This is a genomic window from Arthrobacter sp. Marseille-P9274, assembly GCF_946892675.1.
In the GTDB taxonomy this organism is placed as follows: Bacteria; Actinomycetota; Actinomycetes; order Actinomycetales; family Micrococcaceae; genus Crystallibacter.
In genome coordinates, this window is the sequence record NZ_CAMPOV010000002.1 from 169,105 (window position 1) to 224,196 (window position 55,092).

57 protein-coding genes (1 of these 57 only partly in view) are annotated in these 55,092 nt (G+C 68.2%); 22 read left to right on the forward strand and 35 right to left on the reverse strand.

Annotated elements, in window-relative coordinates:
• The 3 genes in view from OC550_RS13975 to OC550_RS13985 are tightly spaced (at most 56 nt apart) and all read right to left on the reverse strand, a layout consistent with a single transcriptional unit that may run on beyond the window.
• Nucleotides 1-317, reverse strand: the start of a protein-coding gene (locus OC550_RS13975; protein ID WP_262106504.1) for an ABC transporter substrate-binding protein. 772 nt of this gene lie to the left of the window's left edge; the window shows 317 of its 1,089 coding nt (coding positions 1-317); the start codon lies at nt 315-317; the stop codon falls past the left edge of the window.
• Between the two features lie 56 nt (nt 318-373).
• On the reverse strand, nt 374-1,222 hold the full coding sequence (locus OC550_RS13980; RefSeq protein ID WP_262106505.1) for an ABC transporter permease: 849 nt from the start codon (nt 1,220-1,222) through the stop codon (nt 374-376).
• Nucleotides 1,219-2,061, reverse strand: coding sequence for an ABC transporter ATP-binding protein (locus OC550_RS13985; RefSeq protein WP_262106506.1), 843 nt, complete (start codon nt 2,059-2,061; stop codon nt 1,219-1,221). Before OC550_RS13985 ends, OC550_RS13980 begins: the two co-directional genes overlap by 4 nt.
• Before the next feature lie 244 nt (nt 2,062-2,305).
• Between OC550_RS13985 and OC550_RS13990 the strand changes: the two genes are divergently transcribed.
• Nucleotides 2,306-3,103, forward strand: a complete 798-nt coding sequence (locus OC550_RS13990; protein WP_262106507.1) for an IclR family transcriptional regulator — start codon at nt 2,306-2,308, stop codon at nt 3,101-3,103.
• On the opposite strand, the gene OC550_RS13995 is transcribed toward OC550_RS13990, so the two are convergent.
• From OC550_RS13995 to OC550_RS14015, 5 genes are read right to left on the reverse strand one after another with little or no spacing between them, the layout of a single operon-like run.
• Complete coding sequence (locus OC550_RS13995) at nt 3,100-4,095, reverse strand: glycerate kinase (protein ID WP_262106508.1); 996 nt, start codon at nt 4,093-4,095, stop codon at nt 3,100-3,102. The genes OC550_RS13990 and OC550_RS13995 overlap by 4 nt on opposite strands.
• Nucleotides 4,092-5,081, reverse strand: coding sequence for a D-glycerate dehydrogenase (locus OC550_RS14000; RefSeq protein ID WP_262106509.1), 990 nt, complete (start codon nt 5,079-5,081; stop codon nt 4,092-4,094). Before OC550_RS14000 ends, OC550_RS13995 begins: the two co-directional genes overlap by 4 nt.
• A 2-nt stretch (nt 5,082-5,083) precedes the next feature.
• Nucleotides 5,084-6,046, reverse strand: coding sequence for a hydroxymethylglutaryl-CoA lyase (locus tag OC550_RS14005; RefSeq protein WP_262106510.1), 963 nt, complete (start codon nt 6,044-6,046; stop codon nt 5,084-5,086).
• A complete protein-coding gene (locus tag OC550_RS14010; protein ID WP_262106511.1) occupies nt 6,043-7,293 on the reverse strand; it encodes a CaiB/BaiF CoA-transferase family protein in 1,251 nt (416 codons plus the stop codon). Before OC550_RS14010 ends, OC550_RS14005 begins: the two co-directional genes overlap by 4 nt.
• Nucleotides 7,294-7,320: 27 nt before the next feature.
• A complete protein-coding gene (locus tag OC550_RS14015) occupies nt 7,321-8,778 on the reverse strand; it encodes a GntP family permease (RefSeq protein ID WP_262106512.1) in 1,458 nt (485 codons plus the stop codon).
• A gap of 176 nt (nt 8,779-8,954) precedes the next feature.
• On the opposite strand from OC550_RS14015, the gene OC550_RS14020 reads away from it, so the two are divergent.
• Complete coding sequence (locus OC550_RS14020) at nt 8,955-9,533, forward strand: hemerythrin domain-containing protein (protein WP_262106513.1); 579 nt, start codon at nt 8,955-8,957, stop codon at nt 9,531-9,533.
• Between the two features lie 9 nt (nt 9,534-9,542).
• Here OC550_RS14020 and OC550_RS14025 read toward each other — a convergent pair whose 3' ends face one another.
• The 7 genes from OC550_RS14025 to OC550_RS14055 all read right to left on the reverse strand — a co-directional run bounded on the left by OC550_RS14025 (nt 9,543) and on the right by OC550_RS14055 (nt 16,019).
• A complete protein-coding gene (locus tag OC550_RS14025) occupies nt 9,543-10,658 on the reverse strand; it encodes a DNA alkylation repair protein (protein WP_262106514.1) in 1,116 nt (371 codons plus the stop codon).
• Between the two features lie 71 nt (nt 10,659-10,729).
• Nucleotides 10,730-11,482, reverse strand: coding sequence for a nuclear transport factor 2 family protein (locus tag OC550_RS14030; protein WP_262106515.1), 753 nt, complete (start codon nt 11,480-11,482; stop codon nt 10,730-10,732).
• A 156-nt stretch (nt 11,483-11,638) separates the two neighbouring features.
• Nucleotides 11,639-12,097 (reverse strand): TetR family transcriptional regulator, encoded by a 459-nt coding sequence (locus OC550_RS14035; protein WP_262106516.1) that lies wholly within the window; start codon nt 12,095-12,097, stop codon nt 11,639-11,641.
• Between the two features lie 260 nt (nt 12,098-12,357).
• Nucleotides 12,358-13,011, reverse strand: a complete 654-nt coding sequence (locus OC550_RS14040; protein ID WP_262106517.1) for a DUF998 domain-containing protein — start codon at nt 13,009-13,011, stop codon at nt 12,358-12,360.
• Nucleotides 13,012-13,282: 271 nt separating this feature from the next.
• Complete coding sequence (locus tag OC550_RS14045; protein ID WP_262106518.1) at nt 13,283-13,729, reverse strand: DUF5956 family protein; 447 nt, start codon at nt 13,727-13,729, stop codon at nt 13,283-13,285.
• Between the two features lie 52 nt (nt 13,730-13,781).
• The gene (locus tag OC550_RS14050) at nt 13,782-14,885 is read right to left on the reverse strand and encodes an MBL fold metallo-hydrolase (RefSeq protein WP_262106519.1); all 1,104 of its coding nucleotides are present in this window, start codon (nt 14,883-14,885) and stop codon (nt 13,782-13,784) included.
• 117 nt (nt 14,886-15,002) lie between these two features.
• The gene (locus OC550_RS14055) at nt 15,003-16,019 is read right to left on the reverse strand and encodes an alpha/beta hydrolase (RefSeq protein WP_262106520.1); all 1,017 of its coding nucleotides are present in this window, start codon (nt 16,017-16,019) and stop codon (nt 15,003-15,005) included.
• Nucleotides 16,020-16,265: 246 nt separating this feature from the next.
• Here OC550_RS14055 and OC550_RS14060 point away from each other — a divergent pair, with 246 nt between their 5' ends.
• The 3 genes from OC550_RS14060 (at nt 16,266) to OC550_RS14070 (ending at nt 19,756) form a co-directional block, all read left to right on the forward strand.
• Complete coding sequence (locus tag OC550_RS14060) at nt 16,266-17,381, forward strand: NAD(P)-dependent alcohol dehydrogenase (RefSeq protein ID WP_262106521.1); 1,116 nt, start codon at nt 16,266-16,268, stop codon at nt 17,379-17,381.
• 40 nt (nt 17,382-17,421) lie between these two features.
• Complete coding sequence (locus OC550_RS14065) at nt 17,422-18,879, forward strand: benzaldehyde dehydrogenase (protein ID WP_262106522.1); 1,458 nt, start codon at nt 17,422-17,424, stop codon at nt 18,877-18,879.
• A gap of 598 nt (nt 18,880-19,477) precedes the next feature.
• Nucleotides 19,478-19,756 (forward strand): YciI family protein, encoded by a 279-nt coding sequence (locus tag OC550_RS14070; RefSeq protein WP_262106523.1) that lies wholly within the window; start codon nt 19,478-19,480, stop codon nt 19,754-19,756.
• Nucleotides 19,757-19,780: 24 nt separating this feature from the next.
• On the opposite strand, the gene OC550_RS14075 is transcribed toward OC550_RS14070, so the two are convergent.
• The 4 genes from OC550_RS14075 to OC550_RS14090 form a co-directional block, all read right to left on the reverse strand.
• On the reverse strand, nt 19,781-20,935 hold the full coding sequence (locus OC550_RS14075; RefSeq protein WP_262106524.1) for a DUF4232 domain-containing protein: 1,155 nt from the start codon (nt 20,933-20,935) through the stop codon (nt 19,781-19,783).
• A 74-nt stretch (nt 20,936-21,009) separates the two neighbouring features.
• On the reverse strand, nt 21,010-21,978 hold the full coding sequence (locus OC550_RS14080; RefSeq protein ID WP_262106525.1) for a GNAT family N-acetyltransferase: 969 nt from the start codon (nt 21,976-21,978) through the stop codon (nt 21,010-21,012).
• 260 nt (nt 21,979-22,238) lie between these two features.
• Nucleotides 22,239-23,930 (reverse strand): metallophosphoesterase, encoded by a 1,692-nt coding sequence (locus OC550_RS14085; protein ID WP_262106526.1) that lies wholly within the window; start codon nt 23,928-23,930, stop codon nt 22,239-22,241.
• 152 nt (nt 23,931-24,082) lie between these two features.
• On the reverse strand, nt 24,083-25,810 hold the full coding sequence (locus tag OC550_RS14090) for a hypothetical protein (RefSeq protein WP_262106527.1): 1,728 nt from the start codon (nt 25,808-25,810) through the stop codon (nt 24,083-24,085).
• A 208-nt stretch (nt 25,811-26,018) separates the two neighbouring features.
• On the opposite strand from OC550_RS14090, the gene OC550_RS14095 reads away from it, so the two are divergent.
• Nucleotides 26,019-26,318 (forward strand): hypothetical protein, encoded by a 300-nt coding sequence (locus tag OC550_RS14095; RefSeq protein WP_262106528.1) that lies wholly within the window; start codon nt 26,019-26,021, stop codon nt 26,316-26,318.
• A gap of 47 nt (nt 26,319-26,365) precedes the next feature.
• Here the strand turns inward: OC550_RS14095 and OC550_RS14100 are convergent, their stop codons facing one another.
• The gene (locus OC550_RS14100) at nt 26,366-26,668 is read right to left on the reverse strand and encodes a helix-turn-helix transcriptional regulator (protein ID WP_262107173.1); all 303 of its coding nucleotides are present in this window, start codon (nt 26,666-26,668) and stop codon (nt 26,366-26,368) included.
• Between the two features lie 132 nt (nt 26,669-26,800).
• On the opposite strand from OC550_RS14100, the gene OC550_RS14105 reads away from it, so the two are divergent.
• Nucleotides 26,801-27,241, forward strand: a complete 441-nt coding sequence (locus tag OC550_RS14105) for an ArsI/CadI family heavy metal resistance metalloenzyme (protein WP_262106529.1) — start codon at nt 26,801-26,803, stop codon at nt 27,239-27,241.
• 287 nt (nt 27,242-27,528) lie between these two features.
• Here the strand turns inward: OC550_RS14105 and OC550_RS14110 are convergent, their stop codons facing one another.
• From OC550_RS14110 to OC550_RS14130, 6 genes are all read right to left on the reverse strand, one after another.
• Nucleotides 27,529-28,011 (reverse strand): TspO/MBR family protein, encoded by a 483-nt coding sequence (locus OC550_RS14110; RefSeq protein WP_262106530.1) that lies wholly within the window; start codon nt 28,009-28,011, stop codon nt 27,529-27,531.
• A gap of 46 nt (nt 28,012-28,057) precedes the next feature.
• Nucleotides 28,058-28,387, reverse strand: a complete 330-nt coding sequence (locus OC550_RS22315) for an EamA family transporter (RefSeq protein WP_306556937.1) — start codon at nt 28,385-28,387, stop codon at nt 28,058-28,060.
• Nucleotides 28,388-28,456: 69 nt separating this feature from the next.
• Nucleotides 28,457-28,999 (reverse strand): DMT family transporter, encoded by a 543-nt coding sequence (locus tag OC550_RS22320; RefSeq protein WP_306556938.1) that lies wholly within the window; start codon nt 28,997-28,999, stop codon nt 28,457-28,459.
• Complete coding sequence (locus OC550_RS14120; RefSeq protein ID WP_262106531.1) at nt 28,996-29,616, reverse strand: TetR/AcrR family transcriptional regulator; 621 nt, start codon at nt 29,614-29,616, stop codon at nt 28,996-28,998. The genes OC550_RS22320 and OC550_RS14120 overlap by 4 nt, the downstream gene beginning before the upstream one ends.
• 124 nt (nt 29,617-29,740) lie before the next feature.
• Nucleotides 29,741-30,427 (reverse strand): FadR/GntR family transcriptional regulator, encoded by a 687-nt coding sequence (locus tag OC550_RS14125; protein ID WP_262106532.1) that lies wholly within the window; start codon nt 30,425-30,427, stop codon nt 29,741-29,743.
• A complete protein-coding gene (locus OC550_RS14130) occupies nt 30,424-31,671 on the reverse strand; it encodes a CynX/NimT family MFS transporter (RefSeq protein ID WP_262106533.1) in 1,248 nt (415 codons plus the stop codon). Before OC550_RS14130 ends, OC550_RS14125 begins: the two co-directional genes overlap by 4 nt.
• A 149-nt stretch (nt 31,672-31,820) precedes the next feature.
• Here OC550_RS14130 and OC550_RS14135 point away from each other — a divergent pair, with 149 nt between their 5' ends.
• On the forward strand, nt 31,821-32,075 hold the full coding sequence (locus tag OC550_RS14135; protein ID WP_262106534.1) for a type II toxin-antitoxin system Phd/YefM family antitoxin: 255 nt from the start codon (nt 31,821-31,823) through the stop codon (nt 32,073-32,075).
• Nucleotides 32,072-32,503: a type II toxin-antitoxin system VapC family toxin gene (locus OC550_RS14140; protein WP_262106535.1), complete on the forward strand. Its 432-nt coding sequence runs from the start codon at nt 32,072-32,074 to the stop codon at nt 32,501-32,503. The genes OC550_RS14135 and OC550_RS14140 overlap by 4 nt, the downstream gene beginning before the upstream one ends.
• A 4-nt stretch (nt 32,504-32,507) precedes the next feature.
• Here OC550_RS14140 and OC550_RS14145 read toward each other — a convergent pair whose 3' ends face one another.
• The 3 genes from OC550_RS14145 to OC550_RS14155 are packed head-to-tail and all read right to left on the reverse strand — an operon-like array spanning nt 32,508 to nt 35,414.
• Nucleotides 32,508-33,377 carry an ABC transporter permease gene (locus tag OC550_RS14145; RefSeq protein ID WP_262106536.1) on the reverse strand — a complete coding sequence of 290 codons (870 nt, stop codon included), beginning with the start codon at nt 33,375-33,377 and terminating at the stop codon, nt 32,508-32,510.
• The gene (locus OC550_RS14150; RefSeq protein WP_262106537.1) at nt 33,364-34,320 is read right to left on the reverse strand and encodes an ABC transporter ATP-binding protein; all 957 of its coding nucleotides are present in this window, start codon (nt 34,318-34,320) and stop codon (nt 33,364-33,366) included. The genes OC550_RS14145 and OC550_RS14150 overlap by 14 nt, the downstream gene beginning before the upstream one ends.
• On the reverse strand, nt 34,317-35,414 hold the full coding sequence (locus OC550_RS14155; RefSeq protein ID WP_262106538.1) for a sigma-E factor regulatory protein RseB domain-containing protein: 1,098 nt from the start codon (nt 35,412-35,414) through the stop codon (nt 34,317-34,319). The genes OC550_RS14150 and OC550_RS14155 overlap by 4 nt, the downstream gene beginning before the upstream one ends.
• Before the next feature lie 259 nt (nt 35,415-35,673).
• On the opposite strand from OC550_RS14155, the gene OC550_RS14160 reads away from it, so the two are divergent.
• Nucleotides 35,674-36,816: an acyl-CoA dehydrogenase family protein gene (locus OC550_RS14160; RefSeq protein WP_262106539.1), complete on the forward strand. Its 1,143-nt coding sequence runs from the start codon at nt 35,674-35,676 to the stop codon at nt 36,814-36,816.
• A gap of 102 nt (nt 36,817-36,918) precedes the next feature.
• Nucleotides 36,919-37,545, forward strand: coding sequence for a uracil-DNA glycosylase (locus OC550_RS14165; RefSeq protein ID WP_262106540.1), 627 nt, complete (start codon nt 36,919-36,921; stop codon nt 37,543-37,545).
• Between the two features lie 47 nt (nt 37,546-37,592).
• On the opposite strand, the gene OC550_RS14170 is transcribed toward OC550_RS14165, so the two are convergent.
• A complete protein-coding gene (locus OC550_RS14170) occupies nt 37,593-37,865 on the reverse strand; it encodes a hypothetical protein (RefSeq protein ID WP_262106541.1) in 273 nt (90 codons plus the stop codon).
• Between the two features lie 295 nt (nt 37,866-38,160).
• Between OC550_RS14170 and OC550_RS14175 the strand changes: the two genes are divergently transcribed.
• A complete protein-coding gene (locus OC550_RS14175) occupies nt 38,161-38,577 on the forward strand; it encodes a ChaB family protein (RefSeq protein WP_262106542.1) in 417 nt (138 codons plus the stop codon).
• A gap of 124 nt (nt 38,578-38,701) precedes the next feature.
• On the forward strand, nt 38,702-39,685 hold the full coding sequence (locus OC550_RS14180) for a S1C family serine protease (protein ID WP_262106543.1): 984 nt from the start codon (nt 38,702-38,704) through the stop codon (nt 39,683-39,685).
• Between the two features lie 6 nt (nt 39,686-39,691).
• Here the strand turns inward: OC550_RS14180 and OC550_RS14185 are convergent, their stop codons facing one another.
• On the reverse strand, nt 39,692-40,462 hold the full coding sequence (locus OC550_RS14185) for a DUF2637 domain-containing protein (protein ID WP_262106544.1): 771 nt from the start codon (nt 40,460-40,462) through the stop codon (nt 39,692-39,694).
• 278 nt (nt 40,463-40,740) lie between these two features.
• Between OC550_RS14185 and cofD the strand changes: the two genes are divergently transcribed.
• From cofD to OC550_RS14210, 5 genes are read left to right on the forward strand one after another with little or no spacing between them, the layout of a single operon-like run.
• A complete protein-coding gene (gene cofD / locus OC550_RS14190; RefSeq protein WP_262106545.1) occupies nt 40,741-41,808 on the forward strand; it encodes a 2-phospho-L-lactate transferase in 1,068 nt (355 codons plus the stop codon).
• 25 nt (nt 41,809-41,833) lie between these two features.
• On the forward strand, nt 41,834-44,548 hold the full coding sequence (locus OC550_RS14195; protein WP_262106546.1) for a bifunctional FO biosynthesis protein CofGH: 2,715 nt from the start codon (nt 41,834-41,836) through the stop codon (nt 44,546-44,548).
• Nucleotides 44,539-45,306: a 2-phospho-L-lactate guanylyltransferase gene (gene cofC, locus OC550_RS14200; RefSeq protein ID WP_262106547.1), complete on the forward strand. Its 768-nt coding sequence runs from the start codon at nt 44,539-44,541 to the stop codon at nt 45,304-45,306. The genes OC550_RS14195 and cofC overlap by 10 nt, the downstream gene beginning before the upstream one ends.
• A gap of 24 nt (nt 45,307-45,330) precedes the next feature.
• On the forward strand, nt 45,331-46,176 hold the full coding sequence (locus OC550_RS14205) for a coenzyme F420-0:L-glutamate ligase (protein WP_262106548.1): 846 nt from the start codon (nt 45,331-45,333) through the stop codon (nt 46,174-46,176).
• Complete coding sequence (locus tag OC550_RS14210; RefSeq protein WP_262106549.1) at nt 46,173-47,495, forward strand: MFS transporter; 1,323 nt, start codon at nt 46,173-46,175, stop codon at nt 47,493-47,495. The genes OC550_RS14205 and OC550_RS14210 overlap by 4 nt, the downstream gene beginning before the upstream one ends.
• 551 nt (nt 47,496-48,046) lie before the next feature.
• On the opposite strand, the gene OC550_RS14215 is transcribed toward OC550_RS14210, so the two are convergent.
• The 4 genes from OC550_RS14215 to OC550_RS14230 form a co-directional block, all read right to left on the reverse strand.
• Nucleotides 48,047-48,979, reverse strand: a complete 933-nt coding sequence (locus tag OC550_RS14215; RefSeq protein ID WP_262106550.1) for a cytochrome b/b6 domain-containing protein — start codon at nt 48,977-48,979, stop codon at nt 48,047-48,049.
• Between the two features lie 113 nt (nt 48,980-49,092).
• Nucleotides 49,093-50,064, reverse strand: a complete 972-nt coding sequence (locus OC550_RS14220; protein WP_262106551.1) for an electron transfer flavoprotein subunit alpha/FixB family protein — start codon at nt 50,062-50,064, stop codon at nt 49,093-49,095.
• Nucleotides 50,065-50,078: 14 nt separating this feature from the next.
• Nucleotides 50,079-50,858: an electron transfer flavoprotein subunit beta/FixA family protein gene (locus tag OC550_RS14225; protein WP_262106552.1), complete on the reverse strand. Its 780-nt coding sequence runs from the start codon at nt 50,856-50,858 to the stop codon at nt 50,079-50,081.
• 221 nt (nt 50,859-51,079) lie between these two features.
• Nucleotides 51,080-51,844: an SDR family NAD(P)-dependent oxidoreductase gene (locus OC550_RS14230; RefSeq protein ID WP_262106553.1), complete on the reverse strand. Its 765-nt coding sequence runs from the start codon at nt 51,842-51,844 to the stop codon at nt 51,080-51,082.
• 257 nt (nt 51,845-52,101) lie between these two features.
• On the opposite strand from OC550_RS14230, the gene OC550_RS14235 reads away from it, so the two are divergent.
• The 4 genes from OC550_RS14235 (at nt 52,102) to OC550_RS22385 (ending at nt 55,035) form a co-directional block, all read left to right on the forward strand.
• Nucleotides 52,102-53,319: a CaiB/BaiF CoA-transferase family protein gene (locus OC550_RS14235; protein ID WP_262106554.1), complete on the forward strand. Its 1,218-nt coding sequence runs from the start codon at nt 52,102-52,104 to the stop codon at nt 53,317-53,319.
• Nucleotides 53,320-53,321: 2 nt separating this feature from the next.
• Nucleotides 53,322-54,065 carry a FadR/GntR family transcriptional regulator gene (locus tag OC550_RS14240; RefSeq protein WP_262106555.1) on the forward strand — a complete coding sequence of 248 codons (744 nt, stop codon included), beginning with the start codon at nt 53,322-53,324 and terminating at the stop codon, nt 54,063-54,065.
• A gap of 195 nt (nt 54,066-54,260) precedes the next feature.
• Nucleotides 54,261-54,890, forward strand: a complete 630-nt coding sequence (locus OC550_RS14245; protein WP_262106556.1) for an acyl-CoA thioesterase II — start codon at nt 54,261-54,263, stop codon at nt 54,888-54,890.
• A 31-nt stretch (nt 54,891-54,921) separates the two neighbouring features.
• Entirely contained in the window at nt 54,922-55,035 is a 114-nt protein-coding gene (locus OC550_RS22385) for a hypothetical protein (protein WP_368736944.1), read from the forward strand.
• Nucleotides 55,036-55,092 lie beyond the last annotated feature (57 nt).

The following is a 55,092-nucleotide window of genomic DNA, read 5'->3' on the forward strand; positions in this document are numbered from 1 at the left end:
CCGCCGAGCATGGCGGTCAGTGCCTTGGAGCCGCCCTGTAGGTCCTGCAGCTCGACGTTGAGCCCCTCGTCCTCGTAGTAGCCGAGCTGCTGCGCGAGCGTGGTCGGCATGTAGGTGAGCAGGGTCTGCCCGCCGACGCCGATGACGATCTTGTCACCGCCGGCGGCCCCGTCCTGGGCCTCGCCGCTGCCCTGCTGCCCGGGCGGAGCCGAGGCGGGCGCGCCGCACGCGGCCAGCGCGAGGACGAGGGCCGCGGCTGCGGCCAGGGGCTTGAAACGGCGGAGCCGGCGGCTGCGGCGGTTCTCCGGGTGGTTCATGGGATGGTCCCTTCAGGAAGATGCGTGAGCGTGAGTGGTCGGGGATGCAGGAGTGGTCAGGAAGACTGGACCGGGCGCCACCGGAGCAGGTGCTTCTCCAGGCGGTTGACCAGCAGGTCGATGATCAGCACCACGATCATGAGGATGAACATGCCCGCGAAGACGCCCTGGGTGTCGAAGACGCCCTGGGCCTGGGCAATCGCATAGCCCACGCCGGCCGAGGCGCCGAGGTATTCGCCGACCACCGCGCCGGTGATGGCGAAGCCGACGCTGATGTGCAGGCTCGAGAAGATCCAGGTCAGCGCGCTGGGAATGAAGACGTGGCGCAGCAGCTGCTTCTCCGAGGCGCCGAGCATCCGGGCATTGTCCACCAGCACGCGGTCCACGTTCTTCACGCCTTCGAGGGTGTTGAAGAAGACGATGAAGAACACCAGCGTGAAGCCGAAGGCTACCTTCGACCAGATGCCGAGGCCGAACCAGAGCAGGAAGATCGGCGCCAGCACCACGCGCGGCAGCGCGTTGAACATCTGCAGGAACGGGTCGAAGAGCCGCTCCAGGAAGCGCACCCGCGCGAGCAGGAAGCCCAGGAACAGCCCCGCGGCGGCACCTACCGCGAAGGCCAGCAGCGCTTCCTGCAGGGTGATCCACAGGTGCGGGAAGACGTAGCCGGTGGAGATCCAGGACCAGACCGTGGCGAGGATGTCAGAGGGCAGCGGGAAAAAGAACTCGTCGATGATGCCGGCGCGGCCGAGGAGTTCCCACGCGCCGAGCACGACGGCGGCCAAAACCAGCTGGTACACCCGCATGAGGCCGTCGGAGGTACCGTTGCTCCGCCGCGCGCGGGCGGCGGCGGTGCCCTGGCCGGGGGCGGGCTTGAGGGCCTTTCGGCCATTCAGGACGGTCACGCCACTTCACCTTCTTCCGCACGTGCGGCCTCGTAGGTCTTGGAAACTTCGATCTTCAGCCGGCCCCAGATTTCGCGGTGCATCTCCACGAACCGGGGATCGTCCCGAATGTCGAGCAGGTCACGGGGGCGCGGGATGGTGATCTCGTAATTGCCGACGACGGTGCTCCCCGGCCCTGCGCCGAGGATCACCACCTCGTCGGAGAGCGCGATCGCCTCGTCCAGGTCGTGCGTGATGAAGACAACAGCCTTGCCCGATTCCTGCCACAGCGCCAGCAGCTCGTTCTCCATGATCTGGCGCGTCTGCACGTCCAGCGCGGAAAACGGCTCGTCCATCAGGAGGATGTCGGGGTTGACGATCCAAGCCTGGGCCACCGCGGTGCGCTTGCGCATCCCGCCGCTGAGCTGGTGCGGATACCGGTCCGCGAAATTCTTCAGGCCGACCTTCTCCAGCCAGCGCCGCGCCTCGGAGTACGCTTCGGCCTTGCCGACTCCGGCCATGGTCAGCCCGAGGCTGACGTTATCGATCACGGTCTTCCACGGCAGCAGGGCGTCCTGCTGGAACATGTAGGAGGCGCGGCGGTTGACCCCGTTGACGGGCGAGCCGAAGCTGCTGACCGATCCGGTGGACGGCGTGAGCAGGCCGGCGGCCATGTTCAGGATCGTCGACTTGCCGGACCCGGTCGGCCCGACGATCGAGACGAACCGGCCCGGCTCGACCTTCAGGTCGATGTCCCGCACCGCGAAATAGGTGCCGCCGCCCGGCGTCGTGAATTGCTTGGTGCAGCCCTGCAGCTCCACCGCATACTGCGTCGGCGCTCCTGCCGAAGATAGCGTCATGATCTCTCCCGAGCCCCCAAGGACTCACGTTTTAGTTCAGGTTGAAGCGGCCGAAAAACCGCCTTCAGAGCTGCACCGGTCGGCGCCGGTCCGCGGCTCCGCAAGCAAACCTTGTGGGTTCACATTGTGGGATTGCCGCCATAATGTGGACTCATGCTAACAGTAAGCTTCGTCACATTCCAAGCCCGCCGCCGTCGTCCGTTACATGTTGCCGCACCGGTCCCCCGGGGCTAGCCTGACTGCCATGCCAGCCCCGCAAACCCCAGCCAAGACGGGAAACAACCCGCTGCTTGTGCTCGCCAAGATCAGCGCCATTTTGGACGCCTTTTCGCTCACTCGGCCCGTGCTGACGCTGGCCGGCATCCGCGAGGTGACCGGGATGCCGACCTCCACCGTGCAGCGGCTGGTCACCAACCTGACCGCCCAGGGGTTCCTGGACCGGGAGGACGACGCCTACCGGATTGGCCTGAAGATGGCGTACTGGGCGGCCCCGGCGACGCGGGGCAAGGAGATCCTCGACGTGCTCAACCCGCTCCTGAAGGACCTGCGCGACGCCACCGGCGAGACCGCGTGCTTCTTCAAGGCCGAACAGCGCTACCGCGTCTGCGTCGGGATCGCCGAGACGCGGCACGCGCTGCGGCGGGAAATGCACCTGGGCAAGATCATGCCGCTGCACGCCGGTTCCGCCGGCCGCGTGCTGCTCGCGTGGGACGCCGAACTGCTGGACCGGGTCCTGAAACAGCCGCTGGAATCTATTACGGAATCCACCATCACCAGCTCCGAGGACCTGCAGGCCGTGGTCAAGCAGACCCGCACCGACGGCTTCGCCATCACCACCGACGAGCGCGAGACCGGCGCCTCCGGCCTGTCGGCGCCGGTCTTCGACTCCTCGGCCGGCCTGGTCGGCGCGGTCACCATCTCCGGGCCGACGCTGCGGATGCCGCGCGAGGTGTGCGAGGGCTGGGTGGAGACCCTGCTCCAGACCGCGGAGCGGATGACCCGGATCATCGGCGGCCGCTTCCCCGGCGAAGCCGCCTCCTAGCGGTTCACCGCGGGGACCTTGGCGACGGCGGCAATCGCCTCGCCCGCGCGGCGCATGGCGGGACGGTCGGTGGCGATCAGCACGTCGGCGAAGTTGCTCCGGTAGCCACCCAGGTCCTCGGCGACCGAGCCGACCACGGCGAAGACCGGGATGTTCCGGCCGGACCCGGCCACGCGGCGCAGGATAGCGGAGATAATCTTGCCCTCGCCGGTCTGCGAATCCAGCCGGCCCTCGCCCACCGCTACCGCAGCGGCCGCCGCCAGCGCCTCGTCGAAGCCCACGGCATCCAGCACGGCGTCCGCACCGGAGACCAGCTCCGCGCCGAAGTTCGCCCAGAGCCCGCCGGCGAATCCGCCCGCGGCCCCGGTACGCGCAATCCCGCACGGGTTCCGGGGATAGCCGGCGGCCAGGGTCCGCAGCCGCTCCTCCAGGCGTTCTACGGTGGCCGGGTCCGCGCCCTTCTGCGGCCCGAAGACCCGGGCCGCGTCCTCGAACGGCGTCGTGACGTCGGAGAGGACGGTCAGCGCGGCGCCCCGCAGGCCGCCCGCTTCCTGGATCGCCCGGACCGCGCCGGCTCCGCCGTCCGTCGTGGCCGAGCCGCCGGCCGCCACTAGGATGCGGGTGGCGCCGTGCCGCACCGCCGCGGCGATCATCATGCCGGTGCCGTAGGTGCTCGCGCTGACGGGATCCCGGTCGCCGGCATGCGGCAGCGCGATTCCGCTGGCCTGCGCCAACTCGACGATGGCGGTGCCGTCCGCGGTCAATCCGATCTCCGCCGCGGCGGGGGCGCCCCAGGGATTGAGCACCTCGACCGGGACCGGCCGCGCCAGCATCCCGCGGCACAAGGCCGCGTAGGTGCCCTCGCCGCCGTCCGCCACTGGCAGCTGCACGGCCGCCTCGCCTCCTGCTGCCACGCCCTCGGCCACGGCGGCGGCGACCTGCTCCGCGGTGTAGGTCCCCTTGAAGCTGTCCGGCGCTACCAGGACCGTCATGCCCGTGCCTCCGGGTTCACCGGGTGGGGCGGCAGCGAGCCTTCGGCCATGGCGACGGCGTTGAGGGCGCTGAGCCGGGCCATCTCCGCGCGGACGGGAACTGTGGCGCTGCCGATGTGCGGGAGCAGCACCGTGTTGGGCAGTTCCGCCAGCCCGGGCGCCAGCCGCGGTTCGTCTTCGAAGACGTCCAGGCCGGCTCCGGCGATCACCCCGGTGCGCAGGGCCTCGACCAGGGCGGCTTCGTCCACGATGGGCCCGCGGGCGGTGTTGACGAGGATGGCGCCGGGCTTCATCCGGGCCAGCACGTCCGCGTCGACCAGGTGCCGGGTCTGCTCGTTCAGCGGCACGTGGATGGAGAGGAAATCGCTGCACTCGACCAGCTCGTCCCAGCCGACCTGGCGGACCCCGCCGGCGAACTCGCCGAGCTCTTCGTCGCTGACCGGGCGGTCGCCCGGCGGCCGCGGCGCGAAAACCACCTCCATGCCGAAGCCCAGGGCCCGCCGCGCGGTGGCCCGGGCAATGCGGCCGAAGCCCGCCAGCCCCAGCACCCGGCCGGAGACATCCGAGCCGAGCATCAGTTCCGGCTCCCAGCCGTGGAAGCCGCCCTCGCGCACCAACCGGTCCGCCTCCACCACGCGGCGGGCGGTGCCGAGGATGAGCAGCAGGGCGATGTCCGCGGTCGCATCGGTCAGCACGCCAGGCGTGTTCCCGACCAGGATGCCGTGCGCCGTGGCGGCCTCGACGTCGATGTTGTTGTAACCCACGGCGTAGTTGGACACCCCGCGGATCTGCGCCCGCGCCAGCAGCGGCCCGTCCACCACGTCCCGCAGCTGGGTGAGTACGACGTCGAAATCGCCCGAGGCGCACAGCTCGGCGAGCGTTTGGTAGTCCGGAGGTTCGGGCAGCACCGTGACGTCGCCGGCGGCCTCGAGCAGCTGCATCCCCGGCTGGGGAATCGCCGTCGTCACCAGGAACCTGGCTCCCATGTTCAGTTGCTCCTGTCGCAGGCGGGTTCGGGGCTGCCGGCGATGACCCATTCGAACGCCTTCGCCTTAGACCGGGCGCCCTGCGCGGACTTGGACCGGTTCGGCTCGCCGAGTTCGGCCAGCAGCTTCTCCGACAGCTCAACCATGGCGCCGAAGTTTTCCGGGGTCAGCCACTCGGGCCGCGTGGCGAACAGGATGTCCTCCGACGACGTGTTGCCGCTGGCACCCGGGGCGAACGGGCAGCCGCCGAGCCCGCCGAGGGCCCCGTCCACCAGCTGCGCCCCGGCCGAAATCGCGGCCAGCGTGTTGGCCACTCCCAGTCCCCAGGTGTCGTGGCCGTGGTAGACGATCCGCCGCGCCGGGGATTCCTCCCCGACCCGCCGGATCAGCGACGACACCTGGGCCGGCACCGCCTGTCCCAAGGTGTCGCAGATGACGATGTCGCAGGTGCCCTCGGCGCGCGGATCATTGGCGATCGCCAGCACGCGGTCCTCGGGGACCTGCCCTTCGAAGGGGCAGGTGAAGGACGTGGCGATGCACAGCTGGATCCGCCCGCCGACGGCCCGCGCATACTCGACCGCCTGCGGCAGGGCCGCCAGGCTGGCCTCGGTGCTGCGGCCGATGTTGGCCTGGTTGTGCGAGTCCGACGCGGAGAAGCAGTACTGGAAGTTGCGTGCTCCGGCGGCCGCGGCCTTGGCCACGTGGCCCGGGGTCGCCACCCAAATCCAGCAGCGCTCCAGCTCCTGGGGAGTCAGCTGGTCCACCACCTCGAGGGTGTTGGCCATCGGCGGCACCAGGTGCGCCCGGGCCATCGATCCGAGCTCGATCTCCGGCACGCCGAGGCGCACCAGTTCGCGCACGATTTCCACCTTCCGTGCGGTGGAGAGCATCTTGCCGGTCAGCTGCAGGCCGTCCCGCAGGGTCACGTCGCGCAGGCCCGCGCGGGGTTCCAAGGTGAAGCTCATCCCTGCAGTGCCTCCTCGCGGCCGGCGGCCGCATCGATTTCCTTCGCATCCATGCCCAGCAGACCGCCGAGCACCTCGTCCGTATGCTCGCCCAAGTCCGGCCCCAGGTTGCGGATCGGCAGCGACTCGCCGCCGATCACCGGCACCACGCCCGGGAAGCCCACGTCGTGCAGCATTTCGTCGCCGGTGGAGACGTCGAACTTCTGGACCATCTTGCGGGCGGCGTACTGCTCGTCGTCGACGATATCGGCCGCGGTGTAGATGGGGCCGGCGGGAACCCCGGCGGCGTCCAAGGCTTCCAGCGCTTCGGCGGTGGTCCGTCCCGCGGCCCACTCCCCGATCGCCGCGTCCAGCTCCTCCCGGCGGGCCCAGCGCCCGTCGTTGGACTGCAGGCCCGGGTCGATGCCGAGGTCGGGCCGGCCGATGGTATCCATGTAGCGCTTGTAGATTCCGTCCCCGTTGCCGGCCACCACGATGCTGCCGCCGTCCGCGCAGACATAGGCGTTCGACGGCGCAATGCCCTCCATTCGTCCGCCGACCCGTTCGCGGCGGACTCCGTAGCCCTCGTAGTCCGGGACCAGCGACTCCATCATCGAGAACATGGCCTCGTGCAGCGCCACGTCGACCACCCGCTCGCGCAACGGAACCGCCGAAGTCCCCTGCCGCCGTCGTCCTTCCCGCTGGAACAGGCTCATCACGGAACCGAACGCCGCATAGAGCCCGGCGATCGAGTCCCCGATGGACACGCCCACGCGCACCGGCGCCCGGTCCGGATCGCCCACCAGGTTGCGGAAGCCGCTGTAGGCCTCCGCCACCGCGGCGAAGCCCGGCCGCTCGGACAGCGGGCCGGTCTGCCCGAAGGCCGAAATCCGCGTGATCACCAGCTCCGGATTGGCCTCGTTCAGCACCTCGGGGCCCAGCCCCCACTTCTCCAGCGTGCCCGGGCGGAAGTTCTCCAGCAGGATGTCGCACTCGGCGACCAGCGCCAGCACCGCCTTGCGGCCGGCCTCCGTGCGCAGGTCCAGCACCACCGACTTCTTGTTCCGGTTGATCGTCCGGTACAGCATGGACGTCTTGCCCTGGTAGAGCCGCCAGTTGCGCAGCTCGTCGCCGGTGCCCGGCCGCTCCACCTTGATCACCTCGGCGCCGAAGTCGGCCAGCAGCCGCCCGGCCGTCGGCGCCGCAATGTAATTGCCCAGCTCCAGCACGCGCACGCCCGCGAGCGGCGCAATCTCGTTCTCAGTCATCATCTTCCTTTGGTACTCGGGTCGGGCTCAGAAGAACAGGCTCATGGGCAGGATCAGCAGTATGGCGACGACGGACGCCACCGAGACGCCGACGGTCACCGACTTCAGCGCGCCGCGGACGCTCTGGCCCAGCAGCGACTGCAGCAGCCAGAAGGTGTTGCTGGTGACGTGCACCATGAACAGCGAACCGGCGCCCGCGGCGAGCGCGATCAGCACCGGGTCGATGCCGAGCGCGGGGGCGATCGGCGCCAGCAGGCCCGCCGCCGTGATGGCGGACAGCGTGACGCTTCCGACGGCGATGTGCAGCACGGCGGCGATGCCCCACACTACGAGCAGCGGCGCGACGGTGCTGGCGGAGAAGAAGCCGCCGAGGATGTCGCCGAGGCCGGCGGCGGCGACCGTGGCCGCGAGCGAGCCGCCCACCCCGGTCAGGATCAGGATCTGCCCGCTCTCCTTGAAGCCCGTGGTGATGGCGTTCTCCACCCGCGCCTGGCCGACCGTGAAGCGGCCCACCACGCCGGTGCCGATCAGGCCGATCAGCAGCGCGATCACCGGGTTGCCGAGCAGCTGCAGCCAGGCGATCTCCAGCTCGAGGATCTCCACGACGGCGCCCGCAGCGATCAGCAGCAGCGCAGTCAGCAGCGGGGCGAAGAGCACCAACAGGGGCGCTTCCTTCTCCTCGGGACGCTCCGCGACGGCCACCGCCGCCGGCACCGGCTCAAGTTCTTCGGCACCGGAACCGCCCGTCGGGGAGGTTGCCGTGCCGGACGCCGCACGGCCGGCCGGTGTTGCGCCGGCGGAACCGGCGTCGGAGGGGCCGCCGTCGTCCTCGACGAAGGTCGAATCCTCGTCCTTGGCTTCATTCCAGAAGCCCTTGTGGAACAGGAAGGACATGATCGCGATCGAGATGATGATCGTCGGGATGATCAGCATCAGGCCGAAGATCATCATCTTCCCCAGCGGCACGCCGAGCAGGCCGGCCAGCGCCAGGGCTGCGACCCCGGGGACCATGAAGACGATGCCGCACTCAAGCGCGATCGCCATCGCCGTGGCCATCCGGGCCGTGCCCAGCTTGCCGATCCTCGGTGCCAGCCGCCGGGCCAGCGGCGCCGAAATCACCAGCAGCACGTCCAGGAAGATGGACTGCAGCGCGGTCCCGATGGCCAGACCCATGGTGTACGGCAGGCGCTTGGGTCCGAAGACCCGCAGCAGGTGCTCCACGAGGCGGCGGATGGCGCCGGTCTCGTTGAGAATGGAGCCCATCAGCACGCCGAAGGCGATCAGCAGGCCGACCTCCACCATGATCTCGCCGAACCCGCCGGTGATCGTCTCCACCGTCTTGGTCACGCCCAGCCCTGTGGAGAGGCCGAGGTAGACGGAACCGATAACCAGCGAGATGACGGGATTGACCCTGAACCTGACAATCAACACCACGGTGGCGAGCACGGCCACCCCGGTGTTGATCAAAACAGCAATGTCGGACATAGCAGGAATTCCAATCGGACGGGCCCTCAGCGGTGAAGGCTTCGGCAAATGAAGTCGGCGATGAAAAGGTGTGACTGCGGCCACAAGACTGGAACCCATATTATGGGATTCAGCTCACATTGCAAGCCCAAGGGAAGGCCCGTCGGCTCTGGACGCGCCGCACTGGTGCTGGAAGCATGGGGACGTACGCCGCCGGAGCCATCGAAGGGAACGCGGGCATGGTCAATGAGAGCAAGGACGCAACGGGCGATCGGCACGCCCAGGCCGCCGTAGAACAGCACCACGCACAGATGCTCCAGAGGATGAAGCACCTGACGGACCTCCTCGCCGGCGCCGTGCAGGAACGCGATGCCTCGGCCGCGCATGACGCCAAGAACACGCTGGTGGAGTGGTGCGAGAACGAACTGCTGCCGCATGCCCTCGCCGAGGAGAAGTTCCTCTATGCGATGGCCCGGGAGCGTCCCGAGGCCTCGATGCTGGTCACCGGCATGCTGGTGGAGCACCGCACCATCGTGAACACCCTCGAGGAGCTGCGCAGCCTGTCCGATGTCCGCGCGGCCGCCGTCGCCACCGCCCTGGAGCGGCTCTTCGCGCTGCACCTGGAGAAGGAGAACCAACTCCTGCTGCCGTTCATCGTCGAGCAGCCGGACCTTTCCCTGGTCGCGGCGGTGCAGGGCCTGCACGAGCTGACCGGCGAGCTCCAGGCCGAGGGCAGCGGCCATTCGCATACCACCACGGAGACCAGGCTGGACTGACCGCGGACGTCAGCTAACGACGTCGAACTCCGCCTTGGCAGATAGGGTTCCGTTCGCCTGGACCTGGAGCTGGTGCCGACCGGGGTAGTGGACCCGCGTGGTCATCTGCCGGAAGGCGTGGGTCTTGCGCAGTTGCCTGGACTCCCCCGCCGCCAGCTCCGCTACCGCCAGCTTGAACACTTTCGGCGCGAGCAATCCGTTGGCCTTCAGGTAATGGACCACGTAGTCAATCGCCACGCGCGCCGGCTCGCCGGAGTCATTCGTGACAACGACGCCGAAGCCGAGTTCCCCGGGCAGGTGCACGGTGCCGCGGTCCAGTTCCGGAACCGAGACCGAGACGCCGCCGGAGGTGAAGCCGAGTACGGCCAGCGCGCCGGGGTGGGCCTTCTTCACCAGGGTCCGCAGCCCGTGCCGGACCACCCACGCGGTGTGCTGGCCGGGATCCGCGCTCCAGCGTCCGGCCGCCGCCACGACCTCGTCCGGCGCATGCCGGGCCACGTCGTTCAGGTGGTTCGCCACCGAACGCCTGACGTACTCGGATTCGTCCCGGTGCAGCGCGTCCAGGAGCGGGATCGTTGCGCCGGGTCTGGCGATGATCTCCGGGACGCGCACGGCCCAGGGCAGGTAGGGCCGGGTTCCCTCGCTTGCCAGCCGGCGCACGTGCCCGTCCGGATGAAGTGTCCAGTCCGCGATGATGGCCAGCGCGCGGTCCAGATCCTCGATGAGCAGGCGCCGGATGGCGAACTCGCCGGTGAGCCGCGGCGTCAGCTCCGCCAGCAGCGCCAGCGCGTCGTCGAAGGAGCGACGCCTCCCGTCCTGCAGCGCCAGGGTCACCGCCGCCTCGCTGACCGGCCAGATCGGCCAGCCGCTGAACTCCGGATCCCGCAGCGCGGCCCGGAAGATGGCAGCCGCCCGCTCGTAGCCCGCCCCGTGTCCGCGGCCGCCATCCAGATCGGACAGGAGCGCGCCCGCCAGCAGGTCCGCGCGCGCCCGCAGCGCGAGCGGTTCGAGCCGTTCCGCCGCCGCGGCCAGGGCCGGCCAGTCACGCTGGTCCGCTGCCCGGGCGAGGACACCGCGCAGGTCCGCGACGGCCGGCGGCCCCAGCAGGTCATTCATCACGCCCATCGAGGGCCCTCCGGATCTCCAGGCAACGCTTCGTCATCCAGAGTAGGCGGCCCCGCCGACAATCTCGCGGCTCAGAAGAACCCGTTGCCGTGCGGCATCTCGAACGGCACCGGCTGGATCACGTCCCAGTGCTCCACGATCAGGCTGTCTTCCACGCGCCACAGTTCGTACAGCGCCACCGGCACGCCGAACTCGCCCTCGGACACGGTCAGGACGAAGTTTCCCTGGCCGACGATCCGGTGGATCATCCGGTGCGTCAGCGGGCGGCCCTGGGTCGCCCAGACCGCCAGCGCGGCTTCGATGCCTTCCAGTCCGTCGCCGGCCTCGGGATTGTGCTGGGCGAGGTCGCGGGCGACGTAGTTCTCCACGACCGCGTAGTCCCGCTCCATCAGCACCTTCTGCGCGAACTCGCTCACGAGGGCCTTGTTGGCGAGCGTCTTGTCCAGGTCGGTGACCGCGGTCGGACCGTCCACCTGGGAGTGTCCGCTGACGGAGTCCTGGGCCAGCGGCGCCAGCACCTCCCAGTGCTCGGCCAGCCGGTCCCCGACCACGCGGAAGACGTTGAACGCGACCATCGGCGTCGGTCCGAGGCCGTGGTAGACGCAGTGGATGACCACCATGTCGCCGTCCTCGAGGATGCGCAGCGGTTCGAACCGGAACTCCAGCGGCAGGTGCCCGACGAAGGCCCGCAACGCCTCCGGCCCGTCCGGCGCCAGCGGCGAATGCTGGCGGTAGTCCGGCGCGTAGTAGCGGTCCACGGCGGCGGGATCGCGGTTGACGAAAAGCTCCGTTCCGGCTGAGCGGACGACGTCTGCACTGGTCATGACAGCACTCCCGAAAGAAGCGGGCCAACCGATAATTAGCTCAGACTACCGCCGGGAGGGCCGCTCAGGAAGGGCCGGAAGCACCGGATTTTCCGGCTCGCGGCCCGGTCTCATCGCCGTGCCGGCGCGGGGCGTCAGCGCCCTTCCGTGCGGGCATCAGCGCCGTGCCGCTTGGGCTTCCAGCTCCTCCAGCTGGCTGTCCGTCAGGTAGGTCATGCCGGTCAGGATGTCGGTGATCTTCCGGCGTTCCTCGGGGCTGAACCGGGTGTCGTCGAGAATGTCGCTGACCCACAGCCCGTCCATCGCCAGCCGCACAATGATGCCGATGATTCCCGCCGGGTCCTGCGGATCCAGGTCCATCCGGTCCAGCCGACGGTTCAGGTAGATGAGCGCCTCCGCGAGGTTCGGCCGCCCGATCGCCGTGGCCAGCAGGCCGGCCTGGTCGCGGTCGCTGTTGGCGCGGGCGTCGGAGAAGGCCTTGATGTACGCCCGTTCCTCGGCTCCCGCGGGCTCCGGATCCGCCTCGGCGGTCCGGCCCAGCTGGTGCACCAGCTCCGTGATCATCGATTCGACGTCCTCTTCGATTTCTTCGAGGGGCGCCCCCGGCCTGAACATTGTTCCTCCAGCTCTTCGGCATTGGTCCGTCAACGAGGCCAGTGTAGCCAACACCGACGGCGCCCAGGGAAAGCCCCCGGAAAGCCGCGACCACCCAGTCGAAGGTCACGCACGCGATCGCCCAGCTCTCCGGCGCGAACTCGTGGCCGCCGCCGGCCACGTGCTGATGCTGCCGGCCATGGCCGCCGCGATGCTGCTGCGCCGGCACGAGTACACCCACGCGCACCCGGCCACCACTGACCCGGGCTGCCCCGCGCCCGCTACAGCGCGCGAGTAACGGGCCGCCGGATAGCGGCACAGACAGCGAATGCCCAGCCGAGGATTCCAACCAGGCAGATCCGCTCCGCCAAGCCAAGCAGCTCCGGGGCAAGGGCGATGGCCAGGCCCAGGGACGCGAGGCCGGCGCCGGCCAGCAGGGTGAAGGCCAATGCGGCGGGGTACGCGGTGCGAAGCTGCGGGCTGGTCCGGATCCACAGCGTCAACGAGACGAAGGCCGCCATCGCGGCGAGGAACCCTAATCCCGAGACATACAGGTGAATGGCTCCTTCAACGGTGGAAATCCGCGGGACGGACGTGCCCGCGTCATGAACATCCGTCGAGAAGAAGGCCAGAACGCCCGAGCACACGCCTCCGACGGCCAGGAGTCCGGTGCCCGTCCGCCGCAGGCCCGATGCCGGTCCCGTGCCGTTCACGGCCGCGATCAGGCAGAAAGTCATGGCCGCCCGGCCGAGGAAATTCAGGTTCATGATCCAGCCGAAGGGCCCCACGGCGAGGTTGCTCTCGGCGTCGCTGATGGGATTGTAGTGCGGCGGCAGCAGGTGAAGGACAACGTCCACCACGGCATAAATCACGGCACCGGCCATGGCCACCGCAGCGTAGCGGGTTCTGCGTGCCGTTGATGGCTGCGGTGTCATGCGCCCAGCATTCCACGGCGCGGTCCGGCGTCGTAATACAGGTCCGCGGGTAAGGACGGGAGCGGACATACGAAATGGCCCGAAGTCAGGCCTCCCCAAGCCAACTCACTTCAAGCCATTTCGTCGGGCCGCGATTCTCGGGTGTTGCCACCCCGGCCGTTACCGGCCGCCCCCAAGGAAGACGCTGCAACCACTTTCAGTCTGGCCGCCTATAGAGCGTTTGACCACTGCCGAAAGACCCTAGTAATCGGTTCTGGGGTGGTCTATTGAATCAGTCCCGCCCGTAGAGACGGTCGAGGATGTCCTCCATGACGGGGACGATGTCGGCAGGATGGACCGCCCCGGGGGCGGCCTCCGCGATGCCGCGGTTAATCTCCCGCGACAGTTGCTCTTCGGAGGCAACGCCGGGAGGCAGCCGCATCAGCCAGACGAAACCGCGCGGCGGTACGGGCGCGCCAGCGTCCCTCAGATAGTCCTCGATGCCCTCGTCGACGGCCTGCCGGTCCTGGGCGGTGAACGGCTCCATCCGTGTCCGTGTCACTCCGTCGGTCTCGATCGTGACCCGCACCTCCCGGCCGGTGTCGTCAACGGGAAGCTTGCGCACATTTTCGGTGCCGGCGGCCCAAGCCGCGAGCATGTCCCAACCCGTCTCGGGCACCTCGACCCACTCACCGCTTCGGGCGCCATCCGGGACCTCATCCCAGTCAGTCGGACTCATCGCCCAACCCCTGCCAATGGCGCACGGCCTCCTCCATCCGCGCTGGTTCCGGTTACTCCGCCGCCGAGGTCCGGAAACCGGACGCCGCCGTCACCGGCACACCCGGCACACCCGGCACGCCCGGCTCGTCCGGCACCGCGGGAAGCCCGGGGACGCCGGAGTGAAGTCCCGACGTCGCGAGGTACTGGATGTGCGCTGCCGTCTCGCTCAGCGCTATCCGGAGCTGGAAGCCGCCGAGCGAGTCCCAGCCGCGGGACCAGCCGATCCGGCCGGCCACGGTGTAGACCGTCGGATCCGTTTGGGCGGCGAGGGCGGCGAGGACCTCGTCCAGCCGCTCCATCGAGTGCGCGCGCAGGGCACGGGCGCGGCGGCCGATGCCCTTGAACCGGTACTCGTGGGCCGGCAGCACCTCGTGGTCCTCCGCCTCCGCGGTGCGCTCGAGCGACGTCAGGTAGCTGCGCAGCGGATCGGGGTGCTCGTGCGGAACCAGCGAGACGTTCGGCGTGATGCGCGGGAGGATGTGGTCGCCGCTGAGCACCAGCCGGGCGGCATCGTCCCAGAGCATCAGGTGCCCGGGCGTGTGCCCCGGCGTCGCCTCCGTCCGCAGGATACGGCTCCCGACCGGCAGTTCCTCGCCGCCGTCCAGCACCCGGTCTACCGCCGCCTCCTCGCGGATCCGTTCGAAGGCGAGCCGCGGCAGCAGCACCTCCGCCAGCTGCTCCTCGGGCACGCCCCAGCTCCGGTACTGCAGCAGGTCTGCCTCGAGCGCCTCGGCGGGCTCGCCGTAGCCGCGCAGGACGTCGCGGTCCCGCCGCCCCACCGCCACCCACGTGCCGGCGGCATCGGCCAGCCGCCGCGCCATCCCCAGATGGTCGGTGTGGTAGTGCGTCGCGAAGACCCCGGTCACTCCGGAGATCCCGGGGCCGATCCGCTCCAGCGCGGCGGCCAGCTGCGCATAACCCTCATCCGAGTCGAAGCCCGGATCGATGACCAGGCAGTCGCCGCCGTCGACCATTACATAGCTCAGCGTGTAGCGCATCGGATTGTTCGGGAAGACCACCGGAACGGACCACAGCCCGCCGTCCAGCCGCTCGACCGGCGGCAGCCGCTTGTCCATCCACGCCTGCCGCTGCAGGGTGCCCGTAATCTCGATCATGCACGCGACGCTACCAGCGCGCGCAGCCCCGGCTGGCACCCGGATCGAACATTGTGGCACCAGGCCGCAGGGGGCGGCCGGCCTCAGAGCCCGCCGGCCCGTCCCCACCAGACCGCGTCAGCCGGTCCGGCGGCGGAGGAACTCCACGCTGAGCCGCAGCACCTGCCACGCCGCCTCTTGGCGCAGGTCGAACTGGTACTGGTGACCCAGCCCCTTCTCCGCCCGGGGGAAGAACTCCTCCACCTCGGCGCCCTTCGCCTTGAGCGCAGCCACCAGCCCCAGGGAGTGCGGCAGCAGCGGGTCGGCGTCGCCGGCGGAGACGAACGCCGGCGGGAACCTGCCGTCCACGTGCTGGGCGACCGATGCCAGCGCTATGTACGGCCGCTCCAGGTAGTCCCTGGCCCCGGTGTAGGACCACAGCACGGTGCGCAGATAGTTCTGGTTTCCGGCCCCGCTGGCCCCCGCCAGCGACAAGTCGTAGGCCCCGCTGTGCAGCAGTACGGCGCGCAGCTTCCCGGCGCCGATGGGCGACGCAATGCCCAGCTTCCCGGCATAGTCCGCGTCGGCGACCACCAGGGCCAACTGCGCCGCGATCTGCGCGCCGGCCGAGTCCCCGGCCAGCACGATGCGTTCCGTGTCGATATGCAGCCGGTCGGCGTGGCGCTCGAGGTAGCGCAGCGCCGCGGCACTCTGGCGGACCGGGGCCGGATAGCGCCGCGTGTGGGCCAGCGAATAATCGACGCCCACGGCGGTGAACCCGTAGGAGGCCAGGATCCGCAGGTAATTGGCGACGTCGTTCTTGTTGCCCGAGATCCAGGCGCCTCCGTGGATCCAGACCACTGTGGGTAGGCGCAGCGACTCCGCCGCCGCCTTCTCCGGAAAGAACACGTCCAGGCACGTGTGGACCCGGTGGCCCAGGTAGCGCTGGTCCAGCAGTTCCGCGATCCCGTCCGGCACGTGCCGCGCCATCGCCTGGGCGGTGCGCCGCCCGTCCCGGTCGGAAAGGGCCCGCAGCAGGACCGCCAGCGGACGCGGGCTGAAGCGCAGCCAGAGCAACAGGCCCCCGGCCAGTGTCGCCAGGACAGAGGCGGCCGCGGCGGCGGCCCACAGTGTCCGCCGGTAACCGACCCGCATGGCTGCCTCCTTGGGCTAGGAAACAATGGTCCGCCTCCGCGTCCTGCCGGGCAAGCAAACAACGACGGCGGTTCCATGCGCGTGTTCGGCATCGTCACCATGGGGCGGGGGTTCTGGCTTCCACGGGGATTGTCAGGAAGGATGACCGCGGAAGCCAGTTCCACGGGCAACTGCCGGCGGTCTTTGACTGGGCGCAGCTAAAGGGAAATGATTGACATATCAACAAACAGGAGTGAGGAGCTTGGATTGAAGATCAATGCGCTGGTAGTCGAGGGCAAGGACGCCCCGTTTGTCCGCGAGGAGCTCGAGCTGGATGCTCCCGGGCCGGGCGAGGTGCTGGTGAAGGTCGCCGCCGTCGGGCTCTGCCACACCGACCTGATCACCCAGGCCGGCGACATGCCGCTGCCGCTGCCGGGCGTGCTGGGCCACGAGGGTGCCGGCGTCGTGGAGGCCGTCGGGCCGGACGTGACCAGCGTGGCCCCGGGCGACCACGTCATCATGGGCTGGCCGTACTGCGGCGAATGCACGAACTGTCTGCGCGGCGAGCACCGGTACTGCCTGCGCCTGGGCGAGGCGCTGGTCAGCGGCGCGCGGTTCAAGGGACCGGACGCCGGCAAGTCGGCGTACACCCGCGCCGACGGCAGCAAGATCTCCGGCCATTTCTTCGGCCAGTCCTCGTTCGCCGACTACTCGCTGGCCCTGGCCTCGTCGCTGGTCAAGGTTGACCAGGACATCCCGCTGGAGCTCGTCGGGCCGCTGGCCTGCGGCATCACCACCGGCGCCGGTGCCGTGTTCAACACCGCCAAGCCCGAGCCCGGCCAGTCGCTCGTGGTGTACGGGGCCGGCGCCGTCGGCCTCGCCGCCGTCATGGCCGCGAAGAACACGCCGGCCGCCACCATCATCGCCATCGACCTGCACGATTCGCGGCTGGAACTGGCCCGCGAATTCGGCGCAACGCACACCATCAACTCCGGGAAGGCCAACGCCCTGGAGGAGATCCAGCGGATCTGCGGCGGTCCCGCCGACTACGTGCTGGAGTGCACCGGCAACATCAAGGTGCTGGAGGAGGCCGCCGAGGCGGTCGGCATGCTGGGCACCCTGATCCTGATCGGCGGAGCCCCGGCCGAGGCGCGCTTCTCCGTGGACCACCTGCGCACACTGTGGGGCAAGCGGATCATCGGCACGCTCGGCGGCTCCACCACCTCCCAGCAGCTCATCCCCGGACTGATCGCGCTCTACAAGGCCGGGCGCTTCCCCTTCAACAAGCTGGTCAAGTACTACGGTTTCGACGAAATCGACCAGGCCGTCGCGGATTCCACCTCCGGCGGCACCATCAAGGCCGTGCTCAAAACCGCCGGCTAGCTCCAGACCCAACCAGCAAAAACCACCCGAAAGGACGGATATGTCCCTGCTTGAAACCTCCCTCTGGGAGGGCAAGATCTACGTCAACGGCTGGCGCGAGGGCGGCAGCGGCGCCGCGGACAGCATCGAACCGGCCACCGGAGACGTGCTGGGCCGCTACGGCGTGGCCTCGGTCGAGGACGTCAAGGAGGCGGCCGCCGCAGCCTCCGCCGCGCAGAAGGAGTGGGCCGCCCGCAAGCCCGAGGAACGCGCCGCCGTACTGCGCCGCGCCGGCCAGCTCTGGGAAGAGCACGCCGAGGAAATCCAGTCCTGGCTCGTCCGCGAATCCGGCGGCATCGGCCCCAAGGCAGGGCTGGAGACCCACATCGCCGCCAACGAATGCTACGAAGCCTCCGCACTGCCGTCGCTGCCGGCCGGCGACGTGCTCACCACTAACGAGAACCGCTGGTCCTTTGCCCGCCGCCGCCCGGTCGGCGTCGTCTCCGTGATCGCGCCGTTCAACTTCCCGCTGATCCTCTCGATCCGCGCCGTCGCGCCGGCCCTCGCACTGGGCAACGCCGTGTTGCTCAAGCCGGACCCCCGGACCGCGGTCAGCGGCGGCGTCACCCTGATGCGCATCTTCGAGGAAGCCGGCCTGCCCGCCGGGCTGCTGGCCCTGCTGCCGGGCGGCGCGGACATCGGTGCCGCCGTCGTCGAAGCCCCCGAAGTACGCGTGATCGCCTTCACCGGCTCCACCGCCGCCGGCCGCAAGATCGGCGAATCAGCGGCCCGCAACCTCAAGCGCGTGCACCTGGAACTCGGCGGCAACAATGCCATGATCGTGCTGCCCGGCGCGGATCTGGCCAAGGCCGCCTCCGCCGCCGCCTTCGGCTCCTTCATGCACCAGGGCCAGGTCTGCATGACCACCGGCCGGCACATCGTCCACGAAGACATCTACGAGGACTACGTCGCGGCGCTGGCCGAGAAGGCGAAGAACCTGCCCGTCGGCGACCCGAAGACCGGCACCGTCGCCATCGGCCCGATCATCGACGAGCACCAGCTCAAGCGCATCGACTCGATCGTCCAGGACGCCGTCTCCGCCGGCGCCCGGCTCGCTGCCGGCGGCACCAACAACGGCCCGTTCTACCAGCCCACCGTGCTGGCCGACCTCGACCGGTCCAACGCCGCCTGGAAGGACGAAATCTTCGGCCCCGTCGCCCCGGTGACCAAGTTCGCCACCATCGACGAAGCCGTGGAACTGGCCAACAACAACGAGTATGGCCTCTCCCTGTCCATCCTCGGCGACGTCGGCCTGGCCATGCAGATCGCCGACAGCGTCGACTCCGGCAAGGTCCACATCAACGAGCAGACCGTCTCCGACGAAGCCAACTCCCCCTTCGGCGGCACAAAGAACTCCGGCAACGGCTCGCGCATCGGCGGCCACCAGGCCAACATGGAGTCCTTCACCGAACTCCAGTGGCTCACCGTGCGCCCGGAAATCGCCGAGTACCCCTTCTAGCCACCACTGCAAATTCCGACGGCGGTGCGGTGCGGCTGGGAGCCGCACCGCACCGTCGTCGTTCTTGCCGCGCCACTACTCGCCGGGTCCTCATGGACGAGGACGCGAAGCACCACGGCAATTCCTTTCAAGCAATGACGACGGGGCAACAAAGACTGGGGTGCGCCAATTACCCGGTTCTTCACCAACCCGGCGAGAGCAGAAGAGACCATGGAACTGGCGCTGGGGTCAAGCAGCCGGCTTCAGCGCTCACGCCGCGCTCTCTCAGGTTCTCCCAAGGTCCCGATGCTACGTTGACGGTCCCCTATCAGTGAGTGGTAGGACGACCGGCCGGTTGCCTCTTCGCGGACTGCAGCCGGCCGCGTCGTGCCGGTGACTACGCTTAGAACCGGTCCGGCGAACAGGGTCAGACGTGCTGATCCACAAGGACGGGGTTGCCGTCCGGATCCAGCACCATAAAGCTCGCCGGTCCCGTGGTGTCCTCGTCGGCCTCCGCCAGAAATGATCCCACTTTCGGGCGGCCGAACCGACGGAGCCCGTTTTCGGCAGCATCGGCTAGGTCTCCTGCCCCTGCACCGGCGCCGGTAGGATCGCCCACATGGAATTCGTCGAGATGTACAGCATCAGGGACGGCGTCGACCGCTCGCGCATCCTTGAGACGTTCCCCCGCCACAAGGCCTTCTACGAGGCATTCCAGGCCGACGGCGGCGGGCTCGTCGCGCTCGGTCCGTTCCAAACCACCGACCCTGCTGGTGCATCGATGGGTATCTTCACCACACACGAGGACGCCGAGCGATTCATCGCCGGTGACCCGTTCATCACCGAGGGGCTGGCAGAACCGCGGATCCTTGAGTGGGACGCCGTGCGGTTCGAATAGGCGAATCCCGGTATTCCCCGAACCCTAGGCGCCGTCGGCATGCCAAGCGGTCACCGCGACCGCGCCGCCGTTGACGATGTCGAGGACCAGCGACAGCTTTTCGCGCCCGGTTCCCGCATACGGCGCCACCAGCACGGCGCCGGCCCGGACGTCACCCGCGGCGGCCATTGCGTTCCAGCCGAGCAGGGCACGGGCCGAGCCTCCGGGCGGGAGCGTGAGCGGCTCCAGCCCGGGATCGTCCGTCATGAAGGTCCCGCCGCGGAACACCAGCACGCTCATCGCGGAGCCGCCCTCGTCGTCGAATGCGATGTCCGGGTAGCGGGCCAGCAGGCAGTCGGCGTCGCCCGTATTCGTGATCCGCAGTTCCTGGGCGCGGTGTCCCGTGGCGGCATCCCCGCCACCCAGTACGACGGCGGTGTCCCCGCCGGTGCACCACGGCTCACCAGAGGGATTGGGTGATTCCGGCGCGCCATCCTCCACCGCCATGGACACCTCCGGGGACCCGTAGACCACCGGTTCCGGGAGCGGCTCGGCCACCGGAGGCTCCGGGGCTTCCGCCCGGTTTGCCGCCTGCGCCAGCGGGAACGCCGCCACGAGCAGCACGCCGAAAAGCACGGCCGGCAGCGGACGCAGCCACCGGGCCCGCCCGCCTTCCGGGGCGGCCGCAGCGTTACCCCAGGCCTTGGCCGCCAGCACGGCCGGTATCCAGCCCCACAGCAGGCCCCAGTAGGTAGCGGTCGCGACGGCCGGAGCCACCGGAGTCACCAGGTCGAGCAGACGCAGCGGCGGCCAGTAGGCGGCTATACCGCCCAGCACCATCAGTCCCCCGGCCAGCGCCGCCGCGAGCAGCACCACGAACCACAGGGCCAACACCAGCAGGCCGCGGCGTTGCGGTCCGGCGGCCGACAGCACCAGCGGAGCCAGCGCGAACGCCAAGGCGCCGGCCGCCAGGGTCGAAACGACGACGCCCAGCACCGGCCAGGGACCTGCAGAGGACGCCAGCCAGCCCGGAATCGTCCCGGGGAAGACCAGCCCGACGGCGCCCATCGGCACGGGCAGCCCGAGACCGGCGACCAGGGCGTAGGCAGTCGTCGTCAACAGCCACACTGCGGCGGTTATCGCCCCGAAGACCAGCGCCGGACGAAGGGCAGGAGGCGCCGCGCGCCGGGAGTCAGTCACGGGCCAAGCCTAGCCGCGCAGCGGAAGCTCGCTCGCCGAGATACCACCTGCTACAGCGGTCCGTGACCGGGAGGTCAGCGCCAGTCGTCGATCACGTACGCGTCGGGGTGGCTGTAGCCGGGCTCGTTGGGCCGGTGCATGGTCACGCCCTGCAACCCGGTCCGGAAACCACGGTTGACCAGGCGCTGATAGGCGTCGGGGCGACCCAGGCTCATCCCGGCGTCGAGCCGGCCCAGTCCGCGTTCGGCGGCCAGTTGATCGCAGGCGTCGAGAAGGCGCTCGAATCTGTCTCCCGCCTCCCGGCCGGGCCGCACGGCGCCGAACTTGATAAAGCATACGTCCGTGCCCGCTTCCGATCCGGGCCCGCAGTGACAGACAGCCAGCCCGTCCAGCCCAGAGCCCCCCGGCATCAGGACGGCGTCACCGATTCCCTGCGCCTGCGCGGCCACAATCTCGCGTTGCAGGTCCAGGCCCTCGTATACGTCGTCCGTCAGGGCGCGACACGCACTGAGGTACTCGGGCCGCTCCGCGTCGGACAACCCGGCATACGTCAACGGCGTCGGGACCGAGTCACTGGCCTCCACCTGCTTGCTCATGACCGCGGTCAGGAACCGGGGCCAGAAGCCGTACCGGCGATAGAGCTCGAGGTGTTTTGGACTGTGCGCGAAGGTGAACAGGCCGACGTGCCTGTTTCCCCAGGTCTCGAAGCAGCCCATGACGGGCTCCATCAGGCTCTTGCCGACGCCCTGGTCCCACAGGTCCGGACGCACGGTCAACGGCCCGAAGAAGCCGACGCTGCCCCAATTGGTGGCGAAGTTGGATCCGGCGAGCTCGCCGTCGACCGTCGCGGCGAAGGTTGCGTGCGGATCGGCGGCGAAGCGAGTACGGACATAGTCGGCCGTCCCGAACAGATCCGGGACCCCGAGGAACGTCCCGAACGCCGTCCTGAAGATCTCGTCGGCGCGGTCGAGGTCCGCCGCAGCCAGCGGGCCGACCGAGACCCGGCCCTCGAGACTCCTTCTTCGGGGTTCCTGCGCGGTCATGAGTTTCTCCCTCCGCGACTTCTTCTCGCACCCGGCCACCGATTGCAGCCGCGTCGCGATGCCACTCCGACGAACCCGGGAGTAGAGCCCCGTGAAGGGACATTCGTGATCGTGCCCGATGCTTGTGGTCCCACGAATTATCCCGTCAGGCGGCTGGTTGCGTCCAGCACTCGCCCCGGCTTATCGAAGCTGCCTGCCGGCGGAACGGCGGCGTCCAGGACCCCGTCTCCGCGGAGCCCTGGACCGCCGTCGTCATTGCCTTACTTGGCGAGCGGGTTGGGGATGGTGACAGAGCGGACGACGCTGTTGACGTCGTTGGTTCCCCCGGCGCCGGCGACGCCGAAGTCGCGCCCCTCGATCACCAGGCGATCCTTGTACACGTCCACGGTGAGGCCCCGGTTGATGTCCCGGGTGACGATCTCGTTGATGCCGGCCGTGTCCTCGCCGCGGGCGTCCCATTCGACCTGGACGGCGCCGGTGTTGACCGCCCAGAAGCCGTCCGGGTGGCCGCCGTCGGTCCGGCGCTGGGCGGCCCAGTCGCCCAGCTCGAAGGGATAGTGCGTGTGCCCGTTGAGCATGACGGCGTTCGGATAGTCGCCGAGGATGCCGGTCAGCTGGTCGTTGTGCTCGTAGCTGTTGTGGTACCAGGGGATCCACGATGCGGACGCGGTATCGCCCAGCGGGAAGTGCGAGATGACCAGGACCTGCTTCCCCTCCTCGGTCCAGTGCGCCAGCCGTTCCTTGAGCCAGTCGATCTGCTCGGCGGACATCGCGACCTCCGGAGGACGCTGCTCCTCCTGGCCGAGGACCAGGACCGGGACCTCCCCGCCGGCGCCTTCGAGCACGTATTCGTCCCACACCCGGTCACGCTCGGCGAAGGCCAGGAAGCGGTCGCGCAGGACCTCCCACGGCTCGCCCGTGTAGCTCTCGTGGTTGCCAATTGCCGCCGCTACGGTGTCGGGGAGGATCGAGGCGCTGTCATCCATCACCTTGTTGATGTCGTCCCACTGGGCTTCGCTGCCCGAGGCCACGATGTCGCCGACCATCAGCAGGCCGGCGGCGTCGGGCCGGACGGCGTTAAGGTCGGTGAACGCGTGGGCCAGGTCCTGCGGCTGGCCTTGGATGTCGCTGACCACCCAGGCGCTGGTCGGGTCCTCGGCGGCCTCGGGCAGGGCCTGCCGGACGGAGACCGAGTCGATCGCCCAGTACCAGCTGTTGGCTTCAGCTTCGAAGTTCCAGCGGAAGACAGCCTTCTTGGCGCCCTCCGGCACATCAACGGCCACGGTCTCGTTCGCGTTGATGACCGAGCCGTCGTAGCCGTCCTTCACCGACGAGCTGTCGTAGCGGAGGATCTCCTGCTGCTTGCCGGAGCCGTCGAACTCGACGGTCACGGACGCGGACTGGCCCTTCCAGCCGCGGTAGTGCGAGTCGAAGCTCAGCTCGATGGCGGACTCGCCGGCAACCTTGATCTCTTCCGAGGACAGCGTGGTCTTGAAATTGTGAGGAGCGTTGTTGCGGTCGGCGAACTCATCCGAATCGGCCACGGCCATGACGTTGTCGGCGCGGGCGAAGCGGTTCCGCATCTGGTCCTCGGCGTCGATCCAGAAATCGCGCGTGGTGAAGGACCAGCCGCGCCACTCGTCGACACCGACGCCTGCCATCGAATCGTCGTTCTCCACGGCCCAGCCCTTCGGCGCGGTGTGCGTGAAGCCCACGGTTCCGTCCGTGATCTCGGGATCGTTGGACCGCGCCTGGAGGTTCTTGGCCAGGTCGTTGAAGCTCTGGCGGTAGAGGACGCCGTCGGTGGGACGGGTGTTGACCGGGTCGGCCTTGTGGACGCCGGCATCCGGCGCTGCGGTCGCCACGGAGGTGGCGCCAATGGCCAGCGGCAGAACGACGGCGAGGGCGAGCGCGCTGCCGAGCGCGCGTCTGCGGGACTTGGGAGAAAGCATTGGGGGGTGCCTTTCATGCGAGTGGAGTGACCTCTCGACGCTAGGCAGGGCTCCCGAACCGAAGGGCACGGCTTGGCGAAGTTCCGGTGAACTGGAAGAGTACGACGGCGGCTGGCGGGCTGAGTGCCGCCAGCCGCCGTCGCCGGTGTGCATCAGATCGTTGTCACATCGTGCGGCACGAGTTCGTGCAATTCGATGCCACCGCCCGGGAGGTCCCAATAGTGGAGTCGGCGGGCAGCCGGCGCGTTGACTTCGACGGACATCCGCCAGCATTTGGCATCGTCCGCAGAACGGATTACAGGCGCATCGTCGCCGCCATCGCCGGTCCGCAGTTGATGGAGCTGCCGCGCCTGCATCCTCGCGGCCCGTCCGACGAGCAGATCAACCAACGCCTTGAGTGCCTTCCTCTGGTGCTCTTCCGAATGCCCGTAGAAGGATGCCAAGAACTTGGGCCCGACTGCGAAGTCCTTTAGCCGGAGAGCGGATTTCTCCGCCCCGGACACCCGCTCCACCCACGCCAGGTACAGCTCATGCCGGAACAGCTCCTCCTGCGTGGCAAACTGCGCGGAACGATCCTGCAGCCGGCTCAATTTCCGTTCGGCGGCGCGCATCCGCTGCTGAGTGTCCATTAAGCGGTTGATCGTTCGCCTAGAATCGCCCCGCAACTTCTCGACCTGGGCCGCCCGGTCCCGTAGCTCATGCTGCAGCTGACTCACTTCTGCCAGGAGTACAGCGATCTCCTGCTCGGCCGCGCCCTGTCGATCCGCGGCACCACGGAGAAGCCGGGCTTCCGCGCGCGCCGCCTCCAGCTGCTGCTGGACCTGCTTCAAAGCCGGGCGAGGGGCCGGCTGCGCACTTTCCGTGGCTAGTGGCACCTTCCCGATACCCTGCTGCGCCTCTGCGTCCTCGGCTTGCTCTGCCAACTCGTTCGAACTCGGCGGCAGCAGGTTCCTGCCGAGCTTCAACCATGGCGTGCCGCCCTGCACCAGCACCGGAGCCTGGACCGGCATTTCGTCGTCGTCAATGTCAATGAGCGAAAGCTTGGGAACGCCTACTTCCTTCCTCAGGCGCGCAATGACGACATCGCCCGGAGTCAGCAGTTCATCGGCTTGGTCCAATGGATTGGAGCTGATGTCGCCCAGCGGAACGTTGATCGTGGTCCCGGGAAGGAGTGTCAGTCCGGCGCTGTCCGAAGTGGCCGACTCCACCAGTACCAGCACCAGCGAGCCGAAGTCATAAGCCTGAGTCAGCCGCGGAACCTCCGCGCCCGGGTCGATGACCAAAACTCGCGAGTCCGTGTCAAAGCGCCCGCGGATTTGCTGTCCGGCCGCAAGAACCCAGTCCAGCCTTACTCCGGGAAGCACGTCTTCCTGGCGAACCGTGCCGCGGGTGCCGTCCGCGAACTCGACCAGAGCGCGCTGCCCGCCACCGAGGAATCCTGCAACGGTGCCGGACCGGACGGTTGGCCCGAGCGGGCGTTCCGCCTCGACTTGCTTCCGGACCGACGGCGGAAGAGGAAGCCTCTCGACGATCTCGATGAGTGCATCGGCCGCACTTTTCAGCTCAGTCTTCCGGTTGGCCACGACGTAACGCGTAGGGTTCCCGCTGCCCAGCGACATTTCCGCCGGATAAGCACGCGCTGAATTGCCATAAACGCTCCAACCTTCAGGCAGCACGTCGGACAATTCCCAAGTCTTTCCCTCGCCACGAACCACCACGACGTCGGCGAGTCCGTCCAGCTCGGCGCCGACATACTCGGCGTCCAGGTGCAGCAGACCGGAATCCGTCCGCTGCGAGATGACGACGAGATGCTTGTCCCGCCGGGCGCGGATGCGCTCAGCCAGTTCCGCACCGCTTCGTTCCCAAATGTCTACCACCATGATCCGGTCCCCCAACCTGTTCCCTGGAACTGCCCGAAGAGACAGCCCGCCCAGCTTTCAAGGTACGTCCCGGGTCTGACAAAATTGCTGGGCAGCCTAAGCCGCCCCGCTTCCGAGCCCGCCGAGGACAACATTCGCGTTCCGCCCCTTTCCAGCAGAAAATTCCGCGTAGACGCCCGTAGGCAGACACCGCCGTCGCACTGAAGGGGTGGACGGGAAGAAGGGGACGCGGCGCACGACCTTTCGGGCGGCGATGCCGCGCCGCTACCGCGTGAGCCTGGCCTTGTTCGCGGCGATTACGATGATGGCCGCCCGCCTGCAGTTGCGGGAAAACGGCGTTCGCATCTCGGTCGCCGGCCTGTTCTCCACGGAAGCTCGGTACCAGGACATTTCGGACGTAGCTGTTGGTCCGGCTACCGGGCTGCTGCTAGTGTCCTGCGCCAGACCGGAGGAGTTCATCGAGTGCCTGGACCTCGCCCGTGCCGGCGGAGGGGGCACCAGAGACTAACGGCTACAGCCTCGGGCTACACAGGCTGAAGCGCAAAGATGCGCCTCTCATGCGCCGGCGCTGGAGATGAGTTTGCCGAGCGAGTCAAGCACCTCGGACTCAACCTTGTAGTAGACCCACACGCCGCGCTTGCTCCGCGCCAGCAGCCCGCTCCGGTGCAGCACCTTCAGGTGGTGGCTGATCGTCGGCTGGGATAGTTCGAAGGCTTCGGCCAAGTCGCACACGCAGGCTTCCCCGCCCTCGTGGGAAGCCACGCGGGCGAGCAGTTGGAGCCGGACCGGGTCCGCCAGGGCCTTCAGCAGCGCCGAGACGCGCTCGGCTTGGGGTCCGCTCATCGGCTCCCGGGTCATGGGCGTGCAGCAGGCGACCGCTTCCGCGGGATTGAGCTCCAGGACAGATTTAGACACACATAGATATTGACATCCATCTATCTCCGGTGGCAACCTCATGACATAGACAACCATCTATCTATAGGAGCAGCCATGTCCCGCCTGCAGCTCGCCCTCAACGTCGACAACCTCGAGGAATCCGTGGAGTTCTACTCGCGCCTGTTTGACACCGCGCCGGCCAAGCGCCGGCCAGGGTACGCCAACTTCGCCGTCGCCCAACCCCCGCTCAAGCTGGTGCTCATCGAGAACCCCGGCAAGGGCGGCTCCCTCAACCACCTCGGCGTCGAGGTCCAGGACACCGCAGCAGTCGATGACGAACTGACCCGGCTGGCAGGCCACGGCTTTGCTGCGGCCGAGGAGCGCGAGAGCACCTGCTGCTATGCCAAGCAGGACAAGTTCTGGGTGCAGAACACTCCCAACCATGAACAGTGGGAGATCTACACGGTCCTGGCCGACAGTCCTACATTTGACGCCCAGGGATGCTGCTCAACCTCGAAACCCGGCACATCATCGGCCGCCGATGCATGCTGCTGAAGCGAGGAGCTTCCGAGGCTCAGCGCGGCGGTCCCGAGTGCCGCAACGGCGCAGTTCGCACGCCTAGCTCAAGATTTCCTCAAGATTGGCTCAAGAAACCGCTTCCTGGTCACACTCAACTCACTATTGGCATAGTGTCCATGCAAGTGCCACAGCATCCCCCTGCCGAGTGGCACATCCGACGCCGGTGACGTGCCTTGGCTTTCCGCCGGCATGAGGTCGGAGCGCTGTCCTGTCCGCGTCCCCCCGCGGGCAGGACAGCGCCCTCAGGGGTCCCGTTCCGCTCGTCAGGCCCGCGGGTTCCGCCGGGCGATGGCGGTGGTGAGCACGGTGGCAAAGATGCACCACAGCGCGTAGGGTGCCAGCGCGGCGCCCGAGGCCCGGGAGACGCGCGCCGTCCGGCGCACGAGGTCGGCGCTGCTGGCGGCCAGCAGGGCGCACTCGGCGGCCGCGCTCCACGGATGGCGGGCCCGCCAGAAGAGCCAGCTCCAGCCCGCGTTCAGCACCAGGTTGGCGGTCAGCGCACGGAGGTACCGCCGCCGTTCTGCCTCCAGGCCGCGACCCTCCAGCCCGTCCAGGGCGGCGGCGGCGGAGAGGGCGAGGTCGGCGTAGAGTGCGGTCCAGACAATCGGGAACGCGGCCGACGGCGGCTGGAACGGTGGCTTGCGCAGGCTGCGGTACCAGGCGCTGGACGGATCCGTGGCGACCGAGCCGGATACCGCCGTGGCGGCGACGGCGGCGGCGGTTTTGGCGATGGTGGATGCACGCATGGGCTGTCTCCTGGCGTTCGGCTTCGGGCTGTCCTTGCCTGACAGGCTAGGCCCGGACCGCCGGCGGCACCAGTGCCGCGCGGCCTTCCGCCTCGACGTTGGCCGGCGCGAAGGCCAGGACCACCAGCGCGGCGCCGATGACGGACAGCCCGGCCCAGCCGAGGACCGACAACCGCTCCCCGACGACGAGGACCGCCAGCACCGCCGCGACGGCGGGTTCGGCCAGCGTGAGAGTGGTCGCGGTGCTCGGCCGCACCCGCGCGAGCCCGAAGCCGAAGAGGAAGTACCCGGCAAACATGGGGATGAGCGCCATGTAGGCGGCCACCGCGAACGACGGCGGCGAGGCCACCAGGGGCGCGCCGGTCACCACGAGCACGGGGACCAGGAGCGTTCCGCCCGCCCGAAGACCGCCCCATGGAGGCGGCCCGCCCCACGCCTTGCTGCATCAGCCGGTGCACGATCCACGAATAGACGGCATAGGTGATGCCTGCGACCAGGCCCAACGCGATGCTGGCGATGGTGCCCGGCGCCGAGGCCGACGCCTCCCTGCGCGCGACGCACAGAGCAGCGCGCTGCCGGCGATGCCCAGGAGCGCGGCGAGCATCCACCAGCGGCTGAGGGCCCTGCGCTCGAGCAGCCGCTCCAGCAGGCCGGACGCAAGCGGCGCCGAGGCCAGCGAAACGACCGTGCCGATGGCAACGCCGCCCAGGTACATCGAGCTGTAGAAGGCCAGCGGGTAGATGGCCACAGCCAGGGCGCCGACCGCAATCAGTCCCGCATTCACCCGCAGTCGGCTTACGGATCGGCGAAGCGCGGGGACTGCAATGGCGGCCTGCAGCAGCCCGCCGATACCGAGCGCGGCCGCCCCGATGGCCAGCGGCCCGGCGTCTGGCGCGAACGTTGCCGCCGTCCCCGTGGTGCCCCACAGGAACGACGTGACCAGGATGGCGAAGGTGCCGGTCGCGGCGCGGTTCATCGTGCCGCTCACAGTGCGCCGAGCATTCCGGCGGCGAACTCCTTGGCGTCGACCAGCCGCCGGGGCCCGCCTTCCAGGCCGGCCCGGGCCATCGCCCCCTCCAGCAGGAAGCAGAAGTGTTCGGCCAACTGGTCGGCCCGGGGCCCGTCGGTCAGCCCGCGGAGATGCCCGGCCAGGATCTCCTCGACCTGCTCCTTGTGCCGGCGCACCGCGGCGCGGGCGGGATCGTCGGCGGTGAGTTCCGCGGCGGCGTTCAACAGACCGCAGCCGCGGAAACCGTGCTCGTAGCCGGACTCGGCATGGTCGAGGTAGGCGTCGAACACGGCGAGGATCCGCTCCTGCGCCGTGGCCTTGTCGGCCACCCGCGCCTCGTAGAGCCCCAGCCATTCCTCGTGCCGGGCCTCGACGTAGGCCTCCACCAGTGCGGCCTTTGACGAAAAGTTGTTGTAGAGGCTCATCTTCGCCACGCCCGCGGCGGCCGTGATCGTGTCGATTCCCGTGGCGGCAATGCCGTTGGCGTAGAACCGCTGCGCGGCCGCCTCGAGGATCCTGGCCCGCGCCGAGCTCTTCGGCGCGGAGCCGCCCTTCAACGCCGCAGCCTTCCCCGAGCCGCTCTTCACCGGCGCCATCCTGCGTCTCCTCCCGGGCATGCCTGCATTAGGTAGGTCAGTCTACCTAATACTTCGTGGCGCACCAAGAGGAGACTCCGGCATCCTTACCGCGTGCATGGAGCAGGACCCTCCCCGAGTCAGGCTATTTCCGGCGCGGCATCCACTGCAGGCAGTAGCCGAGGTTGGCAGTGACGCTTGCCGCCGCCGCATCCTCGTCGCCGGCCGCAATCGCGTCCGCCAGGTCCTCGTGGCCTGCCCGCAGGCACCCGTCGAACCCGTCGCGCAGCCGCTGGGCCATCTTGGTCCCGTGGAAGACGTCGCCGAAGCTCGAATACAGCTCATGCAGCAGCGAGTTTCCGGACGCCGCCGCCACGGCCTCGTGGAAGTCCCAGTCCGCGGCGATCCATTCGGCCAGGTCCTGCTGGTCCCAGGCCCGCCGCCGCCTGGCGAGCATTTCCCGCATCGCCGCCACGGCGCCGTCGTCCGCTGACTGCGCGGCGAGCCGGGCCGCCTGGGTGTCCAGGGCGAAGCGGACCTGGAGCACGTCCTCGTCGTCGTACTCGCGATAGGCGCGGCGGGCGGTGCCGCTGATCTCGCTCGTGGCACGCACATAGGTGCCGTCGCCGCGGCGGACCTCCAGCATGCCGGCATGGGCCAGCGCCTTGATGGCCTCGCGCAGCGTCCCGCGGGAGACGCCCAGGCGCTGCACCAGTTCCGGCTCGGACGGGATGCGCTGCTGCAGGGGCCACTCCCCCGAGGCGATGGCTTGCCGCAGCCGGGCGGTGACTTCGTCGGCCAGCGGCGGCCGGCCCAACTGGCCCGAGCTCATGACTGCGCCTTCCGCTCCGGCGCCGTGATCCAGAAGCACAGCAGCATCTGCAGGACCGACCCGGCCAGCATCAGCACCAGGGACGGCGTCCAGGAACCGGCGGCGTCGTGCAGTATGCCGAGGCCGAACGGGCCGGCAGCGGCGAATAAATAGCCGACGGACTGGGCCAGCGTGGACAACGCCGTGGTCTCCGCCGCGCTGGAGCCGCTGCGGCTGATCACCAGCATCAGCAGCGGAAACACCCCGAAGCCGAGGCCGAGCAGCACTGCCGAAATGAGGCCGAGCTGCGCCGGCAACACCAGCAGCGCCACGTAGCCGGCCAGCGAACAGCTCGCCGTGAGCACGAACGCCGGGCGCAACAGGCGCGGCCGCGTGGCCATCGCGAGCAGCACGATCACCGCCGGAATCGAGAGCACCTGGACCACGGCAAGGATCAGCCCGCCGGACGCCGCGTCCAGTCCGCGCGAGACCATGATGAACGGCAGCCAGCTCATCAGCGCGTAGACCAGCAGCGCCTGGATGGCGAACAGCGCGGTGGCCAGCAGGCCCTTCCGGGTCCTCAGCAGCGGCCACGGGGAAACGTGCCGCTTCCCGCCGGCCAGCGGGCGCGGGCGGGAGGTGACGCCCAGCGGCAGGAACGCGGCCAGCGCCACCGCGGCCAGGATGGCCCAGGCGGCGAGCCCTCCGGTCGGGGAATCCAGCTGGGCGGCCAGCGGTACGCTCGCCGCGGCGGCCATCGTCGCGCCGGTCGCCATCGTGATCGTGAAGGTCCCGGTCAGCGCCGACGTCCGGTGCGGGAAGTGCTCGCGGATGAAGGAGGGCATCGCGACGTTGCAGATGGCCAGTCCGGACATCGCCACCACGGTGCCGGCCAGCAGCAGCCCCACCGACTCGAATCCGCGCAGCGCCAGCCCGGCAACCAGCAGCCCGAGCGCCAGGGCGATGGAACGCTCCAGCCCGATCCGCCCGCTCAGCCAGGCGGTGGCCGCCCCCGCCACGGCGAAGCAGAGCACCGGGATCGTCGGCAGCAGCGACGCCACCAGCGGCCCGTAGCCCAGCAGCTGCTGCAGGCCGTGGAACAGCGCCGACGCACTGGTAATCCCGGCGCGCAGGTTCAGCCCAATAAGGACGACGGCGGCGACCGCCAGCCAGGCCGTCCACCGCCGGCGCGGGGCGGGGACGTGTTCATCAAGTTCGGGGGCAAGCGTCTCATCCAGCGCCTGGCCCAAGGTTTCGGAAGCCACCCCCAAACATTAGACGTCTGATGTTTCGAGCGCCAGTGCAAACTTGTATAGCCCAGCGACAGAGGGTCGAGATCCGAAACATAGGGGTGGCGGCAGCACGAGGTTGAGGCTACAGTGACCACAAATATGTAGCTACAAATGGAGCAGGCATGGGCGTCGGTATCCGGGACCTGAAAAACCATCTGAGTCGGCACCTTGCGGAGGTGCGCGCGGGAAGATCCATCACCATCACGGATCATGGGCGGCCGGTCGCCCGTTTGGTGCCATTGGAAGGCGACAGCGTGTTCGAACAGCTCGTCGCGGAGGGCAGGATCACCCCGGCAGCCGGGCCGAAGAGGCCTTCGACCGCCCCGCTGGACATTGGAAGCGCAGTCAGCGATCTGTTGCCTGACCAACGCGGATGATCACGTACTGGGACACGTCCGCCCTCGTCCCGCTCTTGGTCGAGGAGCCCGCCTCGGCGGGATGCCGCCGGCTATGGGACGCCACATCCACACCGGTTTCAACCCGCTTGCTCTACGTGGAGGCGGCCGCTGCCCTTCACCAGGGATATCGGATGGACCGGATGAACTCCTCACAGCTCCGGCACGTACTGCGGGAACTTGATGCCTATTGGACGAATTTCAGCGTCATAGAGATGGATGACCGGCTCACGCGTTCCGTCGCCGAAATGGCCGGCGAGCACGGGCTTCGGGGATACGACGCAGTACATTGCGCGGCCGGGCTCGTGGTAGCCGGGGATCCGCTTGCCGTCCTCGCGTCGGGCGACGGCAAGTTGCTGTCCGCATGGCGTGCGTCGGGAGCGGCGGTCTTTAGCGCCGGCCAGGATTGAAGCTTCAGGACAGAACGTCCTTCGTGGCAAAACGGCTGCCGGCGAGCGCGCAGAAGACGGCGATATAGCCGCCCTGCAGCAGCGCGTTGGCGCCGAAAGAGTCCCAGGAGATGGGCTGGCGGAGCAGGTCGGCGAATCCGACCCAGTGGTTCGTGAAGAGCCAGGGATGCAGCCAGTCGAGCTGTGGCAGGGCGCCGAGGATCTGGGCGACGACGGCGAGGACGGCGGTGGCGGCCATGGCGCTGACGGGCACTTCGGTGAGAGTGGAGATGAACAGGCCGATGGCGGCGAGCCCGGCCAGCGACAGACTGACGTAGGCGGCGACCAGCAGCAGCCGCAGCACCGATTCGCCCACGCCGATGGTGTCGCCGGAGAGCAGCGTCACCGGCCCGACGGGGAAAAGTGCGACGCCGACCAGCATGCCGGCGGCGACGATGGTGAGGGCGGCGGCGATACAGAAGGCGACGGCGGCCGCGTACTTGACCGCTAGCAGCCGGATCCTGCCCGCCGGGGCGGCGAGCAGGTAACGCAGCGTGCCGAGGTTGGCCTCGCCGGCGATGGTGTCCCCCGCGGCGACGCTGATGGTCAGCGGCAGGAACAGCGGGATGGAGACGACGGTGCCGGTCAGCGCGATGAACAGTCCGTTCTGGGTGACCCGGTCGAGGAAGGGCGGCCCGTCCCCGGGTTCGACGTCCTCCGCGGTGAGCCGGACGGCGAGCCCGATCAGGACGGGGACCGCGGCCAGCGCCGCCAGCATCGCCCACGTCCGCCAGCGACGGAACAGCACGCCGAGCTCGGAGCCCAGCAGCGCCCAGCCGGCCGACGAGCGCGGCCGGACGGGCGCTGGTGGGGCCGCCTGCTCACTGGACAACATCGAACCCCTCCCCGGTCAGGGCGACAAACCGCTCCTCGAGCGTGCTGTTTTCCACGGCGAAACCGCGGACCCGGACGCCCTCGGCGACCAGCGCCGCCACGATCTGCTCGGGCAGCAGGCCGTCGGCCAATGGCGCGGTCAGCTGCTCCCCGCTCCCTTCCAGACTCACCCCCAGCTCCAGCCCCAATCCCCGCAGCACCCGCGCCGCGTCGGCGAGGTCCGGCGTCGTTAGCTTCACCCGCGCGCGGCCGGAACGCCGCAGGCTCTCCAAGGTCCCCTGCGCCACGAGGCGGCCGGCGCTCATGATGGCCGCGTGCGTGCAGATCTGCTCGACCTCGGCCAGCAGGTGGCTGGAGACGAAGACCGTGGTTCCCTCGGCGGCCAGTGAGCGCACGAGGTGGCGCACCTCGCGGGTGCCTTGCGGGTCCAGGCCGTTGGTCGGCTCGTCCAGCACCAGCAGGTCGCGCGGCATCAGCAGGGCGTTGGCGATGCCTAGCCGCTGCTTCATGCCGAGCGAGTAGGCGCGCACCTTCTTGCCGGCAGCGTGCGAGAGCCCGACCCGCTCCAGCGCGCCGGCGACCCGGGCGCGGCGGGTCCGGGTCGGGGCGTGCCGGTCGGCGGTGTCGAAGCGGCGCAGATTGTCGGCGCCGGAGAGGAACGGGTAGAACGCCGGTCCCTCGACCAGGGCGCCCACCCGCGGCAGCACCTCGCGCAGCCCGGCCGGCATCTGAAGCCCCAGCACGCGCACGCTCCCGCCGGTGGCGCCGGCCAGCCCGAGCATCACGCGGATGGTGGTGGTCTTGCCGGAGCCGTTGGGCCCGAGGAAGCCGAACACGGCACCGCGCGGGACGGCCAGATCAATATTGTCGACGGCGGCCTGCCGGCCAAAGCGCTTGGTCAGGCCGCGAATTTCGATCGCGGGTTCATCGGAGGCGCCGCTCACCGGCCCTCCGCCGCCGCCTGCAGCCGCTCCGGGGTGACGGATCCGGCGAACACACGGCCGTCGTCGGTCAGCAGGACGTTCACCAGCGCGGTGGACAGCAGCCGCCCGCCGTCGACTTTCCGCAGGGCTTGGGCCATGGCGGGCGAATCCGCCCATCCCTCCGGCAAGCTCGTTGCAGAAAGTTCGACGACGGTGTCCCAGCCGTCTCCGGTCTTCGTCGCCTTGCCATCCGGGTGCTGCGCGTCCGCGCGGTAGTCCCGGGAGTTCCGGTCGCCGTGCCTCGCGGCTTGGTCCGGCACGACGTGTTCGGTGACGCTGGCGCCGGCCGGCGGCGTGAAGTCGAAGATCCCCTCGTCCGGGGCGCCGAGGCTCAGCTTCGTGTAGGCCAGCGCGAACGCCGGCTCCTGCTGCCCGCGCGCCTGCACGTCCACGCTGAGCGGCAGGCCGGTTTCGGAGTCCACGGCGATCGCGACGGAATCGACCAGCGTGTCGGCGCTCTCGGGATCCAGCAGCAGCTGGTAGGCGTCCCGCCCGGCGACGCGGACATCCTCGCCCACGGTCACCAAGGTGCTCGGCTCAACCGCTTCGAGGAAACGGCTGGCCAGCCTCTCCGGCGTGTACCCGGCGTCGTCCTTGGACTTGTCCGGCGCGGATTCCTTGGCCGCGCGGTCCGGCAGCAGCGCGTGGACCGCCTCATTCTGCCGGGAGCTGTAGAACCAGACGTCCCGGCCGTTGCGGACCACGTCCCGCTCGGCCAGCCGGTCCAGCACCTGCATGCGGGCCTTGTCATGTCCGTCGAGGTAGACGCGGGCGCTGTGCGAGCCGGTCAGCAGGTCCAGCGTGGCGGCCGCGGAGGGCCCGGAATCCGTTCCCTGGGTCTCGGGCAGCTGCGGCAGGCCCAGCTGCGAGGTCTGCTCCACCGTGCCGGACAGCTGGCGGACGTCGGTACCGGCGGCCAGGGCCAGCACCTCTTGGGGTGTCTTGTCCGGCAGGTCGGTCGCAGCCCCCGCCTGGACGGTGCCGACGACGACACCGCCTGCGATCACGGCGGGAACCACCGCAGCGGGCAGCCAGCGCTTTGATGAACGTGCCATGGCGATCGACCTTTCGACCTTACAAGCCTTCTTCCAGCCTACGCCGGATCGGCCGCGGGCTCACCTATTGATTCGATGGCCGGCGTACCTGTTGTCAGGCCGGTTGCCCACCTCCGGTCATGCCTCATGCTTGCCTGTTTTCACAGCCGCAGGTGCACCTGTTGTCAGTGCTGCGGGGGCGTGCTGTAGTGGTGTGAAGCAGACATTTCCGGTTTCCGCGGCCGCTCGGCCGCCGGCCGGGTCATGCAAGGGGGCGTAGATGGGCGCAACACGGCTGCTGCCGTCGGAGGAGGCGCAGGACCTCGTGGAACTGGCCCGCGAGCTTTCCGGGAAGGAACTGGCGCCCCGGGCGGCCGCGGCCGAACGGGCCGGTGAATTCCCGCGGGAGGTCTACCGGACGCTGGGCCGGGCGGGCCTGCTGAGCCTTCCGTACGCAGAGGAATACGGAGGCGGCGGGCAGCCGGCCGAGGTCTACCTGCAGGTGTTCGAGGAGATCGCCGCGGCCTGGGCGAGCGTCGGCGTGGGCGCGAGCGTGCACGCGCTGTGCTGCTTCCCGCTCGCGACCTTCGGCACCGAAGTGCAGCGCAAGACGTGGCTGGCCGACATGCTGTCCGGCGAGACGCTGGGCGCCTACTGTCTGTCCGAGGCGCACGCCGGCTCCGATCCCTCGGCGCTTCGCACCCGGGCGGTGCGGCGCGGCGACGGCTACGTCATCAGCGGGGCGAAGGCATGGACGACGCACGGCGGCGCCGCGGACTTCTACGTCGTTTTCGCCCGCACGTCCGACGATCCGCGCCATGGTATCTCCTGTTTCCTGGTGCCCGGCGGCGCGGAGGGCCTGAGCGCGGCGCCGCCGGAGCACAAGATGGGCCTCACCGGATCCGTCACGGCCACCATGAATTTCGACGGCGTTTACGTGCCGTCCGAGCGACTCATCGGGCGGGAGGGGCAGGGCCTGGCGATCGCCTTCGCCGCTCTGGACTCCGGCCGGCTCGGCATCGCGGCCGTGGCCACCGGCTTGGCCCAGGCCGCCCTGGACCTGGCCGTCTCCTACGCGAAGGAGCGCGAGGTGTTCGGCAAGCCGCTGATCGACCATGAGGGCCTGGCCTTCCTGTTGGCGGACATGGCCGTCGGGGTGGAGACGGCGCGGGCCATGTACCTGTCGGCGGCCCGCCTGAGGGACGCCGGCCGCAGGTACAGCCGGGAGGCGTCGATCGCCAAACTCGTGGCCACGGACAACGCCATGGCGGTCACCACCAACGCCGTGCAGGTCCTCGGCGGCGCCGGCTATACCCAGGATTTCCCAGCCGAGCGGTACATGCGCGAGGCCAAGGTCATGCAGATCTTCGAGGGCACTAACCAGATCCAGCGCCTGGTGATCTCGCGGCAGCTCGGCCGCTGATTCGCCCCGTCATATCGGTCGCCGATGACCTTCCGTGCCAAAACAGCATAGGCTGGGAGAAAGAACGTCCGCTCTGATCCAGGGGGTTTGATGGCACGGCGTATGGCTGAAGAACAATACCGGGCACAGCAATGGGAACGGCGGTTCGATTCCAATATCAAGGCCGTCAACCTCCTCTGCGACGAGCTGAGCCAGGAAGCCGGGGAGCGGCCCGTCCCGTATGTGGACCCGATGCACGACCTGGACGAGTGCCGCATCGTCAGCCTGTCGTCGACCCCGGGAGCGGGCGTCGAATCGGGCTTCATCTCCTGCGAGAACGACGATGACAGCGCCGCCCGCCTCGCGGCCGTGTACGAAGAGGTCGGCCTCGAACCCCGCTTCGTGATGCCGTGGAACGTCTACCCCTGGTATGTCGCCGACAAGCAGGACGCCAAGCTCACGAAGGCGCAGATCACCGAGGGCCTACAGCCCTTCCGGCGGTTCCTGAAGACGGTCGAACGTGCTTCCGCCGTCGTGGCGCACGGCGCCGAAGCCCATAAGCTCGCCGGCATGCTGGACCGGACGGCGGACCGGCATCTCTTCGCCCGCGGGTTCAAGATCTACCGCGTCAGGTCCGCCGGGGGCCGTGCGTTCATCGGCAGCCCTGAGCAGCAGCAGGCGTGGCTGCTGGAGATGCGGGACGCTTACTGGGATGCCATGGGCCGGGCGGGAATTCGTCCCGCCCGCTAACGGAAGCGCAGGCCCGCCAAGGGCAGCCCAAGCCAGCTAACCGGCGCTCAGGCAGCGCCCTTCAGGGCGCTCGGCGCCTCGTCGAGGGCCAGCAGCCGCCGGGCCTCGTTCAGGGCGGGCTGCGAGTCCTTCTTGCCGAGCTGGGCAAGGGTCAGCAGATTGGCGATGCGCTGTTCGCGCCGCATTCCCGAGACTTCGTCGGCGAATTCGATCATGGCGATGACACGTGCGTGGGCACGGCGCCCGCGGGCCTCCGTGCTGGCATCGTCGGCGTCGATATCCCCCAAGATAGCGATCGCCTCATGCAGGCGTGCATTCATTGTTGTGTTCCTCCAACACCCCATCGGTGGAAGCATTTGTTCAGACAACTGCTTTTATTGCTCCACCGAACCATATGCGACTTCCGTCACGTTGGGAACAGGTCGGCGGAAATCAACCGGAAAACTACCGGTTCTTTCCTTCTGTTGCGCCCGGTTGCCCCGCATGACGGCACCGCCGCGGCCTCCCGGCGAGCGGGCGGCCCCGGGTCCGCGCGCAGTCTTGGCCTGCGGCGGCAACTGTGCAACCTTGGAAGATGAACGTTCCAACCGCACAGTGTGAAAGGACGTGGTCCGGATGCCGAAGACGGACAAGAGCGGCAAGCCGAAGAAAAGCGAACTGCCGAGCACGCTGAAGAAGTCCGGCAAGAAGGCCCAGGAGACGTTTGCCAAGGCCCACGATTCCGCCGCCAAGACCTACGGCGACGAGGAGCGCGCCCACCGGGTCGGCTACAGCGCGCTGAAGCACACACATGAGAAGGTCGGCGACCATTGGGAGCCCAAGGACCACCCCGGCCCCTCGGACCAGCAGGCCAAAGGCGGCAAGGACACCGCGCGTCCCACCAAGGGCGGCGTCGACGCGAACGCCTCCAAGGAGCACCTCTACGACCTGGCCAAGAAGCTGGACGTGCCCGGCCGGTCCAAGATGAACAAGACGGAACTGGTGGACGCCGTCAAGAAGGCGAACGACCGGGAAACCCGCAAGTCGCGCTGACCCGACGGCCGCCGTCGTCCGGTGCCGCAGGGCGGCCGGAAGTTCACTGAAGGCGTAGCGCCGGCGGGGATCAAACCCGCAGACTCTGCTGTTCCATTGAGAACAAGCAGTGCCGGAGGTGCCCGTGAACGCGATCCCAGAACCACGGATTGAGCCGTCCCGCGATGCCGTCGATCCGCTGGATTCGTACTCCGAATCGGTGGTCCGGATCGCGGAGACCGTGACGCCGCACGTCGCGGCCGTGCAGATGGAAGCACGACGCCGGGACAAGACTTTCCCGACCGGCGCGGGCTCTGCTGTGGTCTTCACGGAGGACGGTTATCTGCTCACCAACGCGCATGTGGTGGTGAACGCCGACGGCGGGCACGCGGCCTTCGCCGACGGAACCCGGACCGAGGTCGACGTGATCGGCGCGGATCCGCTGTCCGATCTGGCCGTGCTGCGCGGGCGGCTCACCGTGCCGCAGCCGGTCGAGCTGGGCGACGCCGGGCGGCTGCGGGTCGGACAGCTGGTGGTCGCGGTGGGCAATCCGCTGGGCCTGGCCGGCTCCGTGACCGCGGGCGTGGTCAGCGCGCTTGGCCGCTCCATTCCGGTGGCCGCCGGCCGGAACCGGCGCGTGATCGAGGACGTGATCCAGACGGACGCCGCGCTGAATCCGGGCAGCTCGGGCGGCGCGCTGGCCGACACGGCCGGGCGGGTGGTCGGCATCAACACCGCCGTCGCCGGAATCGGGCTGGGCCTGGCCGTGCCGATCAACAGCACCACCCGGCGCATCATCTCCGCCCTGCTGGTCGACGGGCGCGTGCGCCGCGCCTACCTTGGCCTGGTCAGCATGCCCGTTCCGCTGTCCGCGCGGGATGGCCTCAGGACCGGCGAGCGGCAGGGGCTCCGCGTGGTCGAAGTGCTGCCGGGCTCTCCCGCCGAACGTGCCGGGCTGCGCGCCGGCGACCTGGTGGTCCGGGCGGGCGGCCAGCCGCTGGCGAATGCGCAGAGCCTGCAGCGCCTGCTCTTCGCCGACGCGATCGGCGCCGAGTTCCCGCTGGACGTGCTGCGCGACGGCGGCCTTCGCGAGCTCATCGCCGTGCCGCAGGAGATGTCCGCGGGCTAGGCGCCATTAGGCCCGCGCATCCTCCCGCGCCGATTCCTGCTCCAGCCCGGCCGGAGCCAGCGCCTGGACCGTCTCGTCGTAGAGCGGCGCCGCGCCGTCCGACGGCAGGGGCCGCCCGGCATCCTCGCCCGTCCCGGCGGCAGGCCGGGCCTGAGGCTTGCGGGCCGGCGCGGGCGGCATGGCCGGCTCCAGGTCCGGCGCCGCCCCGTATGCTGCGTCCGCCAGGCGCGCCTCGTCCACCTCGGCAAGCTGCCAGTCCTCTTCATACTCGTGCGCGTAGTAGCCGCTCGCAGCCAGCTCTGCCTCCGCGAGCGCCTGCTCCTCCGCACGCAGCTGGGCCACCTCGGCCTGTTTCTGGTACATGTGCACGGTCAGGTGGGTGATGGCAAGCAGCACCACGGGAGGCATTGCCGCCACCAGCGCGGACACCAGCGGCGGAATGTCCGTGGCCAGCCTGTCGACCGTCAGGATCGCATGCACCGAGTTCGCCGCCGTCGAGACGATCGCCCCGAAGAACAGCAACGCCCACGGATAGATCATCGCCCGGCGGTCGTGGCCGTTGAGCGCGACGATGGCCACGGTCGCCGCCACGATCATGCCGTCCACGATGATCGGCCAGATCCACGCCAGGTGCGCCTCGATGCCCGACCGCTGCGCCAGATCCGTCAGCGCCGCGAAGGACAGCACGAAAGCGCCGATGGCGATGACCACCGTGGCGCCGACGGCGGTCCACAGCACCGCCTTGTGAGGTTCGTTCGGAATCTTTCCGCTGCTCATCGAAGTCCATGCCTAGCTGTTTGTCCGGCGGCGCTCCGGCCGCAGGCGGTGATTACGCCCCCAAGAAGAATACCGAGCCATGCATCCTTTCATCCGCCGGTCATGTCGATGAGCCCGATTCCTGGCGGAGCACCAGAGCCTGGATACGCCGTCATCCCGGGCAGCCGCGGCCGCTGGCCCTGCCCCGCCGTCATTTCTTCCACGTTTCATCTTCATATGCTAATAATGATCATAGATAGTTGTTGTGATTCAGAGCACAAGAAGGAGGGGGCTCGGCGGTGGAAAAAATAACCGTCTTGTCCGGCGGAGTCGGAGGCGCGCGTTTCGTGCAAGGACTACTGGCGCATTTGGCAGGAGCATATCCTTCCGACGCCGGTCAGGAATCCGCGGTGGACGTAACTGTTATCGCCAACACCGGTGACGACATGTGGCTAAACGGACTCCGGGTGTGTCCGGACCTTGACACCCTTATGTACACTCTGGGCGGCGGAATCGACGAGAGCCAGGGCTGGGGCCGGACGGATGACAGCCGGCGGACGGCTCGCGAGATTGCCGCCTACGGGCGGGGCTGGGACTGGTTTACGCTTGGCGACCTTGACCTCGGAACCCATATTGTCCGCTCCGAACTCCTGCGGGAGGGCGCGACGTTGAGCGAAGCGACCGAATTCTTGTGTCGGCGCTGGCAGCCCGGCGTGAACCTTCTGCCCATGAGCGACGAGCCGGTGGAGACCCACGTTCGGCTGGCCGAGACGGTGGACGGGCATCTGGAAGGAGACCTTATCCATTTCGAGGAATGGTGGGTCAGGTACCGGGCAGGCGTCCCCGCGGCCGGATTCGTCCAAGTGGGGCTGGAGTCGGCCACCGCGGCACCGGACGTTGTCGACGCGATCCTGGACGCCGACGTCGTGCTGGTCCCGCCATCCAACCCGGTGGTATCCGTGGGCACCATACTGGCCGTGCCTGGCATCCGCGAAGCCATATGCAATACAAGCGCTCCGGTTGTGGGCGTCTCCCCCATCATCGGCGGCTCCGCGGTACGCGGCATGGCGGACCAGTGTCTGGCAGTCATCGGGGTGACGTCCAGCGCGGCCGCTGTCGGACTGCATTACGGCGCCAGAAGCGCCGGCGGACTGCTGGACGGCTGGCTAGTGGATACGGCAGACGAAGCTGCCCTTGCACCGCTCAGGGATGCCGGGATCCACTCGGTCGCTACGCCGCTCTGGATGACCGATACTCCGCTGACGGCCGCCATCGTCTCTGAAGCCCTCGCTCTGGCCGAGCAATCGGGCGCGCAGCATAAAAGTCCCGCCCACCGGCCTCGCCTTGCCAGCCCCGCAATTATCTGAAAACCAGACCGCAGGAGTCGCGACAATGAACGAGAATAAGCCTTTTGTTCCCTCTGAAAGCGCCATTCGGCGTTCGCTGCGGCGCGCCGAGGACGGCGTGACGCTGAACGCGATCGAGGCGGAGACGTTGCTGCATGCCCGGGGTGAAAATCTGGAACGGCTGCTCACAGCGGCGTCGCGGGTGCGTGATGCGGGACTTGAAAAGGCTAAACGGCCCGGGGTAATCACCTACTCGAAAAAGGTCTTTATCCCGGTAACGCATCTTTGCCGGGACCGTTGTCATTACTGCACGTTTGCCCAGACGCCCGGGCAGCTGGCCAAGGCGGGCAAGTCCCTGTTCCTGTCCCCGGATGAGATTCTGGACGTCGCGCGCCAGGGCGCCGCCTTGGGGTGCAAGGAGGCACTGTTCACTCTCGGGGACCGTCCGGAAGATCGTTGGCCGGCTGCGCGGGAGTGGTTGGACGCCCACGGTTACGACTCCACTCTGGACTACGTTCGGGCCATGGCGATCCGTGTTTTAGAGGAGACGGGGCTGCTGCCGCACCTGAACCCCGGCGTGATGTCGTGGGAAGAGATCCAGCGGCTCAAGCCTGTCTCACCGTCAATGGGAATGATGCTTGAAACCACGGCTACAAGGCTCTGGTCGGAGAAGGGCGGGGCGCACTACGGCTCCCCCGACAAGGACCCGGCCCTGCGTCTGCGCGTACTGGAGGATGCAGGGCGTTCGAACGTGCCGTTCACCACTGGGGTGTTGCTGGGCATCGGTGAAACCTATGCAGAGCGGGTGGAGGCCGTCTTCGCCATTCGTGCCGCCGGCCGACGGCACGGCCATATCCAGGAAGTGATAGTGCAGAACTTCCGGGCCAAGGACGCCACCGCCATGATGGGTGCTGCGGACCTGGGGTTGGAGGAGTACGCGGCCGCCGTAGCCGTGACTCGGCTGGTGCTAGGACCCAAAGCACGGGTACAGGCACCGCCGAACCTCACGGACGCGGACGAGCTGTCCTTACTGGTCCGGGCAGGAATAGACGACTGGGGCGGCGTCAGCCCGCTGACCCCGGACCATGTGAACCCGGAGCGGCCCTGGCCGCATTTGGACGACTTGGCGAGACTGACCGCGGGCGCCGGATTCACTTTGCGAGAGCGGCTCACCGTTCACCCGTACTTCGTGCATTCCGGTGAACCATGGATCGATCCCCGTGTGCTGCCCCATGTGAAGGCGTTGGCCGCCCCGGACGGACTCGCGAACGAGGATGCGAGTCCGGTGGGCCGGCCGTGGCAGGAGCCGGACCCGGACTGGGCGGACGTTGGTACCGGGCGGGTGAACCTGCACACTGAAATCGACACCGAGGGGCGTACCGGCGACCGGCGCGGGGACTTCGACGCCGTGTACGGAGACTGGAATGCGTTGCGTGAGGAAGCAGTTGCCGCCCGGCGGCGTGCGCCCGGCAGCGGCGGCCACCAGGTACGGGCCGCACTCGCCCGCGCAGAGAACAATCCGGCTGGCCTGTCGGACGCCGACTATCTGGCGCTGCTCTCCGCCGAGGGCCCCGAGCTGGAGGCCCTCGCTGCCTTGGCCGACCAAGTCCGGGCCCAGACTGTGGGCAACGACGTGGGCTATGTAGTCAACCGCAACATCAACTTCACCAACGTCTGCTATACCGGCTGCCGGTTCTGCGCCTTTGCCCAGCGCCGCACCGACGCCGACGCCTTCACCCTGTCCATGCAGCAGGTCGGCGACCGCGTCGATGAAGCGTGGGCGATCGGCGCGACCGAGATCTGCATGCAGGGCGGCATCCACCCCGACCTGCCGGGTACCGCCTACTTTGACCTCGCCCGTGAGGTCAAGAAGCGCCAGCCGGACATCCACCTGCACGCATTCAGCCCCATGGAAATCGTGAACGGGGCCGCCCGAACCGGGCTGTCTTACGAAGACTTTCTCACCGAGGCCAAGGCGGCAGGGCTGGACACAATTCCGGGCACCGCGGCGGAGATCCTCGACGACGATGTGCGCTGGATTCTTACCAAGGGCAAGCTGCCGGCGGCCGCTTGGATAGAAATTGTCTCCACCGCCCACCGGTTGGGCATTCGGAGCAGTGCCACGATGATGTACGGGCACGTCGATAACCCGACCCACTGGGTGGATCATCTGCGCACGCTGTCCCGGATTCAGGACGAGACCGGCGGCTTCACCGAATTCGTGCTGCTGCCTTTCATCCACACCAACGCGCCGGTGTACTTGGCCGGTATTGCCCGGCCCGGGCCGACCCTGCAGGAGAACCGTGCCATCCACGCCGTCGCCCGCCTGATGCTGCACGGGCGGATTGACCATATCCAGACCTCCTGGGTCAAGCTCGGCAATCGTGGCACCTCGCTGATGCTCCAGGGCGGCGCAGATGACCTCGGCGGCACCCTCATGGAGGAAACCATCAGCCGGATGGCAGGAGCCGACAACGGCTCTGAAAAGACAGTTACCGAACTTGAGCAGCTGATCCGGAGCATCGGCCGCACTTCCTGGCAGCGCACCACAGAATACGGCACACCGACGGCGGAACGTCTCGCGACGGCCCGCAAACACGCCGATACGGGCTTCGCCGCAACCGGCAAATCGCTGAAAGTCCTGCCGGAGGCCGCCGATGCAGGCCGCATGCCTGTCGGCACCGTCCCGGTCTCCCTCGGCATGCCCGGGCTTGGACAGCCGGAACAGGATCGTCTGGAAGGAGTGCTCTCATGCCGCTGACACGCACGTCGAGGGCGCCGGTCGGGCCGTGGACCCTCGTGGTGCCCTTTAAAGGAGGCCCCGAAGCCAAAAGCAGGCTCGGGCACGCCTCGCAGGCCAGCCCCGGATTACGTCCCGACGTGCGCAGCCGCCTCGCCCTCGCCTTCCTGTCCGACACGGTCGCTGCCGCTCGGGCCGTCCCCGAAGTGGCGGACATCGTGATCGTCTCCTCCGACGCGGCCCTGCTCACCGCCATCCCGGACATCATTCTGGTCGCCGACCCCGGACAAGGACTCAACGCCGCCGTGACGGCGGGCATCGAATGGGCCAGCGCACAGGTACCGAACCGCCCGATGGCCGCACTGACCGGGGATCTGCCCTGCCTTCTTCCCCATGATCTGGCCGCGGGCCTCGCCGCGGCCAGGGAACACCCGCGTTCCCTGGTGGCGGACCGCCACGGTACTGGCACGACTCTGCTCACCGCCCTGCCGGGCCAGAAGCTCATCCCCCGGTTCGGCACCGGCTCGTGCCACGCCCACACCCGCGCCGGTCATGCTCTGCTCCCCATCCCGGGCGCCTCCACGCTTCGCCTGGACGTCGATAGCGTCGAGGACCTCAACACGGCGCTTCGCCGCGGCACGGGCCACCACACCCGCTCCACCATGCTGCGCCCTCCACCCCGCGCTTACGGCGCCCGCCTGTCCGACAATCACCCACCCCTCATTGCGGCAGCCGTCAGATCCGCTCGGCTGGCTGCTTCTGTCCTTCCGGTTCCGTAACTCCCACCCTGCAGAGGTACCCACATGTCCGGCCTTTCCATCACCGCACTTGACGGCATCCCAGAAATCGGCCCTGGCGACGACCTGGCGGCCCTCATCGGAGATGCCTTCGCCGCCTCAACCGAAGGCCTCCGAGGCGGTGACATCCTCGTGGTCACCAGCAAGATCGTCTCCAAGGCCGAGGGCCGCCAGGTGCCCGCCGTCGACCGGGAAGCGGCGATCACCGCCGAATCCGTGCGCCTGGTCGCCAGCCGCGCGCATCCCGGGGGCATGACCCGCATCGTCGAAAACCGGCAGGGGCTGGTACTGGCCGCCGCCGGGGTCGACAACAGCAACACCCCGGACGGCACCATCCTGCTGCTGCCCAAGGACCCGGACGCTTCGGCCCGCAGACTCTGCCTGGCCCTGCGCCAACGATTCGGCGTGGCCCTGGGCGTGATCCTCAGCGACACATTGGGCCGCCCGTGGCGTGAAGGCCAGACGGACGCCGCAATAGGTGCCGCAGGTATCCGCGTCCTCGAAGACTACCGGGGAACACGCGATGCCCACGGCAACCTTCTCGCCGTCTCCGCCGCCGCCGTCGCCGATGAAATCGCAGGCGCAGCAGACCTCGTCAAGGGCAAAGCCGCCGGCCGGCCCGTCGCCCTCGTCCGCGGACTGGACCACCTCGTGCTCCCCGAGCCCGACAGTGCCGGCCCGACCGGCACTGCGCGCGGGTTGGTCCGAGCAGCCGAAAACGACATGTTCCGGCTCGGCAGCGATGAAGCGTACGCCCTTGGATTTGCCGACGGACAAGCAGCAGCGGCAGCCCTACAACCAGTGACCAGCGCCGTTCCCGAAGAGGCGGCATCCGGACGGATCAGCAAATGACAGCCGAGGTATCCGCTTCCGAGACATCCCGGGGCCGTGCGGGTTCCGCTTCCAAAAGGGATATCCGCCGCATTGTCGCCGGTGGGGTGGCCGGCCAAGTTGTCGAGTTCTACGACTACGCGCTCTACGGGCTGCTCGCGGCATCGATCGCACGGGTCTTCTTCCCTTCCGGCGATCCGGCCCTCGGCATCCTCTCGGCCTTCGCCGTCTTCGGCGTCGCCAACTTCATGCGGCCGCTCGGCGGGCTCGTCCTGGGACCGCTGGGCGACCGTGTGGGCAGGCGGACGGTTCTTGTCATCTCGGTCACCACCATCTCCATCAGCACCTTCCTCGTCGGGGTCTTACCCACCGAAGCCGCCATCGGCGTGGCGGCGCCCATCCTGCTGGTACTGCTGCGGCTGGCTCAGGGATTCTCCGCCGGCGGTGAGGTCATCTCCGTGGTCACATACATCTCGGAGCACGCGCCGGCGAAGCGCCGCGGCTTCTACACTTCCTTCCTCCAAAGTGGTGCGACGTTCTCCTTCCTCATGGCCTCCGCTGTCGTCCTGCTGGTCACGGCGTGGGCACCCGGCGATGCGTTCGATGTTTGGGGCTGGCGCGTGCCATTCCTGCTCGCGCTTCCCCTGGGCGGGGTGGCCATCTACCTCCGGTTGAAGCTCGAGGAAAGCCCCGTCTTCATCCAGCTCCGGAGCGAAGGCGAGCTGTCCAAGCGGCCCTTGCGCGAGGCCCTTTTCGAGACGCCGTGGCTGATCGTCCAGGGTATCGCCGTCGTGGCGCTGACCTTTTCAGCGAACTTCATCTTCCTGTCCTACTTCCCCACGTACCTCAAGGGGCAGGGGTTCACCAGCCAGGATGCCTTCCTGGCCACCACCATCGGCCTCGTCGCCAGCGTGGCACTGCACCCGGTGGTCGGGTTGCTGTCCGACCGCTTCGGCCGGAAGCAGGTCGCCGTCGCCTCGGCAGTCTTCTTCTTGCTGCTCAGCTGGCCGCTCTTCGTCATGCTCTCCTCCGGCTCCCTGGGCCTGGTCATCCTGGCCCTCGGTGGCATGGCGTTGGGCCTGGGCGGCGCCGTGGCGGTCCTGATCTGCTTCTTCACGGAGTTCACGTCGTCGAGGACCCGGATGGCCACCTTTGCGATCGGATACAACATCGGCGGCGCGGTGTTCGGCGGGACGGCATTGTTCCTCGTCCAGCTTCTCGTGATACAGACCGGAGATGCCCGTTCGCCGTCCTACTTCCTCATGTGTGCGGCAGCGATCACGCTGGCCGCGCTCCTGACTATCCGCAGCTACGCTAAACCCGGCGAGGCGCTGCGCTAGCAACCCAACTGCAACGCGAGTTCGACGGCGGGGCCAGCCTCATGCCGGCCCCGGCATGTGCCGGCCCGCCATGTGCCGGGCCGCCTTATGACGGCCCGCCTTACGCCGGGCCCTGCCATGCTCCCGCAGCTTGCCTCCGAACCTGCCTAGGGGATCCTCCTTGCGCCCGGCTTCGTTGCCTTCCTCCCTGGGCTGTCCCCCACCGCCCATGGACCCGCCGACCCGGTTATCGATCCTCCCGACTCCCGGCTCCTGCCGGGGTCAGGTTCTCCGCTGTTCAACCTCTTGCAAACAACGCCGCACTTTCAATACCTTTCGCAGCGTCGAAGGGAGCCGAGTCACGCCCCACCGGACGTTGTCCGCCATTACGGACGGGCGCAGAGTTCGCACGTTCAATTCCCGGCGAAAGCGAGGCCATGGCGCAGACAGTCTTCCAAGTGGCGCGAGTGAAAGGGCATGCGCATGGCCAGGCGCGTTTGCGCCTGGCCATGGGTTGAGCTTGTTCCGGTTTGAGTCCGGCCCAGTGGATTGTAGGGCCTAACCCTTCCTTCTTAGCGAGTCACGGATCCGGTAAGCGACGCGATCGGCCGCAGGAGGATGGGCCGAACGGCCACCCACGCCAAGATCATCACGACCAGGGAGGCCGCGAAGAGCCAGAAACCCAGCCACCCGCCGTCGTCCCTTGCTGCATACATGTGGTTGAGGTTGCGCAGGGCACCGGTGGTGAGCACCAGCGTGACGTGCACGATGATGAAGGCGACGAAGTAGAACATGACCGGCAGGTGCACGGCACGGGCCAGCTCGATCGGGTAGGCCTTGTTGATCCCGGCCTGCTTGGGCCACGCCGAGGACATCCGCAGCCCGGTGATGATGGCCAGCGGCGCCGCGACGAAGATCGTGATGAAGTAGGTCAGCAACTGTAGGGCGTTGTAGTTGACCCAGCCGTTCTCCAGCGGCCAGTCAAGCGACGCGTATTGCAGGGCGGCGGAGACGGCGTTGGGGAAGACATCCCAGCTCGTGGGGACTACCCGGGTCCACTGGCCGGTGGCGAAGAGCAGGACGTAGAAGATGAGCCCGTTGAGTACCCAGAGCACGTCCAGGCTGAGATGGAACCAGAGGTGCAGGCTCATCTTGGTCGGCGGATTCTTGGTCTTGATCAAGCCGCGGTTGTTGCGCGTCCAATACCCCGGCGGCCGCGTGGTGGTCCGGACCAGCCAGCCGCTACGGATAATCAAGAGCATAAAGAACGCGTTCAGGAAGTGCTGCCAGGCCAGCCAGGCAGGAAACCCGACGGGCGCTCCATGGGGCAGCTCCGATTCACCGGGGTAGTCCGCAAGAAAGGACTGGACGGCCGGGAGCTCGCGGAGGCCTTTGGCAACGAGGACGACGGCAAGAAGTGCAACGAGGGCGGCGGGCAGGATCCAGACCAGCTTGAACCACTTGTTCTTGGGAGGCGCGGGTCTTGTCGAAGTCGATGCAGACATGAGGCTTCGTGTCTCTCTGGGATGGACGTTGCCGTCCGGGGTGGATTGGAACAGTCGCGCTGCGGCGGCCCCGGCCGGACGACGTGTCCGGGGCCGCCTGCCAGCGGGTGCGGCTAGCTGGCGCGGGCCTCGATGACCTTGATCAGCTGGGGCACGACGGCGAAGACGTCGCCAACCACACCGAAGTCGGCGATGTCGAAGATCGGCGATTCCGGATCCTTGTTGATCGCGACGATGGTTTTGGACGTCTGCATCCCGGCCCGGTGCTGGATGGCACCCGAGATGCCGAGCGCAATGTAGAGCTGCGGGGACACCGAGGTGCCGGTCTGGCCGACCTGGTACGACTGAGGCACGTAGCCGGCGTCGACCGCCGCCCGTGAGGCGCCGACGGCGGCACCGAGCGCGTCGGCCAACTGCTCGACCAGGACGAAGTTGTCCTTCGACCCCAGTCCACGGCCACCGGAGACTACCTTGTCGGCGCCCCGCAGGTCAGGGCGGCTCGAGGTGACGACCGCATCCTTGACCCTGTCGATGATCGCCGAGCCGGCAGCATCCGCAACCACGGCGGCAGTGGTGACGGCGGCCGAAGTCGGGATGGCTCGGTCTTCGATCGCTCCCTGGCGGATGGTGATCACCGCAGGCCCGCCCTCGACGGTGGATTCAACGTTGAAGGCGCCGCCGAAGACGGAGTGGGCGGCGATGATCCGGTCACCCTCGAGGCGCAGGTCGACGGCGTCCGTCACCAGTCCGGCCCGGAGCCGCACTGCGATCCGGCCCGCGACGTCGCGGCCTTCGACCGAATTGACGGCCACGATCGCGGAGGGCTCCAGCTCGGCTGCGGCGGCCGCAAGGGCTTCGACCTGCGGGGTAACCAGCAGCCGGCCGGCCTGCTCCGTTTCGGCGACGTACACCTGTGCCGCGCCGAGCGACCCGAGCTGTTCGCCGAGTCCATCGGAGGATCCGGGCGCCAGGGCCACAACGGCAACGGGAGTGCCGAGCCTGGCTGCCGCGGCGATAACCGAGGCGGCAGTGCCGCGTACCTCTCCATCCGGCGAGGTTTCGATGAGCGCGAGTACGTTGGACATGTTCGGTTCCTCCGTTAGATCAGGCGGTTGGCGGCCAGAAAGTCGGCGAGCTGCTCGCCCGCGTTCCCCTCGTCGACGATCTTGGTTCCAGCGGCGCGGGCGGGGCGTTCGCTGGTGGCCAGGACGACAGAGCATGCCCCCGCCGATACCGAGGCCGGCTCCAGTCCAAGTTCGGCCAGCGAAACGACGCTCATAGGCTTGCGCTTCGCGGTGATGATGCCCTTGAAGTTCGGGAAGCGGGCCTCCGCCGCACGTTCAGTGATCGAAACGACCGCTGGAAGCGCCGCACGTACGTCCTGAGTGCCGTATTCCGTGGCGCGTTCCCCCGCAACCTCCCCGGCGGAGAGAGCGACCGAGTCGAGGAAACTCAAATGCGGGAGACCCAGGTGCTCGGCAACCATTGCGGGGATGGCGCCGCCACGGCCGTCCGTGGATTCGTTGCCCGCGATGACGAGGTTGTATTCATTGCGGGCCAGTGCGGCCGCAATGACCGAGGCGGTGGCGCCCATGTCGGCGCCCTCCAACACGTCGTCCTGCACATGGATGGCGGCGTCCGCGCCCATGGACAGCCCCTTGCGCAGAGCCGCGGTGACCGACGTCGGGCCCATCGAGAGCACCGTAACATGCGTTCCCTTGTTGGCATCCTTATACCGGAGCGCGACCTCGAGGGCGCGCTCGCTGATCTCATCGACGATTGCTTCACCGGCTTCCCGGTCCACCCGACCGGTCCTAGTGTCCAAACGGCGCTCTCCATAGGTGTCCGGCACCTGCTTCATGAGGACGATGATTCTCATTGCTTCACTCCTTATTGCGTCCATTCCAGCGAGTAACTCCGGTCGCGTTGTAAGCACCGTACCAGAAACATGCATATCATGACCATAGATTATCCGAAACGTGTTCCGTCCGCCCGAGCAAGGCGTCCGTGCCGCGGGACGACGCGTCGCCGCGCCCCTCATGCACGGCGGGAAACCCAGCCGGGCGCCAGGCCCACCCCTACCTCGCGGCAGCCGGCACCCTAGGGCTGCCCGCCGTCGACGGCAATGACCGCCCCGGTGGTGTAACTTGACGCGTCGCTGGCAAGATATAGCGCCGTCCCGACAATCTCCTCCGGCCGGCCTCCACGCCGCAGGGCAAATGCCTGTGCACGCCGCGCAAACGCTTCCTCGTCCCATGCCTTGCTCACGTCGGTCAGGAACGTGCCAGCCATAATTGCATTGCAGCGCACGGTGGGGCCGAAGGTATGGGCTAGTCCTATCGTGAGCGCATTCAGGCCGGCCTTGGCCGCCGCATACGGCAAGACGTGGGGCTTGGGATGTACAGCCGCCGCGCTCGAGATGTTGATGATGGACCCGCCGCCGCCCGCCGCCATCCTCGTCCCGATGAGCGACGAAAGACGGAACGGCCCCTTGAGGTTCACATCAATGACCTTGTCGAAGAGCTCCTCGCTTATTGAGTCCACGGAGTCGTAGAGCGGGGACATGCCTGCATTATTGACCAAGACATCGACCCTGCCGAACCGCCCGTAGGACGCATCGACGAGAGACTCCAGGTCATCCCAACGGCCGACGTGCACGCCAAAACCCATTGCCTGCCGCCCGGTTTCGGCCTCTATTTCCCGGGCAAACTCCTCGCAGGCTTCACCCTTGCGGCTGGCCACGATGATGTCGGCGCCCGCCCGGGCCAGGCCGAGGGCCATGGCCCGGCCCAACCCCCGGCTCCCACCTGTCACGAGAGCGACGCGGCCCTTGAGATCAAAGGCATTCGGGATTTCAGTACTCATGCTTTCCCCTTGGTTAAGTGTGACCTAAGCTTCGGCGGCACCCTTCTCGCCACGATCCAGGCTGGGTATCCCGCCTCGTCAACGAATTACAATACTATGATAATCATTGATGCAGTTCAGCCGGGGTAATGGCGAGGCAATGAGGTCCGCGCAATCCGGCACCTCGGCTATGGAGCATTGCCATCCGACTATTCTTAATCCATTATCATAATTACTATTTTCTGGTCTCGGACTGAAAGAAAGAGGGTGAGGCTGCCATGGACCAGCCCAAGATGGAAACCCCCCGCCTCCTTGAGGGCGTGCGGGTCGTGGAACTGGGATCGATGTATGCCGCTCCCACCGCGGGCCGCATGCTGCGCGATTTCGGCGCCGAGGTTATCAAGGTCGAGGACCCGGTCAGCGGGGACATGGCCAGGCAGTGGCAACCGCAAAAGGACGGACTGGCCCTCGGATTCGCACGCCTCAATTCCGGGAAGCGTTCCGTGGGGATCGACCTGCGCCAAGCTGCGGGGCGGGAAGTCGCGCTGGACCTGATCCGCGGTGCCGATGTGGTTATCGAGTCCTTCCGTCCGGGACGCCTTGAAGCCTGGGGCATGGGCTACGATGTCCTGTCCAAGATCAATCCCGGCCTGGTGCTGACCCGGGTCAGCGGCTTTGGCCAGAACGGCCCCTACAGCGGCAGACCGGGATTCGGCACCGTCGCCGAGACGGCCAGCGGCTACGCCTTCCTCAACGGGTGGCCGGACACGCCGCCCACGGCTCCCCCATTCGGTTTCGCCGATTCGATCGCCGGCATCTCCGCCGCATTCGGCACTGCCATGGCGTTGTTCCGCCGCGAAGTGAGCGGGCTCGGATCGGAAGTCGATGTGGCCTTGTACGAACCCTTGATGTTTATCCTCGGCGACGCCCTCCTGAACTACACGTCCACCGGCACCATCATGACCCGGGTGGGCAACACTTCCGGTTCCGCGTCCCCCCGCGGAATCTACAAGGCCGGGGATGGCGGTTGGCTCTCCATTGCGGCATCCGCCCAGACCATTGCCATGCGGCTCTTTGATGCGATGGGCCGGCCGGAACTGAAGGCCGACGAGCGTTATGCCACGAATGCGGCCCGGATGGAGAACAACTCCACGCTGCAGGAGATCGTCAAGGCCTGGGTGGAGTCGATGCCGCGGAACAAGGTGCTGGACACCCTGGAGGACTACGAAGTAGTCGCCGCGCCCGTGAACGACTCCAGCGACATCGTGCAGGATCCGCACTTTCTGGAACGCACCCTCGTCAACCTTTCCGGCACCATCCTCGGCAACGCCATGATGACGGGGCCGATCCTGCACGTCGCCGGTTCCGCCGAGCCGTCCTACCACGGCGTGCCGGAGGTCGGGGAACATACGGAGGCGGTCCTCGGGGACCTCGGAATCGACGCCGGCGCCCTACGGCAGCTCCGCGCCGACGGCGTGGTGACCGCGGCTTCATGACCATGACCACGACTCAGACCTCGATGCGCCCCCAGAAGACGGCGGTGCTGGTCGCCCAACGCATCGTCGCGGACATCCAGCGTCGCGGCAAAAACGTCGGCGACAGGCTGCCCCCGGAACGCGCCATGCTCGAGGAGTACCAGATCGGACGGGGAACGCTGCGCGAGTCCCTGCGCTTCCTGGAGCTCCAGGGGGTCATCGCCCTCAAACCCGGGCCGGGTGGCGGGCCAGTTGTCCAGCAACCGGACGGAAGCGGACTCGCCACCGCACTGACTTTGCTGCTTCAGTTCGAGAACGCCCCGTTCCGCACGATCGCGGAGTCCCGGGCGGGTCTGGAACCCATGATGGCCCAGCTCGCGGCCTCCCGGATGAGCAAGGAGCAACTCGCGGAGCTCAAGTTCAGCGTGGAACACATGGGAGAGCGCATCGGCGACGAGAATGAGTTCCTGGAGATGAACAAACTCTTCCATGACACCATTGCTCACGGCTCCGGCAACGTCATGTTCGGCTACCTGGTGGAATCCCTGCTTGGCATGCTCGACGGTAGCGCCATGGGGATCGACTACCCCGAACACCGGCGGACGGCTGTCTACGAAGCACACTTGAGTATTTACGAGGCCATAGCCGCACGTGATCCGGCGGCTTCCGCCGCCGCGATGCACGACCACATCTCGGCTTACGCACGGTATGCCGAGCGGAAGTTCCCGGACCTCCTGGACACACCGATTTCCTGGACATCCCACTAGCAAGGTGTTCCCGGGGCCTACCGACAGGAAAGGCAGGAGGGAAATGAAACCGCACAGGGACATCAGCCGCGCGGATAAACGGCATCCGGCCGTCGAGGCCTTCGAGGCCTTCGAGGCCTTCGACGAAGTGTGCGCGCTGCTGCGGCCCCGCCCGCTTGGCGACGGCCGGTATTCCGGCGGCACGCCCGCTGTCCAGTGGGGCGCACCCTACGGGGGCCTGATCGGCAGGGGCTCGCCGCCGCTGCCGCGAAGGTCCCAGAAGGCTTCTGGGTGCGCAGCCTGCACGCCTATTTTGTCGAAGCGGGCGCGGCGGACCGGGGCGTGGAGATCGACGTCGTTCCGATCCGCGACGGCCGTTCCACCTGCTGGCGCAGCGTCCGCGTGCGACAGGGAGAACGTTTGCTGCTCACCGCAGACACTACGTTCGCCAGGGATTCCCCCAGTCCTTCCCACAAGGCTGCGATGCCGGCCGTCCGGCCGCCGGAGGATCTGCCCAACGTCGGCCGCACCCTTGCGGCTTTTGACGACGTCCATGCCTACTGGAACGAGGACTCGGCGTTTGACCTGCGCTACGTTGACGCCCCGCCACGGCTCTCCGCCTGTGAAGCAGGAAGCGACCAGCAGCGGTCTTCGGTCTGGGTCAGGGCCATGGGATCGGCGCCTGCAGACCGCACCCTCGCCGCGGCGCTCCTGGCGTACGCCAGCGATATGTGCATGCTAGACCCGTTGCTGAAACCCCAAGGACTGTGGTGGGGCAGCGGCAGCGCCAAAGGATTCTCGGTGGATCATTCAGTGTGGTTCCACGCACCGTCGCGGGACGGATGAATGGATCCTGGTCGACCAGCGTTCTCCAGCCCTGCGCGACGGCCGCGGGTTGGCACTGGCGGACATGTACGCCCGCAGCGGCGAACTGCTGTGCACAGTGGCCCAGCAGGGGTCGATGCAGGTAATTCCCCCGGCATCGAACTGAACGCGGACGGCCGCGGACGGACTTAGCATGTGCTTGCGTCGACAGGCGGCCTGTGGC

Excerpts from the sequence above, each read along its gene's own strand:
- OC550_RS14140 (WP_262106535.1), top strand. The coding sequence starts at position 32,072 with ATGATCACGTACTGGGACACGTCCGCCCTCGTCCCGCTCTTGGTCGAG.
- OC550_RS14205 (WP_262106548.1), top strand. The coding sequence starts at position 45,331 with ATGTCCGGCCTTTCCATCACCGCACTTGACGGCATCCCAGAAATCGGC.
- OC550_RS14085 (WP_262106526.1), bottom strand. The coding sequence starts at position 23,930 with ATGCTTTCTCCCAAGTCCCGCAGACGCGCGCTCGGCAGCGCGCTCGCC.
- OC550_RS14065 (WP_262106522.1), top strand. The coding sequence starts at position 17,422 with ATGTCCCTGCTTGAAACCTCCCTCTGGGAGGGCAAGATCTACGTCAAC.
- OC550_RS13990 (WP_262106507.1), top strand. The coding sequence starts at position 2,306 with ATGCCAGCCCCGCAAACCCCAGCCAAGACGGGAAACAACCCGCTGCTT.
- OC550_RS14030 (WP_262106515.1), bottom strand. The coding sequence starts at position 11,482 with ATGACCAGTGCAGACGTCGTCCGCTCAGCCGGAACGGAGCTTTTCGTC.
- OC550_RS14110 (WP_262106530.1), bottom strand. The coding sequence starts at position 28,011 with ATGCGTGCATCCACCATCGCCAAAACCGCCGCCGCCGTCGCCGCCACG.
- OC550_RS14155 (WP_262106538.1), bottom strand. The coding sequence starts at position 35,414 with ATGGCACGTTCATCAAAGCGCTGGCTGCCCGCTGCGGTGGTTCCCGCC.
- OC550_RS14105 (WP_262106529.1), top strand. The coding sequence starts at position 26,801 with ATGTCCCGCCTGCAGCTCGCCCTCAACGTCGACAACCTCGAGGAATCC.
- OC550_RS14100 (WP_262107173.1), bottom strand. The coding sequence starts at position 26,668 with ATGACCCGGGAGCCGATGAGCGGACCCCAAGCCGAGCGCGTCTCGGCG.
- cofC (WP_262106547.1), top strand. The coding sequence starts at position 44,539 with ATGCCGCTGACACGCACGTCGAGGGCGCCGGTCGGGCCGTGGACCCTC.
- OC550_RS14135 (WP_262106534.1), top strand. The coding sequence starts at position 31,821 with ATGGGCGTCGGTATCCGGGACCTGAAAAACCATCTGAGTCGGCACCTT.
- OC550_RS14070 (WP_262106523.1), top strand. The coding sequence starts at position 19,478 with ATGGAATTCGTCGAGATGTACAGCATCAGGGACGGCGTCGACCGCTCG.
- OC550_RS14210 (WP_262106549.1), top strand. The coding sequence starts at position 46,173 with ATGACAGCCGAGGTATCCGCTTCCGAGACATCCCGGGGCCGTGCGGGT.
- OC550_RS14050 (WP_262106519.1), bottom strand. The coding sequence starts at position 14,885 with ATGATCGAGATTACGGGCACCCTGCAGCGGCAGGCGTGGATGGACAAG.
- OC550_RS14010 (WP_262106511.1), bottom strand. The coding sequence starts at position 7,293 with ATGACTGAGAACGAGATTGCGCCGCTCGCGGGCGTGCGCGTGCTGGAG.
- OC550_RS14215 (WP_262106550.1), bottom strand. The coding sequence starts at position 48,979 with ATGTCTGCATCGACTTCGACAAGACCCGCGCCTCCCAAGAACAAGTGG.
- OC550_RS14020 (WP_262106513.1), top strand. The coding sequence starts at position 8,955 with ATGGGGACGTACGCCGCCGGAGCCATCGAAGGGAACGCGGGCATGGTC.
- OC550_RS13995 (WP_262106508.1), bottom strand. The coding sequence starts at position 4,095 with ATGACGGTCCTGGTAGCGCCGGACAGCTTCAAGGGGACCTACACCGCG.
- OC550_RS14195 (WP_262106546.1), top strand. The coding sequence starts at position 41,834 with ATGAACGAGAATAAGCCTTTTGTTCCCTCTGAAAGCGCCATTCGGCGT.
- OC550_RS14125 (WP_262106532.1), bottom strand. The coding sequence starts at position 30,427 with ATGAGCTCGGGCCAGTTGGGCCGGCCGCCGCTGGCCGACGAAGTCACC.
- OC550_RS14000 (WP_262106509.1), bottom strand. The coding sequence starts at position 5,081 with ATGGGAGCCAGGTTCCTGGTGACGACGGCGATTCCCCAGCCGGGGATG.
- OC550_RS14235 (WP_262106554.1), top strand. The coding sequence starts at position 52,102 with ATGGACCAGCCCAAGATGGAAACCCCCCGCCTCCTTGAGGGCGTGCGG.
- OC550_RS14025 (WP_262106514.1), bottom strand. The coding sequence starts at position 10,658 with ATGGGCGTGATGAATGACCTGCTGGGGCCGCCGGCCGTCGCGGACCTG.
- OC550_RS14160 (WP_262106539.1), top strand. The coding sequence starts at position 35,674 with ATGGGCGCAACACGGCTGCTGCCGTCGGAGGAGGCGCAGGACCTCGTG.
- OC550_RS14230 (WP_262106553.1), bottom strand. The coding sequence starts at position 51,844 with ATGAGTACTGAAATCCCGAATGCCTTTGATCTCAAGGGCCGCGTCGCT.
- OC550_RS14090 (WP_262106527.1), bottom strand. The coding sequence starts at position 25,810 with ATGGTGGTAGACATTTGGGAACGAAGCGGTGCGGAACTGGCTGAGCGC.
- OC550_RS14015 (WP_262106512.1), bottom strand. The coding sequence starts at position 8,778 with ATGTCCGACATTGCTGTTTTGATCAACACCGGGGTGGCCGTGCTCGCC.
- OC550_RS14035 (WP_262106516.1), bottom strand. The coding sequence starts at position 12,097 with ATGTTCAGGCCGGGGGCGCCCCTCGAAGAAATCGAAGAGGACGTCGAA.
- OC550_RS14120 (WP_262106531.1), bottom strand. The coding sequence starts at position 29,616 with ATGGCGCCGGTGAAGAGCGGCTCGGGGAAGGCTGCGGCGTTGAAGGGC.
- OC550_RS14225 (WP_262106552.1), bottom strand. The coding sequence starts at position 50,858 with ATGAGAATCATCGTCCTCATGAAGCAGGTGCCGGACACCTATGGAGAG.
- OC550_RS14145 (WP_262106536.1), bottom strand. The coding sequence starts at position 33,377 with ATGTTGTCCAGTGAGCAGGCGGCCCCACCAGCGCCCGTCCGGCCGCGC.
- OC550_RS14040 (WP_262106517.1), bottom strand. The coding sequence starts at position 13,011 with ATGACACCGCAGCCATCAACGGCACGCAGAACCCGCTACGCTGCGGTG.
- OC550_RS14240 (WP_262106555.1), top strand. The coding sequence starts at position 53,322 with ATGACCACGACTCAGACCTCGATGCGCCCCCAGAAGACGGCGGTGCTG.
- OC550_RS14165 (WP_262106540.1), top strand. The coding sequence starts at position 36,919 with ATGGCTGAAGAACAATACCGGGCACAGCAATGGGAACGGCGGTTCGAT.
- OC550_RS14170 (WP_262106541.1), bottom strand. The coding sequence starts at position 37,865 with ATGAATGCACGCCTGCATGAGGCGATCGCTATCTTGGGGGATATCGAC.
- OC550_RS14080 (WP_262106525.1), bottom strand. The coding sequence starts at position 21,978 with ATGACCGCGCAGGAACCCCGAAGAAGGAGTCTCGAGGGCCGGGTCTCG.
- OC550_RS14175 (WP_262106542.1), top strand. The coding sequence starts at position 38,161 with ATGCCGAAGACGGACAAGAGCGGCAAGCCGAAGAAAAGCGAACTGCCG.
- OC550_RS14045 (WP_262106518.1), bottom strand. The coding sequence starts at position 13,729 with ATGAGTCCGACTGACTGGGATGAGGTCCCGGATGGCGCCCGAAGCGGT.
- OC550_RS13985 (WP_262106506.1), bottom strand. The coding sequence starts at position 2,061 with ATGACGCTATCTTCGGCAGGAGCGCCGACGCAGTATGCGGTGGAGCTG.
- OC550_RS14220 (WP_262106551.1), bottom strand. The coding sequence starts at position 50,064 with ATGTCCAACGTACTCGCGCTCATCGAAACCTCGCCGGATGGAGAGGTA.
- OC550_RS14185 (WP_262106544.1), bottom strand. The coding sequence starts at position 40,462 with ATGAGCAGCGGAAAGATTCCGAACGAACCTCACAAGGCGGTGCTGTGG.
- OC550_RS14055 (WP_262106520.1), bottom strand. The coding sequence starts at position 16,019 with ATGCGGGTCGGTTACCGGCGGACACTGTGGGCCGCCGCCGCGGCCGCC.
- OC550_RS14005 (WP_262106510.1), bottom strand. The coding sequence starts at position 6,046 with ATGAGCTTCACCTTGGAACCCCGCGCGGGCCTGCGCGACGTGACCCTG.